The 55101-nt window shown below is 36.0% G+C and carries 70 protein-coding genes and 1 tRNA gene (2 of these 71 only partly in view); 48 read left to right on the top strand and 23 right to left on the bottom strand.

Annotation, left to right across the window (positions count from 1 at the left end; genetic code table 11):
- Both NsoK4_RS06475 and NsoK4_RS06470 read right to left on the bottom strand, forming a co-directional pair.
- Window positions 1-329: the 5' portion of a universal stress protein gene (locus NsoK4_RS06475; RefSeq protein WP_211686287.1), read on the bottom strand. Its footprint begins 112 nt before the window's first position; 329 of the gene's 441 nt are visible here — the first part of the coding sequence; its start codon is at window positions 327-329; its stop codon lies beyond the left edge, outside the window.
- An 80-nt stretch (window positions 330-409) separates the two neighbouring features.
- Window positions 410-889 (bottom strand): mechanosensitive ion channel domain-containing protein, encoded by a 480-nt coding sequence (locus NsoK4_RS06470; protein WP_211686286.1) that lies wholly within the window; start codon window positions 887-889, stop codon window positions 410-412.
- A gap of 425 nt (window positions 890-1314) precedes the next feature.
- Here NsoK4_RS06470 and NsoK4_RS06465 point away from each other — a divergent pair, with 425 nt between their 5' ends.
- The 7 genes from NsoK4_RS06465 to NsoK4_RS06435 all read left to right on the top strand — a co-directional run bounded on the left by NsoK4_RS06465 (window position 1315) and on the right by NsoK4_RS06435 (window position 5987).
- Window positions 1315-1476, top strand: a complete 162-nt coding sequence (locus NsoK4_RS06465) for a hypothetical protein (protein ID WP_211686284.1) — start codon at window positions 1315-1317, stop codon at window positions 1474-1476.
- 71 nt (window positions 1477-1547) lie between these two features.
- On the top strand, window positions 1548-1925 hold the full coding sequence (locus NsoK4_RS06460; RefSeq protein WP_211686282.1) for a hypothetical protein: 378 nt from the start codon (window positions 1548-1550) through the stop codon (window positions 1923-1925).
- A 4-nt stretch (window positions 1926-1929) separates the two neighbouring features.
- Window positions 1930-2433: a diaminobutyrate acetyltransferase gene (gene ectA, locus NsoK4_RS06455; protein ID WP_211686280.1), complete on the top strand. Its 504-nt coding sequence runs from the start codon at window positions 1930-1932 to the stop codon at window positions 2431-2433.
- Complete coding sequence (ectB, locus tag NsoK4_RS06450; RefSeq protein WP_211686278.1) at window positions 2430-3725, top strand: diaminobutyrate--2-oxoglutarate transaminase; 1296 nt, start codon at window positions 2430-2432, stop codon at window positions 3723-3725. The genes ectA and ectB overlap by 4 nt, the downstream gene beginning before the upstream one ends.
- The gene (locus NsoK4_RS06445; RefSeq protein WP_211686276.1) at window positions 3722-4120 is read left to right on the top strand and encodes an ectoine synthase; all 399 of its coding nucleotides are present in this window, start codon (window positions 3722-3724) and stop codon (window positions 4118-4120) included. The genes ectB and NsoK4_RS06445 overlap by 4 nt, the downstream gene beginning before the upstream one ends.
- Window positions 4113-5030, top strand: a complete 918-nt coding sequence (gene thpD, locus NsoK4_RS06440) for an ectoine hydroxylase (RefSeq protein WP_211686274.1) — start codon at window positions 4113-4115, stop codon at window positions 5028-5030. The genes NsoK4_RS06445 and thpD overlap by 8 nt, the downstream gene beginning before the upstream one ends.
- Before the next feature lie 159 nt (window positions 5031-5189).
- Window positions 5190-5987 (top strand): winged helix-turn-helix domain-containing protein, encoded by a 798-nt coding sequence (locus NsoK4_RS06435; protein WP_211688979.1) that lies wholly within the window; start codon window positions 5190-5192, stop codon window positions 5985-5987.
- Window positions 5988-6515: 528 nt separating this feature from the next.
- On the opposite strand, the gene NsoK4_RS06430 is transcribed toward NsoK4_RS06435, so the two are convergent.
- Window positions 6516-6731, bottom strand: a complete 216-nt coding sequence (locus NsoK4_RS06430; RefSeq protein ID WP_211686272.1) for a hypothetical protein — start codon at window positions 6729-6731, stop codon at window positions 6516-6518.
- Window positions 6732-6836: 105 nt separating this feature from the next.
- Between NsoK4_RS06430 and NsoK4_RS06425 the strand changes: the two genes are divergently transcribed.
- Complete coding sequence (locus NsoK4_RS06425; RefSeq protein WP_211686270.1) at window positions 6837-7043, top strand: hypothetical protein; 207 nt, start codon at window positions 6837-6839, stop codon at window positions 7041-7043.
- Between the two features lie 28 nt (window positions 7044-7071).
- Entirely contained in the window at window positions 7072-7251 is a 180-nt protein-coding gene (locus NsoK4_RS06420; protein WP_371815997.1) for a CDGSH iron-sulfur domain-containing protein, read from the top strand.
- 255 nt (window positions 7252-7506) lie between these two features.
- Here the strand turns inward: NsoK4_RS06420 and NsoK4_RS06415 are convergent, their stop codons facing one another.
- On the bottom strand, window positions 7507-8247 hold the full coding sequence (locus NsoK4_RS06415) for a hypothetical protein (protein WP_211686268.1): 741 nt from the start codon (window positions 8245-8247) through the stop codon (window positions 7507-7509).
- A gap of 105 nt (window positions 8248-8352) precedes the next feature.
- Here NsoK4_RS06415 and NsoK4_RS06410 point away from each other — a divergent pair, with 105 nt between their 5' ends.
- Window positions 8353-10047 (top strand): acetolactate synthase large subunit, encoded by a 1695-nt coding sequence (locus tag NsoK4_RS06410; RefSeq protein WP_211686266.1) that lies wholly within the window; start codon window positions 8353-8355, stop codon window positions 10045-10047.
- Window positions 10048-10071: 24 nt separating this feature from the next.
- On the opposite strand, the gene NsoK4_RS06405 is transcribed toward NsoK4_RS06410, so the two are convergent.
- Both NsoK4_RS06405 and NsoK4_RS06400 read right to left on the bottom strand, forming a co-directional pair.
- Entirely contained in the window at window positions 10072-10386 is a 315-nt protein-coding gene (locus NsoK4_RS06405) for a hypothetical protein (protein ID WP_211686264.1), read from the bottom strand.
- A gap of 151 nt (window positions 10387-10537) precedes the next feature.
- Complete coding sequence (locus tag NsoK4_RS06400) at window positions 10538-11047, bottom strand: hypothetical protein (protein WP_211686262.1); 510 nt, start codon at window positions 11045-11047, stop codon at window positions 10538-10540.
- 135 nt (window positions 11048-11182) lie between these two features.
- Here NsoK4_RS06400 and NsoK4_RS06395 point away from each other — a divergent pair, with 135 nt between their 5' ends.
- The 3 genes from NsoK4_RS06395 to NsoK4_RS06390 all read left to right on the top strand — a co-directional run bounded on the left by NsoK4_RS06395 (window position 11183) and on the right by NsoK4_RS06390 (window position 12462).
- Window positions 11183-11338, top strand: coding sequence for a hypothetical protein (locus NsoK4_RS06395; RefSeq protein ID WP_211686260.1), 156 nt, complete (start codon window positions 11183-11185; stop codon window positions 11336-11338).
- A gap of 141 nt (window positions 11339-11479) precedes the next feature.
- On the top strand, window positions 11480-11614 hold the full coding sequence (locus NsoK4_RS10140) for a hypothetical protein (protein WP_256438671.1): 135 nt from the start codon (window positions 11480-11482) through the stop codon (window positions 11612-11614).
- 47 nt (window positions 11615-11661) lie between these two features.
- Window positions 11662-12462 (top strand): winged helix-turn-helix domain-containing protein, encoded by an 801-nt coding sequence (locus NsoK4_RS06390; protein WP_211686258.1) that lies wholly within the window; start codon window positions 11662-11664, stop codon window positions 12460-12462.
- A 124-nt stretch (window positions 12463-12586) separates the two neighbouring features.
- Here NsoK4_RS06390 and NsoK4_RS06385 read toward each other — a convergent pair whose 3' ends face one another.
- Window positions 12587-13894, bottom strand: coding sequence for an NAD(P)/FAD-dependent oxidoreductase (locus tag NsoK4_RS06385; RefSeq protein WP_211686256.1), 1308 nt, complete (start codon window positions 13892-13894; stop codon window positions 12587-12589).
- Between the two features lie 88 nt (window positions 13895-13982).
- On the opposite strand from NsoK4_RS06385, the gene NsoK4_RS06380 reads away from it, so the two are divergent.
- Entirely contained in the window at window positions 13983-14252 is a 270-nt protein-coding gene (locus tag NsoK4_RS06380; protein ID WP_211686254.1) for a hypothetical protein, read from the top strand.
- Between the two features lie 32 nt (window positions 14253-14284).
- Window positions 14285-14659 (top strand): ChuX/HutX family heme-like substrate-binding protein, encoded by a 375-nt coding sequence (locus tag NsoK4_RS06375; protein WP_211686252.1) that lies wholly within the window; start codon window positions 14285-14287, stop codon window positions 14657-14659.
- 192 nt (window positions 14660-14851) lie between these two features.
- On the opposite strand, the gene NsoK4_RS06370 is transcribed toward NsoK4_RS06375, so the two are convergent.
- Window positions 14852-15823, bottom strand: a complete 972-nt coding sequence (locus NsoK4_RS06370) for a D-glycerate dehydrogenase (protein ID WP_211686250.1) — start codon at window positions 15821-15823, stop codon at window positions 14852-14854.
- Between the two features lie 52 nt (window positions 15824-15875).
- Between NsoK4_RS06370 and NsoK4_RS06365 the strand changes: the two genes are divergently transcribed.
- Genes NsoK4_RS06365 through NsoK4_RS06350 form a run of 4 tightly spaced genes read left to right on the top strand, consistent with a single transcriptional unit; the run spans window position 15876 to window position 19405 of the window.
- Window positions 15876-16022 carry a hypothetical protein gene (locus tag NsoK4_RS06365; protein WP_211686249.1) on the top strand — a complete coding sequence of 49 codons (147 nt, stop codon included), beginning with the start codon at window positions 15876-15878 and terminating at the stop codon, window positions 16020-16022.
- Between the two features lie 35 nt (window positions 16023-16057).
- Window positions 16058-17968: a 2-oxoacid:ferredoxin oxidoreductase subunit alpha gene (locus tag NsoK4_RS06360; RefSeq protein WP_211686247.1), complete on the top strand. Its 1911-nt coding sequence runs from the start codon at window positions 16058-16060 to the stop codon at window positions 17966-17968.
- The gene (locus NsoK4_RS06355) at window positions 17958-18920 is read left to right on the top strand and encodes a 2-oxoacid:ferredoxin oxidoreductase subunit beta (RefSeq protein ID WP_211686245.1); all 963 of its coding nucleotides are present in this window, start codon (window positions 17958-17960) and stop codon (window positions 18918-18920) included. Before NsoK4_RS06360 ends, NsoK4_RS06355 begins: the two co-directional genes overlap by 11 nt.
- A gap of 44 nt (window positions 18921-18964) precedes the next feature.
- Window positions 18965-19405, top strand: a complete 441-nt coding sequence (locus NsoK4_RS06350; protein WP_211686243.1) for a hypothetical protein — start codon at window positions 18965-18967, stop codon at window positions 19403-19405.
- On the opposite strand, the gene NsoK4_RS06345 is transcribed toward NsoK4_RS06350, so the two are convergent.
- Window positions 19398-19931: a hypothetical protein gene (locus NsoK4_RS06345; protein ID WP_211686241.1), complete on the bottom strand. Its 534-nt coding sequence runs from the start codon at window positions 19929-19931 to the stop codon at window positions 19398-19400. The genes NsoK4_RS06350 and NsoK4_RS06345 overlap by 8 nt on opposite strands.
- 91 nt (window positions 19932-20022) lie before the next feature.
- Between NsoK4_RS06345 and NsoK4_RS06340 the strand changes: the two genes are divergently transcribed.
- The gene (locus tag NsoK4_RS06340) at window positions 20023-20352 is read left to right on the top strand and encodes a hypothetical protein (protein WP_211686239.1); all 330 of its coding nucleotides are present in this window, start codon (window positions 20023-20025) and stop codon (window positions 20350-20352) included.
- A 19-nt stretch (window positions 20353-20371) separates the two neighbouring features.
- On the opposite strand, the gene NsoK4_RS06335 is transcribed toward NsoK4_RS06340, so the two are convergent.
- Complete coding sequence (locus tag NsoK4_RS06335; protein WP_211686237.1) at window positions 20372-20923, bottom strand: hypothetical protein; 552 nt, start codon at window positions 20921-20923, stop codon at window positions 20372-20374.
- Window positions 20924-20971: 48 nt separating this feature from the next.
- Complete coding sequence (locus NsoK4_RS06330; protein WP_211686235.1) at window positions 20972-21748, bottom strand: coenzyme F420-0:L-glutamate ligase; 777 nt, start codon at window positions 21746-21748, stop codon at window positions 20972-20974.
- Between the two features lie 72 nt (window positions 21749-21820).
- Between NsoK4_RS06330 and NsoK4_RS06325 the strand changes: the two genes are divergently transcribed.
- The 4 genes from NsoK4_RS06325 to leuD (NsoK4_RS06310) are packed head-to-tail and all read left to right on the top strand — an operon-like array spanning window position 21821 to window position 25584.
- Window positions 21821-23092, top strand: a complete 1272-nt coding sequence (locus NsoK4_RS06325) for a 3-isopropylmalate dehydratase large subunit (protein WP_211686233.1) — start codon at window positions 21821-21823, stop codon at window positions 23090-23092.
- On the top strand, window positions 23089-23571 hold the full coding sequence (gene leuD, locus NsoK4_RS06320; protein WP_211686231.1) for a 3-isopropylmalate dehydratase small subunit: 483 nt from the start codon (window positions 23089-23091) through the stop codon (window positions 23569-23571). The genes NsoK4_RS06325 and leuD (NsoK4_RS06320) overlap by 4 nt, the downstream gene beginning before the upstream one ends.
- A gap of 11 nt (window positions 23572-23582) precedes the next feature.
- Window positions 23583-24998, top strand: coding sequence for a 3-isopropylmalate dehydratase large subunit (gene leuC / locus NsoK4_RS06315; RefSeq protein ID WP_211686229.1), 1416 nt, complete (start codon window positions 23583-23585; stop codon window positions 24996-24998).
- Window position 24999: 1 nt separating this feature from the next.
- On the top strand, window positions 25000-25584 hold the full coding sequence (gene leuD, locus NsoK4_RS06310) for a 3-isopropylmalate dehydratase small subunit (protein WP_211686227.1): 585 nt from the start codon (window positions 25000-25002) through the stop codon (window positions 25582-25584).
- Here the strand turns inward: leuD (NsoK4_RS06310) and NsoK4_RS06305 are convergent.
- From NsoK4_RS06305 to NsoK4_RS06285, 5 genes are read right to left on the bottom strand one after another with little or no spacing between them, the layout of a single operon-like run.
- Complete coding sequence (locus NsoK4_RS06305; protein WP_211686225.1) at window positions 25562-26290, bottom strand: nucleotidyltransferase family protein; 729 nt, start codon at window positions 26288-26290, stop codon at window positions 25562-25564. The genes leuD (NsoK4_RS06310) and NsoK4_RS06305 overlap by 23 nt on opposite strands.
- A gap of 3 nt (window positions 26291-26293) precedes the next feature.
- A complete protein-coding gene (rpsI, locus tag NsoK4_RS06300; protein WP_211686223.1) occupies window positions 26294-26743 on the bottom strand; it encodes a 30S ribosomal protein S9 in 450 nt (149 codons plus the stop codon).
- Window positions 26740-27198 carry a 50S ribosomal protein L13 gene (locus NsoK4_RS06295; RefSeq protein ID WP_211686221.1) on the bottom strand — a complete coding sequence of 153 codons (459 nt, stop codon included), beginning with the start codon at window positions 27196-27198 and terminating at the stop codon, window positions 26740-26742. The genes rpsI and NsoK4_RS06295 overlap by 4 nt, the downstream gene beginning before the upstream one ends.
- On the bottom strand, window positions 27191-27538 hold the full coding sequence (locus tag NsoK4_RS06290; RefSeq protein WP_211686220.1) for a 50S ribosomal protein L18e: 348 nt from the start codon (window positions 27536-27538) through the stop codon (window positions 27191-27193). Before NsoK4_RS06290 ends, NsoK4_RS06295 begins: the two co-directional genes overlap by 8 nt.
- Before the next feature lie 44 nt (window positions 27539-27582).
- Window positions 27583-28248 carry a DNA-directed RNA polymerase subunit D gene (locus tag NsoK4_RS06285; RefSeq protein ID WP_371815995.1) on the bottom strand — a complete coding sequence of 222 codons (666 nt, stop codon included), beginning with the start codon at window positions 28246-28248 and terminating at the stop codon, window positions 27583-27585.
- A gap of 69 nt (window positions 28249-28317) precedes the next feature.
- Between NsoK4_RS06285 and NsoK4_RS06280 the strand changes: the two genes are divergently transcribed.
- The 11 genes from NsoK4_RS06280 (at window position 28318) to NsoK4_RS06230 (ending at window position 37440) form a co-directional block, all read left to right on the top strand.
- Window positions 28318-28683, top strand: coding sequence for a DUF6659 family protein (locus tag NsoK4_RS06280; RefSeq protein WP_211686216.1), 366 nt, complete (start codon window positions 28318-28320; stop codon window positions 28681-28683).
- Between the two features lie 119 nt (window positions 28684-28802).
- Window positions 28803-31595: an HYR domain-containing protein gene (locus tag NsoK4_RS06275; protein WP_211686214.1), complete on the top strand. Its 2793-nt coding sequence runs from the start codon at window positions 28803-28805 to the stop codon at window positions 31593-31595.
- 112 nt (window positions 31596-31707) lie between these two features.
- Window positions 31708-32613 (top strand): phage tail protein, encoded by a 906-nt coding sequence (locus tag NsoK4_RS06270; protein ID WP_211686212.1) that lies wholly within the window; start codon window positions 31708-31710, stop codon window positions 32611-32613.
- Between the two features lie 284 nt (window positions 32614-32897).
- Window positions 32898-33584: a ribosome assembly factor SBDS gene (locus tag NsoK4_RS06265; RefSeq protein WP_211686210.1), complete on the top strand. Its 687-nt coding sequence runs from the start codon at window positions 32898-32900 to the stop codon at window positions 33582-33584.
- Window positions 33584-34264, top strand: a complete 681-nt coding sequence (rrp4, locus tag NsoK4_RS06260; RefSeq protein ID WP_211686208.1) for an exosome complex RNA-binding protein Rrp4 — start codon at window positions 33584-33586, stop codon at window positions 34262-34264. Before NsoK4_RS06265 ends, rrp4 begins: the two co-directional genes overlap by 1 nt.
- A complete protein-coding gene (rrp41, locus tag NsoK4_RS06255) occupies window positions 34264-35001 on the top strand; it encodes an exosome complex exonuclease Rrp41 (protein ID WP_211686206.1) in 738 nt (245 codons plus the stop codon). Before rrp4 ends, rrp41 begins: the two co-directional genes overlap by 1 nt.
- A complete protein-coding gene (gene rrp42, locus NsoK4_RS06250) occupies window positions 35002-35817 on the top strand; it encodes an exosome complex protein Rrp42 (protein ID WP_211686204.1) in 816 nt (271 codons plus the stop codon).
- A gap of 4 nt (window positions 35818-35821) precedes the next feature.
- On the top strand, window positions 35822-36031 hold the full coding sequence (locus NsoK4_RS06245) for a 50S ribosomal protein L37 (protein WP_211686202.1): 210 nt from the start codon (window positions 35822-35824) through the stop codon (window positions 36029-36031).
- Window positions 36015-36260: a KEOPS complex subunit Pcc1 gene (locus tag NsoK4_RS06240; protein ID WP_211686194.1), complete on the top strand. Its 246-nt coding sequence runs from the start codon at window positions 36015-36017 to the stop codon at window positions 36258-36260. Before NsoK4_RS06245 ends, NsoK4_RS06240 begins: the two co-directional genes overlap by 17 nt.
- A gap of 24 nt (window positions 36261-36284) precedes the next feature.
- Entirely contained in the window at window positions 36285-36704 is a 420-nt protein-coding gene (locus NsoK4_RS06235) for a prefoldin subunit beta (RefSeq protein WP_211686193.1), read from the top strand.
- Between the two features lie 49 nt (window positions 36705-36753).
- Window positions 36754-37440, top strand: a complete 687-nt coding sequence (locus NsoK4_RS06230; protein ID WP_211686191.1) for an ERCC4 domain-containing protein — start codon at window positions 36754-36756, stop codon at window positions 37438-37440.
- A 1-nt stretch (window position 37441) separates the two neighbouring features.
- Here NsoK4_RS06230 and NsoK4_RS06225 read toward each other — a convergent pair whose 3' ends face one another.
- Both NsoK4_RS06225 and NsoK4_RS06220 read right to left on the bottom strand, forming a co-directional pair.
- Complete coding sequence (locus NsoK4_RS06225; protein WP_211686189.1) at window positions 37442-37939, bottom strand: NOB1 family endonuclease; 498 nt, start codon at window positions 37937-37939, stop codon at window positions 37442-37444.
- Entirely contained in the window at window positions 37929-38744 is an 816-nt protein-coding gene (locus tag NsoK4_RS06220; RefSeq protein ID WP_211686187.1) for an NAD(+)/NADH kinase, read from the bottom strand. The genes NsoK4_RS06225 and NsoK4_RS06220 overlap by 11 nt, the downstream gene beginning before the upstream one ends.
- An 89-nt stretch (window positions 38745-38833) precedes the next feature.
- On the opposite strand from NsoK4_RS06220, the gene NsoK4_RS06215 reads away from it, so the two are divergent.
- The 4 genes from NsoK4_RS06215 to NsoK4_RS06200 are packed head-to-tail and all read left to right on the top strand — an operon-like array spanning window position 38834 to window position 43085.
- Window positions 38834-39679, top strand: coding sequence for a sulfurtransferase (locus tag NsoK4_RS06215; RefSeq protein WP_211686185.1), 846 nt, complete (start codon window positions 38834-38836; stop codon window positions 39677-39679).
- Window positions 39680-39991 carry a hypothetical protein gene (locus NsoK4_RS06210; RefSeq protein ID WP_211686183.1) on the top strand — a complete coding sequence of 104 codons (312 nt, stop codon included), beginning with the start codon at window positions 39680-39682 and terminating at the stop codon, window positions 39989-39991.
- Window positions 39992-40040: 49 nt separating this feature from the next.
- Window positions 40041-40988: a 4Fe-4S binding protein gene (locus NsoK4_RS06205; protein WP_211686181.1), complete on the top strand. Its 948-nt coding sequence runs from the start codon at window positions 40041-40043 to the stop codon at window positions 40986-40988.
- Window positions 40989-41042: 54 nt separating this feature from the next.
- The gene (locus NsoK4_RS06200) at window positions 41043-43085 is read left to right on the top strand and encodes a cellulose synthase family protein (RefSeq protein WP_211686173.1); all 2043 of its coding nucleotides are present in this window, start codon (window positions 41043-41045) and stop codon (window positions 43083-43085) included.
- Here NsoK4_RS06200 and NsoK4_RS06195 read toward each other — a convergent pair.
- Window positions 43082-44617 carry a chemotaxis protein gene (locus NsoK4_RS06195; RefSeq protein WP_211686171.1) on the bottom strand — a complete coding sequence of 512 codons (1536 nt, stop codon included), beginning with the start codon at window positions 44615-44617 and terminating at the stop codon, window positions 43082-43084. The two genes, NsoK4_RS06200 and NsoK4_RS06195, sit on opposite strands and share 4 nt — an antisense overlap.
- Before the next feature lie 391 nt (window positions 44618-45008).
- On the opposite strand from NsoK4_RS06195, the gene NsoK4_RS06190 reads away from it, so the two are divergent.
- Both NsoK4_RS06190 and NsoK4_RS06185 read left to right on the top strand, forming a co-directional pair.
- Window positions 45009-46337, top strand: a complete 1329-nt coding sequence (locus NsoK4_RS06190) for a cation:proton antiporter (protein WP_211686169.1) — start codon at window positions 45009-45011, stop codon at window positions 46335-46337.
- On the top strand, window positions 46330-46758 hold the full coding sequence (locus NsoK4_RS06185) for a hypothetical protein (RefSeq protein ID WP_211686167.1): 429 nt from the start codon (window positions 46330-46332) through the stop codon (window positions 46756-46758). The genes NsoK4_RS06190 and NsoK4_RS06185 overlap by 8 nt, the downstream gene beginning before the upstream one ends.
- On the opposite strand, the gene NsoK4_RS06180 is transcribed toward NsoK4_RS06185, so the two are convergent.
- Window positions 46759-46835, bottom strand: a tRNA-Gly gene (locus NsoK4_RS06180).
- A gap of 63 nt (window positions 46836-46898) precedes the next feature.
- Here NsoK4_RS06180 and NsoK4_RS06175 point away from each other — a divergent pair.
- Complete coding sequence (locus NsoK4_RS06175; protein WP_211686165.1) at window positions 46899-47162, top strand: hypothetical protein; 264 nt, start codon at window positions 46899-46901, stop codon at window positions 47160-47162.
- Here the strand turns inward: NsoK4_RS06175 and NsoK4_RS06170 are convergent.
- A complete protein-coding gene (locus tag NsoK4_RS06170) occupies window positions 47154-47666 on the bottom strand; it encodes a 50S ribosomal protein L16 (protein WP_211688975.1) in 513 nt (170 codons plus the stop codon). The two genes, NsoK4_RS06175 and NsoK4_RS06170, sit on opposite strands and share 9 nt — an antisense overlap.
- Window positions 47667-47763: 97 nt before the next feature.
- Between NsoK4_RS06170 and endA the strand changes: the two genes are divergently transcribed.
- Complete coding sequence (gene endA, locus NsoK4_RS06165; RefSeq protein WP_211686163.1) at window positions 47764-48327, top strand: tRNA-intron lyase; 564 nt, start codon at window positions 47764-47766, stop codon at window positions 48325-48327.
- On the opposite strand, the gene NsoK4_RS06160 is transcribed toward endA, so the two are convergent.
- Window positions 48324-48980 carry a DNA repair helicase gene (locus tag NsoK4_RS06160; RefSeq protein WP_211686161.1) on the bottom strand — a complete coding sequence of 219 codons (657 nt, stop codon included), beginning with the start codon at window positions 48978-48980 and terminating at the stop codon, window positions 48324-48326. The genes endA and NsoK4_RS06160 overlap by 4 nt on opposite strands.
- Window positions 48981-49084: 104 nt before the next feature.
- Between NsoK4_RS06160 and NsoK4_RS06155 the strand changes: the two genes are divergently transcribed.
- On the top strand, window positions 49085-49861 hold the full coding sequence (locus tag NsoK4_RS06155; protein ID WP_211686158.1) for an SIMPL domain-containing protein: 777 nt from the start codon (window positions 49085-49087) through the stop codon (window positions 49859-49861).
- A gap of 70 nt (window positions 49862-49931) precedes the next feature.
- Here NsoK4_RS06155 and NsoK4_RS06150 read toward each other — a convergent pair whose 3' ends face one another.
- Entirely contained in the window at window positions 49932-51695 is a 1764-nt protein-coding gene (locus tag NsoK4_RS06150) for an ATP-binding protein (RefSeq protein WP_211686156.1), read from the bottom strand.
- 326 nt (window positions 51696-52021) lie between these two features.
- Between NsoK4_RS06150 and NsoK4_RS06145 the strand changes: the two genes are divergently transcribed.
- The 4 genes from NsoK4_RS06145 to NsoK4_RS06130 all read left to right on the top strand — a co-directional run.
- Complete coding sequence (locus tag NsoK4_RS06145) at window positions 52022-52198, top strand: DUF1059 domain-containing protein (RefSeq protein ID WP_211686154.1); 177 nt, start codon at window positions 52022-52024, stop codon at window positions 52196-52198.
- 249 nt (window positions 52199-52447) lie between these two features.
- Window positions 52448-53284, top strand: coding sequence for a hypothetical protein (locus NsoK4_RS06140; RefSeq protein WP_249111017.1), 837 nt, complete (start codon window positions 52448-52450; stop codon window positions 53282-53284).
- A 161-nt stretch (window positions 53285-53445) separates the two neighbouring features.
- Window positions 53446-53592 carry a hypothetical protein gene (locus NsoK4_RS06135; RefSeq protein WP_211689071.1) on the top strand — a complete coding sequence of 49 codons (147 nt, stop codon included), beginning with the start codon at window positions 53446-53448 and terminating at the stop codon, window positions 53590-53592.
- 54 nt (window positions 53593-53646) lie between these two features.
- Window positions 53647-55101, top strand: the 5' portion of a protein-coding gene (locus NsoK4_RS06130) for a thrombospondin type 3 repeat-containing protein (RefSeq protein WP_211686152.1). 129 nt of this gene lie beyond the right edge of the window; 1455 of the gene's 1584 nt are visible here — the first part of the coding sequence; the start codon lies at window positions 53647-53649; its stop codon lies beyond the right edge, outside the window.

The raw sequence follows: 55101 nt of genomic DNA, 5'->3' as shown, positions 1-55101 counted from the left end.
ATGTCCACATCTTGCTTTTTTGCATAATCTACAATTCCTTTTGAAATAACATCACACTTTACAATTTTTGATTTTATTGGAACTTCAAGTTTTTCTGCTTCTTTTTTCAAATTTTCGATTCTTTTTTCTGCATTTTTTTTCTGTTTTTCCATTTTTCTTTTATCTGATTCTAGTTTAAAAAATCCAAATGCTGCCTGATCTTTTATGCATGTAAGAGTAAGTAATTTTGCTTGATGCACTTTTGCTAGTTGTAGTGCATATCTAAACGCTCTTTCACTACTTTTAGTTCCATCATATGGCAATAAAATTTGTTTAATGTCCTGTTTCACAATATAATTTACGTTGAAAATGATATTATAATTTGTAACAATACAAGCTTAAAATCAATAGCATAGCTTACTGATAGTTTTTATGTTGATACTTTCTGAATTTTTGAATTGCTAATTATTGAAACCTCTTCATCAAATTTTTTGTTTGGAATTAACATTACTCTTGAATCATTTAACTCCACCATTGTCTTTGTAAGTCCTATTTGAATTATTTTTCCGTGCTTTCCTTCAAATTCTATATCACTTCCCACGTTAATTCTTCTACCTAGTGCAATACTCATTCCTGATATTGCATTTTGCAGTTTGTTTAGATAAACGAATGTAAAGAATAACAAGATGGCACTAAGTGATGTAACTACCTCAATTGCAGGTGAAAGCATTTTCAATGTTACTGCGAGGTACATTACTTCAGCTATTGCAATTATTATGAAAATTACTCCTGTTGCTTTTCCTGAGCCTAACAACGTTCTGAATTTTGTGAATTCTACTATTTTGATTATGATGAAAATTGATGCTGTGATGAGAATTGAAATTATCGCATAAATTATGTTTGCTTCCATTTCTTAATCTATATAAAAAAACAATAAAACCCTCTTTATCACTCTAACTTGAATTTCATTCTACAAGCTTATTTTCAAATCTTAATTTAAAAAATTGATTTTATTGGTTGAACCCAAATTTAATTATGCCTTGTTTTAGAAAAGACTGTCATAACTTCTCTCCTTGCAAATATTGTCAGAGATTAGGGTTTTTTGATTATGATGAAAACAGGAAAATAAAATCTCTTACAAATTCATAAAAACCTGTTAATTTTTAGAAAAAATCGTTCCTGATTTCCCATTTCTTGTTGATTTTCAATGCCATTATTGATGATTTGTTATACTCTTTGCAGGTGTAGTATGTTCATGACAAAGAACAGGGATCTCGAAGATTATGAACGAAAACGATTAGAAAAGTGGCACATAGGCAGAAAAAATTATTCATAATGTTTACCAAAAACAAGATTAGTGTGTACATCTATGATGACACCATTCTTATAAAAAATCACAATGGCAAAGAAAAGAAATTCCCCCGTTGCGGAATAACTGATGTGGAAATGTTTGTACTTGACATGGCAAAAAAAGGAGAACTCAACGAACTTGTTTAATCCGTACAAAAGCTGAATTTCAATATCTTTGTTGACAAAAGATTAACTAATTATTTTTACAAAAATCATCAATGACAAAAAATGAAGGCATGGTAAAAAACATGGCAGAAAATTTTCAAGATAAAGGACTTGAAGTACTATATGCAAAATGCAATGGATTTCCAGATCCAACAGATGTTCAAGGTGTAAAGCCTGATGTTGTTGGATGGGATCCTCAAAATGAACTATATCATTTGGGAATAGTTGCAGATTCTGAAACAATCACCTATGACTCTACCAAAGAAAAAATAAATACTCTAGCAAAAATGATGATGGGCGTTGGAACTTCAGAAGGAGAGCGATTACCGTTCTACGTCGGAGTCACCAAAGAAGCAAGTACTATTACTGATAAAAAATTACAAGAAAATAATCTGATTTCACAGGGAAACATCGAAAAAATTCTAGTTTAAGGACATGTCTTCAATCACGTTTAGAGAACCATTAGTTACTGATGCTGATTCAATATGGAAACTGGTAAAATCCAACAAACCTCTTGATGAGAACTCAAAATACCTCTATGTTCTATTGTGTGATCAGTTTTCAGATACATGCGTAGTGGCAGAGTCTGATTCTAAAATCATTGGATTTCTTTCAGGATTTATCTCTCCAAAAAAACCAGATACACTCTTTGTTTGGCAGGCCGCAGTTGATGACAAGTTTAGAAATAAAGGGATTGCAAAGGAGCTTGTCTTTAAGGCCTTGTCCCAGACAGAACCTCATATTAGATTTGTAGAGGCTACTGTCACTCCTTCTAACAAGGCATCATTGAAATTTTTACAAAATTTTGCATCTCAACTCGATGCCAACTTTACAAAATCTCCTTTATTCTCAACTGAGATTTTAGGTGATGGACATGAACCTGAGGATCTAGTTAGGATTGGTCCTATTCAAAAAAATCTCTTGGAGGTTACAGCATGAAACAAATCAACGCAATTGAATCTCAGGTAAGATCTTATTGCAGAGCATATCCTGTGATGTTTGATAAAGCTAAAGGCCCTTTCTTGATTGACAAGGATGGGAAAAAGTATTATGACTTTCTTTGTGGTGCTGGATCCCTAAATTATGGACATAACAATCCAATACTCAAAAAAGAGATTATTGACTATTTGAATGAGGATGGAATAACACATAGTCTGGATCTTGCAACAAAATCAAAAGAAGAATTTCTAGATTCCTTTTCAAAAATTATTCTGGCTCCAAGAAATCTAAATTACAAAGTACAGTTTACTGGGCCTACTGGAACCAATGCAGTTGAAGCTGCATTAAAGATTGCAAGAAAGGTAACTGGAAGAACAAACATAATCTCATTTACAAACGGTTTTCATGGTGTTACGTTAGGTTCAGTTGCTGCCACAGGAAACAGTCATCATAGAGGCGGTGCAGGAACATCGCTAAATGATGTGACTTTTATGCCCTATGACGGTTATATGGGTAAAAAAACAAACACAATTGATTATCTAAGACGTGTTCTTGAGGACAATAGTAGTGGCGTTGATCTTCCTGCAGCTGTTATTTTAGAAACAGTTCAAGGTGAAGGAGGTATTAATATTGCTAGTGATAAATGGCTAAAATCATTACAAGACCTTTGCCATGAGTTTGGAATTTTAATAATTATAGATGATATCCAAGTTGGATGTGGCCGAACGGGTACATTTTTCAGCTTTGAAAATGCAGGACTGGAGCCTGACATGGTGGTATTGTCTAAATCTCTGAGTGGTTTTGGATTGCCTTTCTCTCTGCTTTTGCTAAAACCGAATCTTGACAAATGGAAACCTGGTGAGCATAATGGAACCTTTAGAGGAAATAACATGGCTTTTCTTACAGCCAAGACTGCAATTGATTACTTTTGGACAACTCAAGAGTTAGAGGCAGGAATTGCCCTAAAATCAAATATCCTAAAAGATAGGCTGGAAAATATTGCCAAGGAATACATTTCCTCTGAGGTTGAAGTGCGTGGAAAAGGCATGGTTTATGGAATTGATTGTATTTTAGAGGATTTGGCAGGTGCAATAAAACAAAAATGTTTTGAAAATGGATTGATTCTTGAGACATGCGGCTCTGATGACCAAGTTGTAAAACTCCTTCCTGCACTTACAATTACAGAAAATGAATTGCAGGAAGGACTGGATCTCTTAGAGAAAAGTGTCAAACAGGTAATGAACCAGTCTGACTTTCAGAAAAAACTAGAAAATGAGATTGTTGAAAAATGATTGTAAGAAATATTGAGTCCCTTCGTGGAACAGAACGACAAGTGGACTCTAAAAACTGGTCCAGCACCAGACTCATTCTCAATGATGACAATATGGGTTTTTCATTTCATGAAACAATTCTTCATCCTGACACTGAAACAAAAATTTGGTACAAAAACCATCTTGAAGCAGTATATTGTATTGAAGGTATTGGCGAGATAGAAGAAGATGACGGAACAAAACACAAGATAACTCCTGGTACCGTTTATGCATTGAACAAACATGACAAACACATTCTTAGAGCGTTTTCAAAAATGAGGATGATTTGCGTATTCAATCCTGCATTGGTTGGGCCTGAAACTCATGATCAAGAAGGAGTGTATCCGTTACTTACAACAAGGGATAAAAATGTCTAAAAGTAAATTTGAAATGGATTTTTATCCAACAAGGACAAACTCTGAATCCAAAATAATCTCAAGAACTGATCCTGTTGTGTATGATGACTCTTATGATCCTCTTTCCAAAGAACAAGTGGAATTTTTTGAAAAGAATGGTTATCTGATCTTCGAGGATTTGTTTTCTTCTGATGAGGTAGATGCTTTATTTAACGAACTTTTATCGTTGTCTAGCGATGACACAAAAAAGAATATGCCTCAATTTATCTTAGAAGAGACACAACGAGATGTACGTTCAATTTTTGAAATTCATAAAATCAGTAAACTTTATGGTAGACTTTGCAGAGACAAGAGAATTTTAAAGATAACCCAACAACTCTTGGGAAGCAGAGTCTACATTCACCAATCGCGAGTAAATCTAAAGCCCGGATTTGACGGCAAAGAGTTCTACTGGCATTCAGACTTTGAAACCTGGCACTCTGAAGATGGTATGCCTAACATGCGTGCCGTATCGTGCTCAATTAGCCTTACTAAAAATTACGAGTTTAATGGACCTTTGATGGTAATTCCAGGTTCTCACAAGGAGTTTGTATCGTGTAGTGGTAAAACCCCTGATGAGCATTACAAACAATCACTGAAAAGGCAAGAGATAGGCACCCCTGATAAGGAAATATTGCAAAAAATGGTTGACAAAAGTGAGATTATATCTGCAAAAGGCGGTGCAGGCTCTGTGATCTTTTTTGATTGTAATATTATGCATGGCTCTAACGGAAACATCACTCCGTATCCCAGAAGCAACGCATTTTTTGTTTACAATAGCATTCACAATAAACTAGTTGAACCCTTCTGTGGCTTGAATCCGAGACCTGACTATATTGCAGAAAGAGAACCTGTTCCTCTAGATCCTGTTGAAAATTTTTTGGATTCATAGCCTGATGTGTAAAACTTCCAAAAATTCACATTAAACTTCTATACAATCACAAAAATAATATAAAATCAATAAACTTTGCAATAATATAATCCAAAAAATCAAAAATATTGAAAGAAATTTTTTCTAAAGTGTTTTTAATGGTGAGGACAGTTGGTAAGTATGATTAATTTTGAAAATACTTCTGCAGAATTTCTAGAATTAGCAAGTGAGGTCAGGCTTAAGATTTTGTTTGAACTTGTTGAAAAACCCTCTAGGATAACTACTCTTGCAAAAAAATTTAATGTGTCTGCACAAGAAATTCATCGAAATTTTGAACGTATGGTAAATACTGGCTTAATATCAAAACAAAAAGACAACAATTATGGTTTAACAACTTTTGGAAGAGCAATGTGCACTCAAATTCATTCCGTATCTTATCTTTCTCAAAATAAAAAATACTTCTCAAATCATGGATTTGGAAACCTTTCGCCAAAATTTCTTAGAAGGATAGGTGATCTTAGCAACTCTGAAGAAATCACAGGTGTGGCCAAAGTGCTTGAAACTTGGAAGAAAATATATCGCTCAGCAGACGAATACATCTTCAATGTATTAGATGAGACTCCTCTTGATCTTATTGAATTGATGATAAAACGCGTAAAACGAGGCACTAAATACCGCCATATAATATCTGAAAATGCTTCTATCCCAAAGGGAAGAAAGAAACTACTTGAAAAATCTGGATTTTACCCACTACTTGAATCTGAAAAAATCCAGAGACGTATGCTAAATTCTGTGCAAGTATCTGTAATTCTTAATGAAAATTCTGCTGCATTGATGTTTCCTGACCTGACTGGAAAACCCGATCTTCGTTCAATGTTTTACAGTAAAGACGAGTCATTTCATGAATGGTGTTTGGATTACTTTAAGCACTGTTGGAATATCTCTGACCCATTTAAGGAATTTAAATTAAAAGAATAAGATGAAAATCAATTCCAAAGCTGAATAGGTGCTATATTGTCTGCCCTTCTATATGGTATGTGGAAAAACTATTCGAACCTGATAAATCGTATCTCTCATGTGAAAGAAACATCAAAAAATACCTTCAATCCCTATCTGATTCTCAACTGAAGATTTTCTTTGATAACATAGAATATACGCCCTTTCCAATACTGTTGAATAAAGAATACAAGAGAAGATTCAAGAAAAAAAGTAAATAAAGTAATTTTGTATTGCAGATTTTTGGTAGAATCTAAACTGTCTAGATCTGGAACAACATCCATAACATCTCCTACGAATTCACTGAGAAATTATAGGAATTGTTCAAATACAAAGAGAATTGATTGCACATGATGTCAAAGAGAAAAGAAATTTTACGCCATTTGAATATTGATCCTGATGGCGATGAAGGCGATTCTGAATGATGCCGCCTAAATATGAGTGATTTTTGTATTTTAAAATATTGTAAAAAGTTTTTTTGAAAAGTAAAGCAATCAGAAAATTAGATTGCTATTCTTCTCTTGCTTTGTCGTGAGTCCAATAATATGCGATTTTTGATGGAATTAACCAAAATTTCTTAGATCCTCCATCAATTTCTACCAGATCTGATGAATCATCAAACTTTGTATTGTGTTTATGAAGCTCAAACTTTTCACCAGTATCTGACATTACCATCAACTCACCTTTTTCTTCAACTAGTTGTTGAAGTTGTTGTAATTTTGTCATACTGTAATTTAGACGTAAAATCACTTTAATCCTAATACATAATCTAGCTGAAATTAAACACCTTAGTTTATGAGATGTTATTATTCATGATTGCTGAATTTACTTATGAACAAATTTGCATTGCTGGTTGGAATTGCAGCGACCCTTGCAGTTACAGGTGGTCTTGCAGCATATGCATCCTTTGAATCTGGTGTTGATGTGCCTACCCAGATAGATGCAAAGAATCTGATTTCAGATTTTTCAAAAGATCTTGAAAATACTGAATTAGATTATGGCCAGCTTGAAAAACATGAAGGTGCATACACTCCATAATCTAATTTTTTCTTTCTGAATTTCTATTATGATGACAAATGTTAAAATCATAGCAACAGAGAACGGACCTCTGCTCGTAGAAGTGGATGGAAAGACCACAGTAACATTGTGCAGATGTGGAAGATCACAAACTCAACCTAGTTGTGATGGGACTCATGCCAAAATAGGATTCAAAGCACCCTCATCTGAAATCAAGGTTACTGAATAATTCTCTTTTTTTATAACCACTACCTTGTGTTCTAATGAGTACTTGAAACTTAAGACCAAAAACGGTTAGTTACTTGGTGACAGTTCCAATTACTCCTGTTTTCATAATTTGCTATTTAGGGAATTCTAATGATTGATATGAACGAATCATTCGTTTTCCTTTTATCTAAAATTATACAATTAAAATCAAATAGGTAGGTGGGGGGAATTATCCCAGACCGCCCTCACACCATCTATTCACTAAAAATCTGACCAGTCAAATTAAAACATCTTTTTCAGAAAAATCTGGCTTTTTCTTTGGAACATCTGGAATCTTAAATGCATCAAGATATGCCAGATACTTTGGTATTGACTCATTGTGCCCTATGGCAATCAATATCCTATCATTATGCTTGATTTCGTACCCTGAAATATCTGAATCGTATTTTTTCCTATTTACAAAAACTACCAATTCTTCACCTTGTCTTGTACATATGTCTCTGATTGTTCCTCTTGTTCCGTAATCTTCTATGGTGACACAGTCATCAGAAATTGTTATTCCAATTGATGCAAACAACATTTCAAGTGGAACATTTGTTGCATGTTTGTGAATTGTCACTGGGTTGTTGTTCTCAAAATGAATGTATTTGCTTGTAAGTTGGAATTGAGGTAACCCAAAGTTCAGTTGTTCTCCATCAATTACCAGCAAAATTGCAGCATGGGCGTGGTCGCTTCCGTACTCCCCCACGTTGAATTTTTCCACCAATATCTCTTCAGGATCCAAAACTATTGCATTTTGAATAATATTGGAATCTATCTCGTTTTGATTCAAAAAATAGTATGAAAAAAACACTGATGATACAATGACTAATCCTATTATCATGATCCAAATTCCCTTGCTTTTTTGCTTGGGAATGCGTGTTTCTTCAAAATGTATTGCATTGCTTTCCTCATAACGACCTGGAAGGCTGTAATCCGAATCAAAATCAATTGGAAGTGTTTTTTTATCGTCAGACAATTGCTTTTCTAAAATATTTATTCTATAAATTTCAATTAAACATTCAAAATGTTTCTTTATTTTTTATCTGATTGTTTTATTAGCTAGAAAAACAATGGAATTACCATGAAAGCATCTGATCTGCTGGTAAAGTGTCTTGAAAATGAAGGCGTAGAATACATTTTTGGAATTCCAGGCGAGGAAAACATTGATTTAATGATGTCATTAGTAAATTCAAAAATTAAATTTATTCTGACAAGACATGAGCAAGGTGCTGCATTTATGGCAGATGTCTATGGACGACTAACAAACAAGTCTGGAGTGTGTCTTGCAACTCTTGGACCTGGTGCAACAAATCTTGCAACTGGTGTGGCAAATGCAAACATGGACCGCTCAAGACTGATTGCAATTACGGGTCAAACTGATTCTCATCTATTGCACAAAGAGTCTCATCAAAACCTCAATGTCGTAAAGATGTTTGAGCCAATCACAAAGTGGAGCTGGTCAATACGAAACCCTCAAAATATCCCCGAGATAGTTAGACGTGCATTCAAAATTGCATTGACTGAAAAACCAGGAGCTGCCCACATTGAACTACCGCAAGATATTGCAAAAAAAGACTCGCTTATTCCTCCCATTACTCCTCAAAAAATTGTTCGGTCTGAGGCAAACCCTGAGGATATTCGTGAAGCATCAGAACTAATCCTCAAAGCAAAAAAACCAATAATTATTGTTGGTAATGGTTGTGCAAGAGAAGATGCAAGTAAACAAATTAGAAATTTTGTAAAGAAAACAAAAATCTTCTCAATAAACACATTCATGGGAAAGGGCGTAATTCCAGACAACTATGAGACACATCTGCAAACAATTGGAATAAAAGATGCAGATCATGCATTAAAGGCAGTCCTAGAGGCAGATGTTGTAATTTCAGTTGGATATGATCTTGTAGAATATACTCCAAAAAACTGGAATTCGAATTTAGATAAAAAAATTATTCACATAGACTTTACACCGTCAGAAGTTTACACATATTATCGCCCTGATGTTGAAATTGTATCTGATATTGGACTTGCAATAGATGCGATATCTGATGATATTGAAAAACTCCAAAACGGTGATTCTTCTTACGAATCATATCCTAGAAAAGAAATATCTGAAGTTTTTCCAAAGGTTCGCTCTGAAGTGCTTGACAGAATCAACGCATTCAAAGATGACAATTCCTATCCCATAAAACCTGAAAAATTGGTCAACGATGTACGAAACAAACTAGATCATGATGATATTTTATTATCTGATGTAGGCTCTCACAAGCTTTGGATTTCAAAAATATATCAGACATATGAGCCAAACACTTGTCTTATTGCAAACGGATTTGCCTCTATGGGATTTGCATTGCCTGGTGCAATTGCTGCCAAAATTATTCATCCTCAAAAAAATATTGTGGCCATGACTGGGGATGGTGGGTTTTTGATGAATGTGCAGGAAATTGAGACTGCTGTTAGACTAAAACTCCCAATTATTGTAGTAATATGGGTGGATAATGATCTAAATCTAATCTCACTAAAGGAGACAAATGAATTTGGAAAAAGTGTCTATACTAATTTTGGAAATCCTGAATTTGTAAAACTAGCAGAAAGTTTTGGTGCGGTGGGATATTATGTAAAATCAACGCAAGAATTTTCTGAAAAACTAGATGCTGCAAAATCTGTAATTGACAGGCCTGTAATTATTGCAGTTGATGTGGATTATTCAAGAAATGCTGTTTTACTAAATGATGATTTTGGGCCATATGTTAACTCATTGCATGAGAAAAAACCATAGTGATTACAAATAAAAATTGGAGGGTTATGGCTGAACTGCCTGCACCCTTTCTTGAATTTTTTCATAGTATCCGTTTACTTCCATTGAAGGAACATTAAATGTAGCAGATACGATGTCACCTACTTTTGCATCACATTCTTCGACAACTACACTAGTGCCGTATTGTGATTCGCCTACACAACCATGCTCTGTTATTGCAATAACTGTCACATCTTCAGTCACTGAGACAGGGATGAAGTTCCAAGGTGTTAGCGTGAATACTAAAACAACAGCTAATCCTGCTGCCATCAAAGATATGATTGCTAGCCTAGGTGTTTTCTTTGTCTGTTTTGTTTCCATTTTTACTCACTATTCTATGGGTGGTTTTAAGATAAAAGGGAACTAGGAAATTCATACAGTTAGCACTAGGAAACCTACTGATTTATTCTAATTTAATAAAAAATAATTTTTTTCTAAATTATTACAAAAATAAAAATTGAAAAGATTGGAATTAGTTTCCAAATATTTCTATTTTTTCTGTTCCAGCAAAGAACTCAATTACAGTTTGCTTTCCATCTAACAATACATCGTTCCATTCTTCACCATCAACTAGAATGAATGCATTATTTAGCGGAGCATTTATTGTTAGTTTTCCATCATTTTGAGCAGTAATCTTGATCGTTGTAACACCTGTTGATGCATGATAGTAAGACTTTGTTATCTTTGCACCGTTGATTCTAAGATTTGAGCAACCTGATTCTGTTTGAATTGCATTGTTGCCACAGGTGTTTGTTGATTTTGGCTCTGGATGTTTTTCAGTTTTTGGTGTACTGATTGGTTTTGGCATCTCTGGTTCTGAACACAATCTGTCACCACATACTATTCCTGCAGTTGCACTGCCATATTTTGGATTGAATGTTCCTGATGCTTTTTTTGCATCTGCTGATTCCATATCGAATCCAACTACCATTACTGCAACTAGAGTTATTGCTAGAAAAATTGTTGAAGCTTTTTTCAGCATTATTTTTCTGCCCAAATTTCTCCAATTTAAACTGGATCATGATTCTGCAAATACTCTAATCATATTTTCATAACTGTGCAATCTTCTTAAAATTAAAATATGAATTCTTTTTGCTTTTATTTAGCATGTCATGTAATGGGATTTGCGATCAATACAAAGCAACCAAACCAAACGGTGGTAGATATGCTGCAGGACAAAAAAGATGTCAAACTTGTAACATCTATGTGTATTTTGATGGCTTGTATTGCCCATGTTGTAACATTAGGCTACGGGGCTCATCACGATATTTGAAAATCAAAGAAAAAGAAGCACCGGTAATTCGAATATAGGTTATATTTTATACTTGGATGTGCTCAAAAAGTCAACACTATAGCTGACTGGTCATTTTTTGATTTTACCATGTTTGATGAATTACTATGAGTATCTATTATCATGAAAACACAAAACACTTGGGACACAATGGTTCATGCCCCGTTCAAAAAGGTCATCAAGTTTGATCTTATCTGCATGGCCTTAGGTGCAGTAATGGGAATGGGTGTAGGTGCCTACTTGATTAGTGGATTCTAAATCCCTGACTCAATTTCTTTTTTATATTGAGGAAAAGAGGAAATGCTATGAGCGATTTGTATGATAATGCATCTGAAAACTTTTTGGAGCTAGCAAGTTCTCAAAGACTAGAAATTTTATTCAAATTATTGCAAAAACGCACCACTGCAACATTTCTTGCAAAAGATATTGGTGCAACAAAGCAGGAAGTTCATAGAAATTTTACACGATTGGAAGAAAGCGGATTGATTGAAAAAGACAAAAATGGAAAATATGGATTGACAACATTTGGTAAGACAATGTGCACGCAAGTTCCATCACTTGTATTTTTGTCTCAAAATAGAAAATACTTTGAAGATCATACATTTGGTGATCTACCAACCAAATTTATCATGCGGGCAGGACAACTAGCATCTGGAACTCATATCAAGGGTGTCTCAAAAACTTTGGAGCAGTGGAAATCAATCTACAAAAATGCCGATGAGTATGTTTATGAAATTTTATCTGAAGTTCCTCTGGATTTAATTGAACCTCTAGTTAAACGAGTCAAAAAAGGGATTAGGTTTTCATATATTTTTGATGAAAATGTTGTGGTGCCAAAGGGAAGAAAAGCACTATTGAAAAAACTTGGATTTGACAATCTTATAGAAAACGGATTGGTTGAACGAAAGATGGCAAAAAACATACAGACTGTTTTAGTGATTAACGAAAAGGAGTCATGTCTGATGTTTCCCAATACAGATGGTGAGGCTGATATTACTGAGATGCTTTACAGTAATGATCCTATGTTTCATGAGTGGTGTCTTGATTACTTTAGGTATTGTTGGTATGGCTCTGATGTTTTCAAAGAAAGTAAATTAAAAGAATAAAACAAAATTAGTTTCTTGGGCAAATGCAATATTTGTAGCAATTACTGGAAAAATCAGGATAATTAAAACTGGTTTCCACATATGATATCTTAATCGTTATTGTAACCTAAAGGATTATTGGATGTTATTCAATTCTAGAGACAATGTCGTCAAACTTCCATGGTCCACATTGTGCGTCAGTATCTTGACTTCTCAACAAGCCTGATTCATTTAGATGATTGATAATATGAGCTGAAAATGGTAAAGCACCTGTAGCTCCTGGAGAGTTGTAGTTTAGTATGTGAAATGATGTGTCCTCGTCAATCAGTATCACGTCTGGAACAAACTTTCCTTTTTCATCAATAACTGATGATCTAATTCCCGCAGTGCCTTTTTCTGTAATTTTATCTGCATCAATTTTTGGCAAGAATCTCTTTACTCTGTCTATCATTGAAGATTTTGACATTGATGACTGAATCTCATTCATTGCAAGCTCTTGAAATTGTTTATCAAATATTGCCTTTCTTGCACCAGAACTTAGCATCTCTAACATCTTTGGAAAAAACTCCTTGATGTTTTCAGTCTTGTTATATCCATACGGACTAAACACTGGAACTGCATTTGGACCTATCTCGCATGTTCCATCTACTCTTATGATCCAATGTGGATCCAAAAATGGATAATCTGGAAAGTCCGGCACAGAATAAATGCTGGTCTTTGTCAAGTTGTGGTATTCTTTTGGTGCCTTCCAATATTCTCCTCTAAAATGAACATCCGTGTAATTTCTACCTAGTCCAACATCATGTGCAATGTTTATTGCCTCACCGCCTGCAGCATTTATCAAAAACTCTGCAAAAACTTCGTGTTGATCATTTAGTGTGATCTTCCACTTTCCATTTTCCTTTTGTATTTTAGTAGCTTTAGTGTCTAGCAAAAATTTTGTTCCACTTTCTTTGCTGTCATTCATTAATGACTCTGTAAATTTTGCATAATCAGCAGAACCGTCTTTATACACGTATAGTGCAGACTCACATTTTATCTCAGGTTCTATCTTTTTGATTTGTTCTTTATCTAATATCTCGATGTCTTTTTCTTCCAATCCATTCTGTTTGCCCCATTTGAGATATTTTTCTAATACCTTGATTCCTTTCTTGTTTAGGGCTACCTCGATTACTCCGTCTTTTTTGAATGGGAGTTGCTTTAGGGCTGCATATTTTTCCCACATGTCATAACCGTGAAATGCAGATTTTGCAAACAACTTCTTTTTTTCAGGGTTGTAAAGATATGGTGCATGAACCTTTCCTGTATTTCTTCCACTGGTGTGAAATGCAACCTTGTGTGCTTGCTCTATTACTGCAATGCTTTTTGATTTATTGATAAATGACAGAAAATATGATAGAGATGTTCCTAGAATCCCTCCTCCTATAATAACAACATCAAAATTATGAACCAATGCCTACTGTTTTATTTATTTTCTAATCAATAATAAACTGAATGTGTGACAACCAAGATTAATATCGAATAACTTTTGAATTGATTTTGTGTTACCTGACAAATGTTCTGTTAGTGAAGAAGGAAAGCAATGTGTCAATCCTCCAGAATTCATAGTTTCAATTGTTGCAGGCAAAGACGAATACATGGTTGGAGTTACATGTACAAAACACAAGCAGATTGTTTCAGGTAAGATTGGTATTTTGCAAAATCAAGGAAAATTACATGAAGGAAAAGTTACATTTTCTCCTGTAAAGGCAGTTGGGACTGATTGTATTCATGGTGATTCAGATGACTTTATTCAATTAGACAAGTCCTAAAAATTGAAATAATTTCATAAACTACAAGTTTTATGCTATTTGATATCTTGTCTGAAATTGTCAAGATTGATGATATCTTGATAATTATTCGAAACAATGCTGCAATAAGTGAGGTTAGAAGCAATTCTCTGAATATTAAACAAAAAGAAAGGTGGATTACTTTAGGAGAAAATGATGGGCCTGCACACATGCATGTTGATTCAGAATTGATAAAGTACTGTAGATTCATCAAGGAAGAAAAACCTGATAGAACAAGTTATAGTGTGAGATTCTTTGATGATAATGATGAGCGTGTATTGGGCGCGTTTTTTACAAAAATGTATGATGAAAATAAAACTCTCAATTCAAGCAGGGAACAAATCTACAACAGACTGGAACAAAAATTTGGTTCAGAAATTAAATTGTAAAAAAAACCTTGTCTGAAAAAGACAAGGAGAAAAATATTATTGTTCTAATTTTTTCTTCTTTTCTTTTTCAGATTGTAATTTAGCGAATTCTAATTCTTCATTAGTATGTTTGAATTTTTTCAATCTAGTTTTAGATTACATTTTAGATATAAAAACTGCACAGTATTTTGAGATTCAAACCATGCCTGTTTTCTAGAATCCGACAGAATAAGTGGGCTTTTTACCTTTGATCCCATGATCTAGATTTTTTACTGTGATCTCTGCCATCTTTGCCCTTGTCTCATCAGTTGAGCTTCCAATGTGCGGTGCAAGTACCACGTTTGAAATCTTTATGAATGTGTGATTTTTGTTGATTGGTTCTTGTGCAAAAACGTCAAGACCTGCCCCTGCAATTGTTTTTTTCTTAAGTGCACTGGCCAGATCTTTTTCATTAATTATTTTTCCACGTGCCGTGTTTATCAAAAAAGCTGTCTTTTTCATTTTTGCAAATAATTTTTTGTCAAATAGTTGATCAGTTTGTTTTGTATGTGGAACGTGCAGTGAAATCACATCACTTTGAGAAATTAGTTTCTCAAATGAGACGTATTTTGCCCCTAATCTTTTTTCTCTGGTTTTTGAAACTGGTTTTCTGTTGTGATAAATTATTTTCATGTCAAATGCTTTAGCTCTTTTTGCAAGGGTACCTCCTATTCTTCCAAGGCCTAAAATCCCAAGTGTTTTTCTTTGCAGGTCTACTCCGACATAATCATACGCACCGTAAATCTCCTTCCATTTTCCTGCGCGAATCGTTCTATCACCTTCTGAGACTCTACGCATTACATCAATCATCAGCGAAAAAGCAAGATCTGCAGTGGCATCAGTCAAAACTTCAGGCGTATACCCTACTCGGATTTTCTTTTTTCTTGCATATTCTACATCAATATGATCAAAACCAACACTGTATGTGCTGATTACTTTGAGGTTTTTACCCAAATCGATTAATTCTTTGTCAATTATGTCATATGGAAAGCAAATCAAACCATCAATGTCTTTAATTTTAGATCGCAGTTTTGTTTTTGGAATTGGGATTTTTCCTGAATGAACTTCAACTTGATATTTTTTCTTTAACTCCTTTAATGCAAAATCATGCAGTCTTCTTGTTAGAAAAACTTTCATTTTTTTCATTATTGATGAGATTCATCTCAAACCATTTATACGATTTCTTTCTAGGATGACTATGTCTTCTGAGACTCAAGAGGAAGAAGAATTTGCTATTTGTGTAGAATGTGGTAATTCTATTGAGAAATGTGTTTGTGTATGTCCTTATTGTGGTGAACGTGATAAATGTGAATGTGCATTGTTTGATGCAGCTACAGGTGGTTAACAGGTTGTTTGTGATTTAATAAATGGAGAAATGGTATGAGTTCAATTGATTTTACTTGGTTAATTGGTGGTCCGCAGGGTAGCGGTGTTGAGTCTGGTGCCAATGTATTCTCCAAAGTATGTGCTGAACTTGGGTATAGTGTATTTGGAAAAAGGGAGTTTTATTCAAACATCAAAGGAGAGCACAGCTATTTTGCAGTAAGGATATCTGATAAACAAATCCATTCAAACGTAAATGATGTTACTTTGATGGCGTCATTTGATGCTGAAACGATCTTTAGACATTTTGATGAAGTTGCTCCTGGTGGAGGAATTATTTATGACACTGATTTGGAGAAAAAAACTATCGATGATGTTCACACTCTTGATAATTACTTTAAGGAGCGACTACACAAACAACTAGAATCAAAAAACAAACCCTTTACAATTCCTGGAGTACTAGAAATTGCTAAAGAAAAAGGTGTTCATCTTTACCCTGTATCGTTTTCAAAACTACTTGAAGAATTAGCAGAAAATACATCAAACCCCAAACTACGTGGTCTGGTACGCATGTACAACGTACTTGGTGTTTCATTATCTTTGGGTTTGCTAAAAATGCCTCCTGACTCTCTTTTAAAATCAATTGATTCTATTTTTGCAAAAAAACCCTTGGTTGCTGAAATTAACAAGCAAGCAGCAAATTTTGCATACAATTATGCATCTGCAAAGTTTTCAGACTTCACACATACATTGCCTGGAACTCAAAAAGAACCTGACACTATACTAGTTCAGGGTCATTTTGGAACATCAATTGGAAAGATGGTTGCCGGATGCAGATTCCAATCATACTATCCTATCACTCCAGCTTCTGATGAAAGCGTTTACTTGGAATCTCATGAATTGCTAGAAATACAAAATGACAGGCCTGGTTCAACTTTGGTTGTTCAAACAGAAGATGAAATTTCTGCAATTGGGATGATGATTGGTGCTGCATTGACAGGATCTCGTTCGTCTACTTCTACTTCTGGTCCTGGATTTGCACTGATGACTGAAGCATTAGGTTGGGCAGGTATTAACGAAGTTCCCATAGTCCTTACTTTGTACCAACGAAGTGGACCATCAACTGGTTTGCCAACAAGACATGGTCAGGATGATTTATCATTTGCAGTTCATGCAGGACATGGCGACTTTCCAAAAATTGTTTATGCGTCAGGCGATATTGAAGAAAGCTTTTACGACACGGGACGTGTTTTCAACTATTCTGACGTTTTCCAAATACCTGTCATTCACATGATGGATAAGTTTCTCTCAAGCTCTGTTGTTACCTGTAAGAAATTTGATACCTCAAAAATTACCATCGATAGGGGGCAACTACTTGACAAGATCGAAGGGGAGTACAAGAGATTCAAGTTTACAGAAGATGGTATATCTCCACGTTCAAGGCTTGGTCTTGATAATGGTGTGTTTTGGAATACTGGTGATGAATCTGATGAGACTGGTCATATCACAGAGGATCCTGTAGTTAGGATCAAAATGATGGACAAAAGAATGTCTAGGCTAGACATGGCATTAGAAAAAATTCCAAAAGACGAACAGGTAGTATCGTTTGGCATTTATGATTATACTATCATTTCATGGGGTTCTACAAAGGGCCCAATCGTTGATGCAATCGAGATGCTAAAAAGCGAAGGAATTGATATTGGATTTGTTCAAATTAAGCTAATCCATCCATTCCCCTCTGATTATGTTAAATCTCTTCTAAAAGACGCAAAAACTATCATTGACATTGAGGCAAATCATTCTGCTCAATTAGGAAAATTATTCAAACAAAATGTCTTACAAGACATTGATTACTATGTTCTAAAGTATACGGGAAGAGGAATGACGTGTACTGAAGTTTATGATTCGTTAAAAAAGATAGTAGAAAATAAAGCAGACAAGAGGGAGATTCTAAGTCATGGCGCTTAAACTAGCTGATTACAAAACTGATGTTCACAATGATTGGTGTCCTGGATGTGGGGATTTTGGAATTGTTAATGCATTGCAGATGGCCCTAGCTGAGATGGGAATTCAAAGAGACAAGGCAGCAATATTTTCTGGAGTTGGATGTTCTGGAAAAACATCTCACTATATCAACACATATGGCATTCACACGTTGCATGGCAGAGTGTTAACGTTTGCTCAGGGTGCAAAACTTGCAAATCCAAATCTTACAGTTGTTGCAGTTGGTGGTGATGGTGATGGTTTAGGAATTGGTGCAGGGCATTTTGTTGCTGCAGGAAGAAGAAACATCGACATGACTTACATTGTATTTGATAATGGCGTTTATGGATTAACAAAAGGTCAAGCCTCCCCTACACTCAAACTTGGTGAGAAAACAAAATCCCTTCCAACTCCAAACACAAACTATAACGTAAATCCCATTGGATTAGCAGTTGCAAGCGGTTTTACATTTGTTGCACGTGCATATTCTTATGATGTTAGACATCTCAAAGACATGATTGTAAAGGCAGTAAACCACAAGGGTTTGTCATTTCTTGATGTATTGCAACCCTGTCCAACATACAATGATATCAACACTAGAGATTGGTATGCAGGAGTTGACTTGGCAAAAGAAGCAAAAGACAGACATTCTAGAATCTATAAACTAGAAGAATCCCATTATGAACCAAGAGTCCACTTTGCAGAAGAAGCTGAAGTTAATGAGAAACTATCTCAGGCATTGATCAAGTCTCTTGAATGGGGAAACAAAATACCAATTGGAATATTTTATCAAAATGAAATAATTTCGCCGTATCGTGATAGACTGACTGATAAAATTCCAAATTATGTGGAAAACCCTCCTTCAAAACAAAAAATTTCGGAAAATGGTTCTCCAACAACTGATGTCTCAAAACTTCTAGATTCGCTAAAAGTCTAGATTGTGACCAGATAAGTTATAGTCTAGTTTGTTTCTACGTTCTTTTGCTGTTGAACGTAAACGATGCAAACAAAATATTTCGAAAGTCAATCATTAAAGGCTTCTTTGAACCCGAACTTGTTAACATTGATTTTAAAAAATCCTCAATCAAACATCCGACAATTACTGATGATGGCCTAATGCAATCTGATTTACTTCATGTGTTTTTTGATATAGATACTGGTTCGGATTACCCTGATGGTGATGAATGGTTTATTGTTGATATGTTATTTCCATATGACATTAAACTGCCTGACAATCTAAAAGGGACTGATTATTTTACGACCATTTCTAGTGGTGATGAAAAAACTTTCTGGCATCATCGGGAATTGATCCGCTACAAATATGGCAAGTCAAAAAAACTCCTAGACTCTTTAGGTTTTTTAGAATCAAAATACAAAGAACTACACGAATTACTTGAACCCCTGCAAAAGGATCTCAAGTAGATACTTTCCAAGAATCCCCTCTGAAAACATATTCTTTGTTTTGAGACCTTGCAGAGTTCAGACGCCATCTAATTGAATTTGTGTCAAATCTGTAAATGATCTCTGTAATATCTGAAGGTAGTTTTTCTGGATTCAAGTGATACGGGAGCAATTCCAAAACAAAATCAATTTTTTCAATTGCATTGTCGTACCATCTTTTTTCATCAATGTCTATGACAAATACTATCTTTGGGTCTCCTAGGAAATTCAATTGTATTTTTAGCGCATTTCCTGAACCTCTCCTTCTTTTCATCTCTTTGAATACATCTTTGATCTTTTCCCATCTTCTAAAATCAAACCATTGAAAAAATTCTTCATTAAATGCAAGAGGGATGTCTACATCCAAAAAACTCACAAAATTCTCATCGTTAGGTTCTATCTCTTCTTGTGAAATTGAAAATCTGGAATTGAGAAATCCGTAGATTACTTCGATCTCCCAAGGTGAAATACCATAATACCTCAATGAAGTCTTTAGATTCTCACTCACGTTTTCAAATCTGTCATTTTTGTAATTAAAGCTTCAAGACCAGCGACAAATTTTACCTTAAAATTATAAGGAAAGACTTTCTAGTATAGCCATGAAGAAAGAATTTGTAGTTCGAAGCATTGATTCTGCTCCTGATGGCGCACCATACGTAGTAGTTTCTCTTTCTTCCCTGAAAGATCTAAAAGAAGGTACAAACGCTCCTCCATCACCATTTGGTAGCCCAAAAGTAATGGGATTTACAAACATGAATGATATGATGAAGGACCTAAACAAGATGCTTTCTGGTATGGGCGGAGGAATGGGAATGCAAAGTGGCATCACACAGCTAAAACTTGAAATGCATGAATACAAAGAGATGGGCCTATCAGTTGGTGACAAAGTTTTCTTGGAGCTAACTAAAGAAGAATCTCTTGGAGTATAGCTTCCAAAAACTTCTTTTCTTAAATTGTATTGAAATATTTCCAGCCATAAAATGCGCCAATTGTTGCTATTACAAACAACATTGGCTTCCATGCAAATACTGGGATGCTTGGAGTAGCTAGTTTTACTTTATAATTGTCAATTATTGCCTTGACGTCTTTTTTGACCTTGTCATGCCAAATCTTGTAGTCTACTTGGTATTTCTTTAGAATCTCTTCTACCTCGTACACTACGGGGGTCCTTTGCGAAAACAAGTGTTGAAGGTAATCTCTTGACACTTCCACTTCGGCATGAATTCCAATCAATCCTTTTTTGAGGTCAACCATTCTTACATGCATTTCCCATGGTTTTTTGAGTTTTAGATTCAAACCATTACCAATTTGGTCTGGTTGCTTGTGTTCAAATTTTACTTTGGTAAATCCTTCATCTGTGAAAATTTTCATCAATTCCTCAAAACTCTTCTTTACTACAATGTGTAATTGCTCAACACCCTCTTTACTATCAACATCAATTTTGTGTTTGATTCCATCAAAAAATGAAATTGTCTTTGGGTATGTTGTCTTGTACTCCATTAACCTTGAGAAAAAAATACCTCTATTTAAAGCAGAACAACATTTTGTCTAGTTGGCAAACCCGCTTGAGAGCCCCCTCACATAGACGCACTGATCTGGCGATATTGCCATCTCGTTTGGGCTTATTTTTCTATCTGTTAGTTTTGCCCCTGAATCCCTTACTATCGCAAACGGTTTTGATTCTCCCCCCTCACCCATCTTGTGGTTTGCAATTGTTGCAATGTTGTCTGCTACTGCTTGAAATGTTACCTTGAGTGGTTTTCCATCAAGATCTTTTTTTGCTCTCATATCAAGCACTGGCTCCATTCCTGCACATGCTACTGCCACACCTGTTGTTCCAACACGTGCTGGCATCAATCTGCTATCCACCAAAATAACTCCGACATGAATTAGAAATCGCAAAAAAATCTTTCTTCTTAATTGTTCTGCAAAAAGATATGGATCTTTTGGATAGAGTATAACTTGGTTTTCTTTAGCATTTGATTTGTCAATTCCTGCGTTTGGAGCCATTATGTTGTCTGCAGATGTAATCACAAATCCTGATATTCCTCCAAAAATACTATCTGATTCTCTCAAAATAACTTCGGCAATCTCTGATTTCAGTTTGAATTTCTCAGACACATCTTTTCCTTTCTTTGATGTCTTTATTTTACTCAAATCTATAATTCGACCCTGAGCGTTTGAGATGTATTTTGTAGAGATTACTATTATGTCTCCGTCTACAAGTTTTTCATTATTTTTTTCCAATGATTCTAACAATGCCTCAAATACGTCAAATTGCTCTGTTTTTCTTTCAGATAGTAGAGGCAAAACTGTCAGTGGCATGATATTTTGATGTATGTTTTCTTTTTTATTGTTCTGAAAAGCTTTTAATCTCTAAAAGAGGGGTTTTTGATCATGAATATTGTCGAGAAGATTCTTGCACGTGCATCAGGTAAAGATAAGGTATCTCCTGATGATGTAGTTTTTGCAAATGTTGACAAGGTAATGGTCCATGATGTTTCAGGGCCTGGTGTTCTCAAAGTATTTGACAAATTAAAGAACAAAGGGGTAGATGTCAGCAAATTATGGGATCCTTCAAAGGTATGGGTAGCTGAAGACCACTTTGTCCCTTCTGCTGAAAAAATATCTGCTGAAAATATTGTAAAACTATCAAATTTCACAAAGAATTACGGAATTGAAAAACACTTCAAGTATGGCATGGGTCAGTATGGAATATGCCACACCCTCTCTCATGAGGAAGCATTAGTGATGCCAGGCGATGTTTATGTTGGTGGTGACTCTCACACAAACACAACAGGCGCTTTAGGTGCATTTGCTTGCGGACTGGGTCATACTGATGTTGCATATGTTTTGCTTAATGGAAAGATTTGGTTTAAGGTTCCTGAGACTGATTACTTCAAACTAAATGGAAAACTACCGGATCATGTTATGGCAAAAGACTTGATACTCAAAATTATTGGCGATATTGGAACTGATGGTGGAAACTATAGGACAATGCAATTTGGCGGAACTGGGATTGATGAGATGTCCGTTGAAAGCCGATTGACTTTATGTAATATGACTACTGAGGCTGGCGCAAAAAATGGTATTGTAGAAGCTGATCAAAAAGTTGTAGATTATCTTACAAGTCGTGGTGCAACAAATGCACATGTCTTCAAAGGTGACGACGATGCAGAATATGCAAACGTGTTTGAATATGAGGCATCTGAGATGGAGCCTCTTGTTGCAAAACCATTTTCTCCTGAAAATATTGCAGTAGTCAGAGAGGCACCCTCTGTAGAATTAGACAAATCATACATTGGCTCTTGTACTGGTGCAAAGTATGAGGATTTGGAAGCTGCAGCAAAAATTCTCAAAGGGCGAAAAGTAAAGATTAGAACAGAAGTATTGCCTGCATCAATCTCAATTTACAAACGTGCAATGGAAAACGGACTGTTAACGATATTCTTAGATTCAGGAGTGACTATTGGTCCGCCCACCTGTGGAGCATGCTGTGGTGCACACATGGGCGTGTTGGCAAAAGATGAAATCTGTATCAGTACTACAAACAGAAACTTCCCAGGACGAATGGGACATGTGGAATCGCAAACATATCTCTCATCTCCGATGGTGGCAGCAGCTTCTGCAGTAACTGGCAAAATTACCGATCCGAGGGATTTGCAATGAAAGGAAACGTCATAAAATACGAAAGAGACAATATTGATACTGATGTCATCATTCCTGGCCAGTATCTCAAGGTTCATGATTATGCCGAACTTGCAACACATGCAATGGAAGGACTTGATCCTGACTTTCACACTAAGGTAAAGGAAGGTGATTTTATTCTTGCTGGCAAGAATTTTGGCTGTGGCTCATCACGTGAACATGCTCCCATTGCATTGTCTCATTCTGGAGTTAAGGCAGTATTGGCATTGTCTTTTGCAAGGATTTTTTATCGAAATTCTGTTGATGGTGCATTTTTACTTCCAATTGAAATTGAAGAGGATGCATACAAGGGAATATCTGAAGGAGATGAAATTGACATCGACATTGACAAAAACGAAATAAAGAATCTAACAAAAAACCAGACATACAATATGAAACCATTTTCGGAAATTATTGGAAAAATTATTGAAGCTGGTGGTTTATTCAATTACAAACCATAGTATGATTGAAAATGGGAAAAACACTCTTTGAAAAAATTTGGGATGCTCATGTCGTTGTTGAAAAACAGTCAGGTCCGTCGTTAATTTACATTGATAGGCACCTAGTTCATGAGGTAACTTCTCCTCAGGCTTTTGATGGTCTTCGAATGAATAACCGAAAGGTAAGACGACCAGATCTTACCATTGCAACAATGGATCATAATGTTCCAACAACTGACAGAGGATTGCCGATATTGGATCAAACATCTTCGATTCAAATTCAAACATTGGAAAAAAACTGTAAAGATTTTGGAATCAAACTATTTGATATTACTAGTCCTAATCAAGGAATTGTACATGTGATTGGCCCTCAATTGGGGATAACTCTGCCTGGAAGTACGATTGTTTGCGGTGATAGTCATACATCTACCCATGGCGCATTTGGTGCACTAGCGTTTGGAATAGGAACTAGTGAAGTAGAGCATGTGTTGGCCTCTCAAACATTGTGGCTTGAAAAACCAAAACCCTTTGAAATTAGAGTAGAAGGAAAAAGGAAGAACCCTCATGCTGTAACTGCAAAGGACATTGTACTATCTATTATCAAAAATATTGGAACCGGTGGTGGTACTGGAACTGTGGTAGAATATCGCGGAGAGGGGATAACTGATCTTTCCATGGAGCAGAGAATGACCATATGTAACATGTCCATTGAGGCTGGAGCCCGTGCTGGATTGATTGCCCCTGATGAAAAGACATACGAATATCTCAGGGGACGACAATACACTCCAAAAAATTACGAATCCCTTGTAGATTATTGGAGAGAAAATCTAAAGACAGATTCTGATGCAAAGTTTGAAAAACAATTTACATTACACATTGATGATATTGCACCTCAGGTAAGCTGGGGAACAAATCCTGGAATGACCTGTGATGTTACAGAGTCCATTCCGTCTCCTGATGATTTTGCAAAAGGTGACCAAAACCAGAAAAAAGGAGCTGAAAAGGCACTTGAATACATGGACCTAAAACCCGGAACCCCAATCACTGATATCCAGATTGACCGAGTTTTCATTGGCTCTTGCACAAATGCAAGACTAGAAGATCTTATTGAAGCATCAAAGGTTGTCAAAGGACACAAAGTATCACCAAATGTTCGGGCAATGGTTGTTCCTGGCTCTCAAATGGTAAAAAGACAAGCAGAGGAAATAGGTCTTGATAAAATTTTCACTGATGCAAATTTTGAATGGCGAGAAGCAGGGTGCAGTATGTGTCTTGGAATGAATCCTGATATCTTGTCACCTGGTGAAAGATGTGCTAGCACATCAAATAGAAACTTTGAAGGAAGGCAAGGAACTGGGGGAAGAACTCATCTTGTCAGTCCAGTGATGGCAGCTGCTGCTGCAATTGAAGGACATTTTGTTGATGTAAGGGAAATGGATTTGAATTAAGATGGAACCATTTAGAAAAGTAAAGACAATCATTACTCCGTTAGATAAGGTTAATGTAGACACTGATCAGATTGTTCCAAAACAATTTCTAAAACTAGTTCAAAAATCTGGATTTGGCAAATTCCTATTTTACAACTGGAGATACGATGAAAATGAAAAAGAAAAGCAAGATTTTGTGCTAAATAATCTCAAGTACAAAGACTCTAAAATTCTAGTTGCTGGTGACAACTTTGGTTGCGGCTCTAGTCGTGAACATGCAGTATGGGCACTGCAAGACTATGGGTTTTCTGTAGTAATCTCACCTTCTTTTGCAGATATCTTTTACAGTAATTGCTTCAAAAATGGAATTTTGCCAATCAAACTAGATGATAAAACTGTAGAAAAATTACAACAAATATCTGGTGAGGTTGAAATTGATTTAGAGAATCAAACCATTACAACACCTGACGAAAAAATATCTTTTGACATTGATCCTCACAAAAAGAAAATTCTTCTAGAAGGACTAGATGATATTGCACAAACTCTACATTTTGAAGATAAAATTTCTAATTTTGAAAAGACTTCTAAAATCCCATCTGTTTTGTAATTTTCATTACTGCTTTTTCATTTCGCTCAAGCATTGTAGGTGATTCTGCATCAATCCATTCTTTGTCACCAATATCATATGCACTGATCTTTTTTTCTTTTGACAATGGCTGTAAAATATCAAATGACAAATTGATTAGTTTTTGTTCTGATTTTGTCTTAATCTTTTTGAGAATATCTGTACTTAACATGTAGATTCCAAGGCATTCAGATAATTGTAATTTCATTATTGGTTTTTCTTTAAACTCTGTAATTATTCCGTCTTTGACTTTGGCAAATCCTGTTTCTTCTCTCCTCTTTGTTCTAGTTGCAATGCACGCCATACTCTTTTTGTTTTTGAAAACATCTCTCATTTCTTTGAGGTCTATTGCACACATATTGTCCACAAACCATAATACAAATTCTGATTCTCCTTTGAGATACTTTTGAATATGTAGGAGATCTCCGCCAGTACCGCTATCTGAGTCCTGAACAAACTTTAGGTTTTTTCTATTGTGTAGGTGCTCATAGTATGACTTTATCTGTCCTCCTAACCCTTCAAAGTTTGAGATTATGATTATCTCTTTGATGAAACTAAACGAGTTTAGATAATCCACGATATAATCAATTAACGGTTTGCCGTTAATTGGGGTCATTGCTTTTGGAAAATATTCTGTGTATGGCTTGCCTCTGGTTCCTTTGCCACCGGCTAAAATTACAGCCTTCACAGCCTAACGGTATGATTTTTGTTTTCTTCTTCTAGCGCCAGGTCCGCCAAACTTCTTTGGTTCTTTTCTTCTGGCATCGCCGCTAATCAGATATTTGTCATATTCTGCAATTCTTTTTCTGAGGTCTTCTCTTGCTGATTTTGGAAGTGGATGGTCTTTTGGTTCTTTCTTTGTTTTAGTCCATCCAGTTAATGCTCTTGAAATCCCTGTTGCTGCAGCACTTGCTTGACCCATGTAACCTCCACCTCTGACTCTAACAGAAATGTCTATTTTGTCTCTCAGGTCACCTGTGATTTCTAAAGGTGCAAGCATTACTTCTCTTGCAGTTTCTTGTGGAATCATCTCTACTGGAACATTATTGATTCTAACTTTACCTTGTCCTTTTGTAATGTAAACATGTGCACTAGATGTTTTTCTAGTTGCGTAATAGATTTCAGTTTTTGGAGTTGTCATTCAGTCCACCCTATTACTCTGCCAAGTTCTCCCATTGTTGTATAATTTGCAGCAGCTCTTTTAATCTTGGCTTTTTCAAACTGTATTTTTTCAAAAGAAGATAATTCTTTTGGAGATCCAATGTAAGTTCTTAATCTTTTATGTGCAGATATTCCTGATGGTTTTTCTCTTGGCAACATTCCTCTGATCATTTTTTTCATAATGGTGTCTGGTCTTCTGGGATGGAATGGCCCGTGCTTTGGATGCAATATTGATGAAATCTCTAGAAATTCTCTGTATTCTTTTATGATGTTAGAACGTGTTCCACTGAGCATGATTTTTTCACAATTAATGATAGATACTCTATTGCCTTTGAGTAATAATTTTGCAACATGTGAAGATAATCTGCCTGCAATGTGATTAGTAGCATCTATTACTATTGGTTTGTCAATTGATATTGTTTCCTGACTAGCCAAGTAATACCACTCCTTTTCCTGTTGGGTTTTTCTCAATTAGTTCTGAATAGGTAATCACCTTGCCACCGTTTTCAATAATTTTTGATGCAGCAGCATTTGAAATTGAAAATGCACATAATGTAACTTTGTGAGGGATGTTTCCTGTTCCTAGGACTTTGCCTGGAAAGACTATTGTATCATTGTCTTTTGTTAATTGACCAATTCTGTACAGATTGATATGTCGTCTGGCAACTGATGGCTTTGTAGCATATTCAGCTAGTTTTGCCCATATTGGAGCATCATTCTTGGCTGATGCTTTTTTGAGATCTTTTGCCATGCGTATAACGACTTGATTAGTCATGTAATATTGCGCTTTAAAACCCAAATATAATGTGTATGCTTGGTTTATTCTTCGATTTGGCCAATCATTTCTTTGAATTCGGCCAATCTGTTGCTTACTTCATCCACTCCAGCCAAAATGATCTGTTCTGGCTTTAATGCACCTGTTGATTCTACTGTTAGTATTCTCTCGTCTTCTTTGTCAGTCTCTGTTAGGACTGCAATGTTTGATGAATTCCATTTTGCGTGTTCACTACCACGGCCCAGACGAGCATAGCATTCTACTTTGATTTTTTGCCCTGGAGCCAATTCTACGATAGGGATCTTGTCTGAAATTGGTTTTACAGAGTCATCTTCAGATGTAAGTTCGTTTGAAAGAATTCTTCTTGTAGTGTCAGAGTCTCCAGAGTCTAAAACCAACATTACTCTGCAGTTTGAACAGCCTGTTTCGCTTTGGCATTCACACTTTGATGGTTCATTGAATCGCTTCAAGTCAGTAAATAGCGGGACAAGTCCTAATCTATGTGCCAAACCTTCATCTGGCAAAACTGAAGAATTTTCAAGAATATCTACAGTATCAATTGCAAATACTGGAACACCGTTAAGGCAAACACGTCTTAAGGCATTGGCATATTGCAGTGGAATGCCCTTTAGTTTGACGGACATTTTTTTATCATCTTTGCTAATTACCTCTAAGGAAGACAAATCTTGAGTGAAATCTTCAAAGTCCACATAAAAATCTAGCTAGTTTTGCGTATGACCTCCAAAAATGCTTAAGTCCGCACTTTTTCTAAAAACCACATGGATTTTGATAAACTGCATAGGAATGTCTTGAATCTGGATTCTTCTATCCGTTATGCTGCCATTCAAAATAACACTGGCGTGAAAATCTCCGGCGGATTTCGAGATAACGTAACTCCTATTCTTAGTGATGATGAACTTCAAATGATGCATTACTATGCAAGTCAAAGATGGCAGACTAGAAAAAACATAGAGCACAAGATTGGTCCTGCAAAATATGCAATGGCAGAATATGATGAGATAAAACGCATTTCATTTCCAATTGATGAAAAACACCTGTTGATGATTACAACTGATGTTGAATCTGATCATTCAAGAATCATTAAAGGTGTTCTTGAACTGATCCATACTATTTCCAAAAAATAGAAATTTTTTTTACAACAAATTTCTTTTGTGAAAATTTTGATATGTTATCTGAAATTATGACATTCTCAATGAAAATCATGAATATCTTTAAATGATTTAACTGAACACAATGTTTACTTATGTTAAGTAAAATTTCCTTTTTTGCAGTATTTCTTCTTGTAATTACAATTGGTATGGTTTCAATCCCACCTCAAGAATCCTTTGCCACATCAAATTTTTGCAGTGATTCTCCAGGTTTTGTGCTGGTTAGAAGTTTTGGCAGTAGCTTACATAATGTTCATTATTGGGTTTTCTTACTGCCTCCAGGAGCATTTGGAAATGACATTGCATCATTGACTGCTGCATCTGTTGCTATGACAGAACGTCACTATGGAACTGGGGAGGCGACTGCTGTAAACGGTGTTCCAATTCATTTACAAATTCCATCCAATCTATCGCCTGGTACTTATCGTGTTGTCACCTGGGAACAACATCAATTTCAAGGTGGGTATTTTGGACCTACACAAGGCTCTTGGTCAAACTATAATCTAGATATTCCATGCCCTCCACCAAATTTTAGAATAACCACAAATCCTGCATCTTATGATTCTATGCAGCAAGGATTTGGCGCCGCATCATTCTCGGTTCGTGTCTCAATGGACATTCCTTATGATTTTTCAGGATTTCCTGTTGTACTTTCTACCAGTGGATTACCTCCCAATCTGTCTTCAAGTATTGTAAATAGTGATACTTTGAATATTCTTCCTCCGTTCCCCTGGACTCCTTTTTGGCAACATCCTACAACTCTTTTGAATATTCTTCAATCTGGAACTCCGTTAGGGATTTATAATTTCAATTTAGTTGGTACCAGTGAAGGTACTCACGTAAACCGACCTTTACAAGTTGAAGTGTTACCTCCTCCCGATGCTGACAATGATGGCTATTGTGTTTCTTATTGTGGTATAGGAATCCCTACAGGTGATTGTAATGACAACGATCCATCAGTATATCCTGGAGCTCCAGAATTAATTGATGGTAAAGACAATAATTGTGATGGACAACTTGCATATGAAGAACGTGATGATGACAATGATGGTGTGTTAAATGTTAACGATGCATGTCCCTTAGACCCTTACAATGATCAAGACAGTGATGGAATATGTGGAGATGTTGATTTATGTCCACTTGATACTGACAATGATGCTGACAATGACGGTTATTGTGCTGATGTAGATAACTGTCCTGCAATTGCAAATGCCGACCAAGCAAACATTGATGGAGACCAGCATGGAGATGCATGTGATCCTGACAGTGATAATGATACTATTCCTGATGTAGATGATCCGTACCCACTTGATGCAACTGCTTGCGGTGATGCTGATTTAGATGCATGTGATGATTGTGTATCTGGCACATTTGATACATCTAATGATGGACCCGATTATGACTCTGATTTAATATGTGATATAGGTGATCCAGACGATGACAATGACGGTGTGCCAGATCCATCTGATCTCGATCCTCTAAATCAATTCATCTGTACTGATTCAGATGCCGATTCTTGTGATGACTGTTCTGTTTTAGGATATGCAAACGCAAATGATGATGGAACTGATACGGACACTGATGGATTATGTAATGTTGGTGATCCAGACGATGACAATGACGGTGTGCCAGATCCATCTGATCTCGATCCTCTAAATCAATTCATCTGTACTGATTCAGATGCCGATTCTTGTGATGACTGTTCTGTTTTAGGATATGCAAACGCAAATGATGATGGAACTGATACGGACACTGATGGATTATGTAATGTTGGTGATCCAGACGATGACAATGACGGTGTGCCAGATCCATCTGATCTCGATCCTCTAAATCAATTCATCTGTACTGATTCAGATGCCGATTCTTGTGATGACTGTTCTGTCTTGGGATTTGCAAATGTTGCAAATGACGGCCCTGATAATGACTCTGATTCATTATGTGATGTTGGTGATCCAGACGATGATAATGATGGTATTGAAGACGATGTTGATAGCCAACCTTTGATTCCTTCTACTGAATTTAACGATGGAACAACGTCTGGTGAAATAACATATGGAGAAAATTCTCTTACTATTTCTAATGCTGGTGTATCAGGAGTAAATATTGTCTCTACTGGTGATGCTTCAGTTAGTACATGTGGCGGTTCTGCATCTGCAACATTTAGCTCCGGAGATAATGCAAATGTTCTTTGTGGAAGTGTGACAATTGAGGTAATTTCAGGATCTGTTGATCTTGAATTTGTAACTGGAGGGGAACCTGCAACAACAACATTGAATTCTGGTGATTCTTTGACATTTGATCCTGAAACTCTACAGATTACATCTGTGGATACAAGTGCTACAATAACAATAGGAGGAACTGTGCTTCACATTGGACCTGGTGAAACATTACAGATTGATATTATTCCTCCAACATTTGATCCTATCTCTGATATTGTTGTGGATGCAACAAGTGTTGATGGTGCAATCGTGGACTATCCTTTACCTACTGCAACTGATAATATTGATCCAAACCCAACTGTTTCTTGCACACCACAACCTGGTTCTATTTTTGCAATTGGTGTGAATACTGTTTCATGTACTGCAACTGACTTGGTTGGAAATTCAGTTGATGCTGAGTTTAGTATTACAGTACAGATAACCTTTGATAGTCTAAAAGATACTGTAAACTCATTTGATCTTCAGAAAGGACTGACAACAAGTCTTGTCAAAAAGATAGAAGCTGCCTCTGCATCGTTTGACCGAGACAACATTAAAGCAGCTACAAATCAACTTCATGCATTCATTAATGAAGTAAATGCTCAAGATGGAAAAACACTAACTTCTGAACAAACTGAGTCATTAAGCGAATATGCTGAATTGTTAATTACTCATATTTCCAATCCTTAGTTTTTGAATTCTTTTGTAATGATTTGTGGTAGAGATAAATAACAATTCAATATTGTATTGAGATCGCTAAAACTAGATCAAACTTAATAGATTGATGAAGTTCATATCTTCAATGACTAGAACAACAAATCTGTTTTTCTTTGTTGCAATTGCAGCTATTCTTTTTGCAAGTCCTCTTGCAGCAGGTAGTGCATTTGCCCAAAATAATGGAAATGGACAAGGAGCTTCTAATGCAAACTCTCTCAAATCACAAGTAGATGAAAACACTGCAAACATTGATTCATTCTTTGATATCTTTACAGAAATTGCAGCTTCTTTTAACGTGGATTCATTTTTTGACGTCTTCACAGAGCTAAGAAACACTGATGCCGACCTTCAAAATCAAATTGATTCAATTCCAGAAGGCCCACCAGGACCAGAAGGCCCACCAGGACCAGAAGGCCCACCAGGACCAGAAGGCCCACCAGGACCAGAAGGCCCACCAGGACCAGAAGGCCCACCAGGACCAGAAGGCCCACCAGGTGCCGATGGTGCAGGTACTGATGACTGGAACAACTTTACCAATATTCCAGCTGACATTGCAGACGGAGACCAAGACACTTTGGATAAATTAAGACGTGCAGGGATAACGTACAATGCACTCCCATGCAGTAGATTGAATGGAGATTCCTTCATCACTGTGGACTATTCTTTTAATCCAAATTCAAAAGTTCTAACTCCGGTTGACTTTGAATACTTGCCAAATGACCTTCCATTCCTAGCATATGCATCAATTTCAGAACCCACACTTGCAGAAGTTCAGCTATTTGCAGGAAACTTTGCACCTCGTGGTTGGGCATTTGCTGAAGGACAACTCCTACCAATATCTCAAAACACCGCATTGTTCTCTTTGTTGGGAACCACCTATGGTGGAGATGGAAGAACTACCTTTGCTCTTCCTGACTTGAGATGTCTAGAACCTATAGATGGACCACGACATATCATAGCGTTGATAGGGATATTTCCAACTAGAAACTGAGAATCGTCCTCAACCTTCTTTTTTTATTTTTGTTCTATTTTTCTTTCTAGATGTTTGTAACTATTTTAATACATTCTACATTTTTTTGATAGGATTTCCGTAAATGTTCTTGTGGTATGACTGAGATGTACACGCCTTTTTTTGAATGTCGTGTTTTGTTCTGTCTATCTAGACTTGTATGTCTTCATATTTTGGTCTCTGGGTACTTAACAATCAAGATAATGTCATTGAATATTTGTAAAACGTATAGATAAATAACAAATTAACATAGACATCTCAGAGCAATGGCCGACGTAACAGTGGTAAGATATTCCTTTGAGGGCGAAAAATTTGAGATTTTGGTAAAGCCCGACCCAGCATTGGAGTATAAGCTGGGAAAGAAAAAGGATGTTTCTGCAGTCTTGGTCTCAGATGATATTTACACTGATTCAGGAAAGGGTACAAAACCATCTTCTGAAAAACTCCTCAAGGCATTCAAGACTGAGGACCTAACAGAGATTGCCCAAAAAATTCTTGAAAAAGGTGATCTAAATCTTACAACTGATCAAAGAAGAAAGATGGTTGAAGAAAAGAAAAAACAGATTGTAGAGTATATTGCCAAGACCTATGTTGATCCTAGAAATCATTTGCCACATCCTCCGCTTCGAATTGAACAAGCAATCAAGGATGGACGAGTTTCTGTAGACCCGCAAAAATCAGTAAATGAACAGGTCAAAGACATCGTGGAAAAACTTCGCTCAATAATTCCACTAAAGTCTGAGAATCTCTCACTTGAGATTCTTGTACCTGCACAATATGCTTCGCAATCTTATGCTGTGTTAAAGTCTGTAGGTTCTTTAAAAAAAGAAGAATGGCAAAATAATGGATCTCTAAAAGCAATACTTGAAATACCCGCTGCAGCAAGGCCAAACGTGATAGACAGATTAGGTTCTATAACTAAAGGCTCTGCTACAGTTGAGGTAATGAAGTAATGGACAATAAGAGAAAATATGTTATCCCTGGCGATGTAGTAACTACTGGTCCTTTCAGACCTGAGCAAAATGTTATCCTTGAAGGAAATAAGATCATATCTACCACTATAGGAATTTCAGAAATTTATGATGACTCTGTTAAAGTAATACCATTAACCGGAAAATATATTCCAAAAATCAATGACTTGGTAATTGGAAAGGTGATTTCTCATACTTCACTGTCCTGGGAATTGGATATCAACTCATGCTATGTTGGATTTTTACCAGCACAAGATGTCTTTGGCAGGGATTTTTCGGCACATGCTGATGAACTTACTTCTAAACTAAAAGCAGGCGATCTAGTAGCTGCCCGAATTGCTAATTTTGATAGAACGCGTGATCCTCTTGTAACCATTGCCGATAGAGACTTGGGAAAGATTGACTCTGGAGACTTGGTGCGAATCTCACCAAGCAAAGTCCCAAGATTGATTGGAAAGCGTGGTACGATGATTCAAACGATTGAAATGGCTACAAATGCTGCAATCACCATTGGACAAAATGGGTGGGTAGTAGTTTCATGTGATAATCCCGAGGGATTATTAAAGGCTAAAAAAGCCATTCAAATGGTAAATGAGCAAGCACACGTTGCAAATTTGACTGATCAGGTAAAAGAAATGTTAGAATCAAAAGGTGAATCATAATGGGTGGACGAGACGCAACAATGGTCCTATTGGACGAAAATGGAATTCGTTGTGATGGCCGTAAAGTAGATGAGCCAAGACGAATCATGATAAAAGCTGGCGGATTAAAAAACGCCGACGGCTCTGCATATATTGAATTTGGTGATAACAAAATCCTAGTTGGTGTTTTTGGTCCAAGAGATGTTCATCCAAAACACATGTCAAATACTGATACTGGGATCTTAAGAGTAAGATATCATATGGAACCATTCTCTGTTGGAGAAAGAAAGAATCCTGCCCCATCTAGAAGGGAAATTGAAATTTCCAAAGTAATCAAAGAAGCATTAGAACCAGCAGTTATGCTAGACAAATTCCCGAGAACTGCTGTTGATGTGTTTATCGAAGTTTTGCAAGCAGACGGCGGAACTCGTTGTGCTGCATTATCAGCAGCTTCTGTTGCGTTGGCCGATGCAGGCATTCCTATGAGGGATATGGTTGCAGCATGTGCTGCAGGAAAAGTCGCAGATACTGTAATTTTAGATGTTAACAATGAAGAAGATCAAGCAGGTCAAGCAGACATGCCAATTGGCTACATGCCAAGCCTTGAAAAAATCACGTTATTACAATTAGACGGTGTACTAACTCCAGAAGAATACAAAAAATGTGTTCAAGTTGGAATTGATGGATGCAAAATTGTTTATGATCTACAAAAGAAAGCACTACACGAAAAATACTTTGGCAAAGGAGGTTCTCAATAATTGACATCTACATCTGTAATTGATGAACTAAAAAAATCACAAATCCTTGAACTCTTAGAACAAGGAAAAAGAGTCGACGGTAGAGCATTAGATGAACCAAGAGAAATTACAATTGAAACAAATGCAATTCCAAAAGCAAACGGCTCAGCACGAGTTAGAATTGGTGATACCGAAGTTGTTTGTGGAGTAAAGATTCAACCAGACAGACCATTTCCAGATATGGGTGACAAGGGAATCTTCATTTGCACTGCAGAACTATTGCCATTATCTCACCCAAGCGTAGAAACTGGACCTCCAGGACCTGACGTGATTGAATTAGCTAGAGTAGTTGATAGAGGAATTAGAGAAAGTCACATGGTTGATTTGTCTCAGTTGGTTATTGAGAAAGACAAATCAGTTGTTGGTGTATTTGCTGACAGCGTAGTTGTGGATTACGATGGGAATCTCTTTGATGCATGTGCATATGCTGCAACTGCAGCCATCTTGTCATCAAAGACTCCAAAATGGCAAATGGTAGATGATGTTCCAACTCTAGTTGAAGGAGAAGATATGCCAATTCCTGTAACAACAATCCCAGTTTCAGTCACAATGGGAAAAATTGGAAACCATATCATAGTTGATCCTAATGGTGATGAATGGGAAAGCATGGATGCTAGAATTACTATTACTTCAGACTCTGATGGAAATATCTGTGCATTGCAAAAAGGTGGCTTTGACGGATTCACATTGGATGAAATTGTCAAATGTGGCGAAATCTCAGTTAAGGTAGGAGCACAAATCAGAGAAAAGTTAAAACAAGTCCAAGGAGGGGCATAATGAAATGGCAAAGAAAAAGTCTCTAAAGGGTCTAGGTGCAAGATATGGCATTAAGATTAGAAAAGAATACACAAAGATTCACCTACAATTAAAACAAAAGAGAACCTGCCCTGAATGTGGTTCTGAAAAATTCTCAAGAGATGCCGTAGGTATTTGGTCATGCAAAAAATGCAGTTTCAAAATAGCAGGAACGGCATATGACATCAAGCTTTAATGCAAAAATCATCATTGATGCAAAAGAGAAAACAAAAGCAATTTTTGACTCTGTAAATACTGATAACGAATACTATCCTGAAAATCCAACCAAAACCAAAATGACTCTAAATGACAAAATTGAAATTTCCATAGAATCTGATCATATTCCTCACCTTAGAGCAAATCTAAATTCTACTCTGAGGTTAGTCCAGGCAAGCTATGATTCAATAGAATCGGTAAAGATATAATTAAACTCGATTCAAGGAATTAACATGTCATCAGGACAAATGCCACCATGGCTTCAAGAACAACTAATGAAACTACAACAGTCACAACAAAATCTACAATCCGTTATGACTCAAAAACAACATCTTGAGATGGAAAAAGTAGAGACCGAAAAGGCACTTGAAGAATTAAAAAAGGCAGGAGATGGTGATAATGTATATAAACACTCTGGCTCTATTCTGATAAAATCTACAAAAAAAGACTTGATTGATGATCTAGAAGAAAGATTAGAAATGGCAAAAACCCGTTCTACTGTTTTAGAAAAACAAGAGGCAAGACTAAAAGAAACTCTAAAGGAACAAGAAACTAAAATCACTGAAATGATGAAAAGCGGTGCTGGCAGTTCAGGAACAGCAAGTAGTGGTGCAAAAATGCAGCAACCATCAGATGACAACCCAAGAAAATAATTTTAAAAATTTCAAATAAGATATTAACAAATTCGTTTATCTAATATTGTTGAAATTAGAAAATTTGAGAATTATTGTAGATGAAAGGGAAAGAAAGAGTGGAATTCCTGATCTTCTAAAATCCATTGGTCTTAACTTGGAGATGAAAACTCTGCCTGTAGGCGATTATATTGTAGCTCCTGAAACTGTAGTTGAGCGAAAAAGTATTCGTGATTTATTGTCATCAGTATTTGATGGAAGGCTCTTTGATCAGTGCTCCAGACTCAAAGAACATTTTGAATACCCTATAATTTTGATGGAAGGAAATGTTGACGAGATAGAAGAGATTGCAGAAAATCCTTTGATTTTCTATGGTGCCGTTTCTACAGTTGTTATTGACTTTAAAATTCCAGTAATTCCAACCCCTAGTGCAACTCATACTGCCAAACTCTTGGTTTCTATGTGCTCAAGAAAAGAATCTCCAAAGGGACCTTATCTGAAAAAAATAAAAAAATCAAACGATCTGCAAAAACAACAACTCTCATCTTTGTGCAGTCTTCCTGGAATTGGCGAAAAGTTTGCAGTCAGAATGCTTGAAAAGTTTGGAACTCCACTCAAAGTATTCACTGCAACTACTGCAGAACTTGCAAAAGTTGAGGGGTTGGGAGAAACGAGAGCAAAGAAAATTAAAAAAATTCTTGAATCAAAAAGCAGTCTTTCAAAAAATTCAAATCAAAAAACATTACACGAATTGTAGTTTATTGTGTAACTGAAGATTCGTCTTTGAGCAGTTTTCTCTTTAGCGGAGTGCCACACATTGGGCATTCTTTTCCTTTGGTATGGTTTGTCCTGCATCCTGGGCAATAATGTATCCATGTCCCAACATCTTTTATTCCTCCAGTCATGATGGGTGATGTCTTCAAACCGATATTTTTTGCAACATTAGTTATTGCAAAATCATCGGTGATTATCTGGCCGTTAAGACTTATGCAAAGAGCAATTACTGAAATGTCTTGTTTTGACAACTGCTGATAATCTCCAGTTTTTTTTGCAGATGCAACTGCAGCACTTGTTGATTCTGGATCAGGATCCATGATTTTTAGTCTGTTTGTTTCAAGCAAAGTTCCTAGCGCGTCATGATTTTTTTTGATATGTTTGATTTCTTCATAGACTAACGATGTTGTATAACAATCAGCTTCTGAACCAAATGGAACCCCTGCATAAAATGCACTAGCATCTAAAATTCTAAAATCCAAGTTTACTCATCTGTCTTAAACCACGCTTCTTTAATCTGATAAAGACAGCTGGTTTTTTGTATTTTTTAATAATTATCGGCTCTCCAAATCCTGCAGATTTTACAACCTGTGCATCCATCACTATACTGCAATCATGCGATGAGATAATTTCTATCTTCTCATCAGGAACAACAATTGACTCTAGTCTGTAAACTGGAGCAACTGGCGTGATTATTAAAACATCTAAACTCTCATGCAGGATTGGACCTCCAAGTGAAAAGGAATGGCCTGTTGAACCACTTGGTGTTGCAATGATTACCCCATCCATTTTTTGTTTTACTGTGTCATTTTGGAATTTTATTTCGATTTCTGCAGTTTTTGTTAAATTAGTTCTGCAAACATAAATCTCATTTAATGCTGGTGGAAATTCTTTTCCTCCACATGATGCAACAACCCTTGTTCTCTTGTCCAAAAAGAACTTGCCTTTTTGAATACTCTCAATTGCATTGTCAATTTCATCAATAGTGATCTCCGCTAAGATCCCTCTATTTCCTCCTACGTTTATGGTGAGAATCGGTGTCTCATTAATCATATTTCTAAAGACTCGAAGTGTTGTGCCGTCTCCTCCGAGAGATACGATAAGATCAAGGGTTTCTTTCTTTAATTCTTCTAGGGATTCCATCTTTTTTGCCCCTTCCACTTCGACTGGAGCAATAGTGAATACCTTTGATTTTTTTGCTAGAAATTTTTTTGCAACATCTTTTGCTGCAGCTTCAGATTCCTTGGAACCTACTTTTGATACCACTGCAACTTTGTTTAGTTTCAATCATTTTTTGTAGATGGCATTTACTTAAAAATGATATTTTTGCCACATTTCGGAAAACAATTAAGTATGAAAACGAAATTTTACAAAACATGAGTTACGCACATCCTGAAGTGTTAGTTGATACCGAATGGGTATCTCAAAATCCTCCTAATGAAAATAGGAAATTAGTTGAAGTAGATTATGATCCAGTAAATGGATATCAAAAGGGTCACATCAAAGGAGCTAGTCTGATTTGGTGGAAGCGCGACATTAATGATCCTGTTACTAGAGATATCATTAACAAAAAACAATTTGAAGAATTAATGGCTAAAAATGGAATCGCCAAAGATTCTGAAGTGGTTCTTTATGGTGATTTTAACAATTGGTTTGCTGCATTTGTTTTTTGGGTTTTCAAATACTATGGACATGAAAACCTAAAGATTATGAATGGTGGCAGAAAGAAATGGGAATTAGAAAATAGAGAATACACAACTGAAGAACCACAAATTGCACCAACACAATATGCAGCACTTCCTCCTGATGATGGACTTCGTGCATACCTATTTGATGTGAGTCGTGCTCTTGGACGTGAAGATACTGTTATGGTTGATGTACGTTCTCCAAAAGAATTCACAGGAGAAATCACTGCACCGCCAGAATATCCAATGGAGCATGCACAAAGAGGTGGACACATTCCCGGTGCAAACAACATTCCATGGGCAACTGCTGTAAATGATGCTGATGGGACCTTCAAATCAGTTGAAGAACTAAAACAGAATTATGATCCTAAAGGAGTTACCCCTGACAAAGATGTGATTTGTTATTGTAGGATTGGAGAACGTTCTTCTCATAGCTGGTTTGTCCTAAAATATCTTCTAGGATACCCAAAGGTTCGAAACTATGATGGTTCCTGGACTGAATGGGGTAACATGATAGGAAACCCAGTGGAAAAGTAAATGCTACTAGACCTTCCTGTTTTGAAGAAAGGCTCATTTTATTACATCAAAGACGGCGAGTCTGATCTTATAATGGAAGACAAGACAAAGCGAGGCCTAACTGTAAAAGAAACATCTGTAGATGAGAAACTAAATGTCAAGGCAGACAAGGGTATGATTCATGATATGGATGGAATAGGGCATTGGGTTCCGATAAGATGGTATTTTTCAAAGGAACAGTTTGATCTAGATCAGGTAATGGTTCATGCAGAAGCAATGGAAAAAAAGTACACAGAACTTCGTGAACTTACCTGTCCTGATGACAATGATTGATAACAATGACTGATAACCTTTTTAAATAAAATCAAACCATTCAAAGCAAATGTCGTTACTTCTCAAAGATCGAGTTTGGTCTATGGAGGCACCAACTGCAAAGAGGGGTGTTTATCCTTTACATGGTTTCAAGCTTGGATTGTACAGACTGCCAATCAAACTTGAAGACCCAAATGAAATCAAATCAGTTCATGAGGGGTTAAAGAAAGCCTTTGAGATGGATGCATATGCAGACAGAATTTTTGCAACATATCGTTGGAAGGAACAAAACATGGATGATCCTGATGCAAAAGGATACGAAGAAGTTGAACTCTCTGTAACTGTTGAAGTTGTTACAGGAGAAGTTGTTGATATTATTTATCAAATTTTCCCAATTGAAAAGTTTGGAGATCCAAATTGGGTTAAAGATTACAGAAAGAAAGCAGACCATTTTGCAAAAATGGTAATTGATACTATACTGAGAAACACAATTCTTGCTGACAAGATGATATCCTATCTTGCAAAAGCAGAAAAACTAGATCAATCTCAAGCAATCAAAAGACTCGAAGAGTTGACTCCTCTTGCAAAGATTGTTCTTGGCGCAAAACCAAAACCAACCGAAGCTACTGATGAAGAAATTGAAGAAGATGAAGGCGAGATTGAAGTTCCAGACGGTGCAAAACCTGGACCAATTGATGTTGATTACAAATCAAAAATGAAACCTTCTGCTCCATACACTGCAAATGATCATACTATCAAAACATGGGGAAGAAGAGGTTCTAACAACGCAATTCTTGGAGTTTGGGGAGAATTCGTTTCAGTGGATTATGATATCTGTGTAGCAGACGGTGCATGTATTGAAGCATGTCCTGTCGGTGTGTACGAATGGTTTGACACTCCAGGAAACCCTGCATCTGAGAAGAAACCATTGATGTCAAAAGAGCCTGATTGTATCTTTTGTCTTGCATGTGAGGGAGTATGTCCACCACAAGCAATCAAGATCTTTGAGCAAAAATAGGCAAATAATTTTGCAAGTATAAATAGCGATTAGTCATTCTCACAAAGTAGGGATATGGCACTAAACCCTTTCACACAATTTATCTTCGATCTGTTTATTCTATCAGCTATTATCATAACTGCATACACTTGCAATTTTTACTATCTTGCATATCTTTCAGGAAAACGAAAAGATGCCCTGCTTACTTCTGAACATGGAACTCCATCAGTAACAATCCAACTGCCAATTTACAATGAAAAGTATGTTGCAAAAAGATTGATTGATGCAGTATGTGATTTGGATTATCCTAAAGAAAAAATGCGAATTATGGTTTTAGATGATTCAGATGATGATACTGTCGAGTTATTGGGAAATACTGTAAATGATTACAAGGAAAAAGGATTTCGAATTGAGCATGTTAGACGAGGTACCAGAAAAGGATACAAAGCAGGTGCTCTCAAATATGCAATGCAGACAACTGACACTGATTATGTTGCAATTTTTGATGCTGATTTTATTCCTCCAAACTGGTTTTTAAAACGAGCAATTCCACACTTTTCAAAATCAAACATTGGGCTTGTTCAATGTCGCTGGGGACACGTTAATGAAAACTATTCGGCGATTACTCAAGCACAGGCACTCAGTCTTGACTTTCACTTTTTGATTGAACAAAAAGCAAAAAGCAATTCTCATTTGTTTATGAACTTTAATGGAACGGCAGGAATTTGGAAAAGAGAATGCATTGAAGATGCTGGTGGCTGGCATACTGCAACATTAGTTGAAGATCTGGACTTGAGTTATCGTGCACAAATGAAGGGATGGAAATGTGTCTTTTTGCCAGACATTATAGTTAACGCAGAACTTCCGGTTCAGATGAATGCTGCAAAACGCCAGCAGTTTCGCTGGGCAAAAGGCTCAATCCAATGTGCGATAAAACTACTAACTGATATTGCAATCAAACGCAAAGTTGCAATTGAGGCCAAAGTTCAGGCATTCATTCAGCTAACTAGACATATCGTGTATCCTTTAATGTTGGTTCAATTTCTTGCCTTGCCGATTCTTTTGGCATCTCACATGAATCTTTATGTTGTAAGCTTTATCCCTGCATTGACAATTGCAACATATCTTGCAATGGGACCTGGTGCATACATCATGATTATACAAAGCATGTATCAAAAGTCGTGGAAATCAAAGGCAAAGATACTTCCTGCATTGTTGGTTTACAATGCGGGCATGTCTGTAAACAATAGTGTTGCAGTGTTTGATGCAGTGCTTGGAAAGAAAAATGAATTTCTTAGAACTCCGAAATATGGAATTTTAAAGACAAAAGATGACTGGAAAACAAATGCCTACAACCTGCCTTTCTCTCAGGTGACTTTGCTGGAGTTGTTCTTTGGAGTTTATGGAATAATTGGAATATTTGTTGCAATTTTCTCAAACAATCCTATTTTTGTTCCCATAATTGGGCTGCAAACAGTTGGATTCTTTTACATTGCATACATGAGCCTGTCACACACGAGATTTAAAAGAAATAAATCAAGTGAACAAAGAATTCTATCTAAGAGCGAAAAGATGGCAAACACCGTTTACAAACTATCTATGATTGGAATATTGGCAATTATTGTATTTGGTGCAGTGATGGCATTTAATGGATATAACACTGACATTTATCCTCTAGATAGGATGAGAGGACACCTTGATGGAATAATTGGCTCCTCTGATCCTGTAGCAATCCAAAACCATCTCAATGCAATTAATGCAGACATGGCAATTGTTCTAGATAACTTGCCTGATAATAACAAAAACCCTGTTTGGATTTTTCCTACTGAATCTACAAACTTTTTGAGAATCCAAGCAGATGTTGATTATCTTGTAACTAGTATTCAAAAGATTTCTGCTATTCCAAAGGACAGCTCTGCATACCACACTGGAATGATGGATATTAGCGATAGGGCCCTTTTGATTAAAACGAACTTGATGGATGCAACTCCGTACATGTATGTCAGCATCTCAAATGTTCTTCTTAGTACAATCTGGATTGCAGCAATTATTGGAATATTTGCAGCACTAAAGAGAAAGAAAGAACAACTAAAAGAAGCAGACGAAACTGGTGTCTAAGAAATATTCAGTTCCTTTCTTATTTCATCTACTGCTCTGATTCCGTAAATGTCTCTTACTTGTTGAACTCTTATTGATTCTTTTAGCATATCTCTTCCAAGCGCATTTGAGAGAATTGAGAAAATATCGCTGAATCTTATCTCCCACTTGTCTGCACAATCTAAAATTTTACTTACCGCCCATTGTCTTACTTCATGTGGTAATGGAATCTTTTCTCCAGACTCTATTGATATTCTATCAAACAAATTAACAATATCTGCAGTTTGTGATGCCATGTTTTCAAGATCCTTTGACTCTCCATACTTTGACTCAGAAAGCATTCTGATGTTAGATTGATACTCTGAAAGTTTTAGAAGCGCCATCATCTCTTTTGATGAATCACTAGATGCCTTGTTTGTGACATTTTTGACTGATTTTACCTCTTCAAATATTTTGTCAGATTTCTTGTGGAATTCAGCAGTTAGTGCATCTTGTCTTTTTAGCGTCTCATTTACAGTAGAAATTTTTTGCTCTATACTGTTTGTTTTGTCAAATACGTTTTGCTTGAAATTGGAAAAATCTTCTTGAACTGACTTTAGGTTCTCTCCAACAAATGCCGTTGAATCTGCCCTGTGTGACAAAGAGCCCACTTCTGTTTCTATTTTGTCTATTTTTCCTGCCAGATCTTTAATCGATTCTTGGCTGATATTGCTTGCAGCATTTGCCTGAGATGAAACTGTCTCAAACTGTTGTTTGAGTGCATCTATCACTCCTCCAAGAGAGTCGATTTTTGATGCTTTAGCTGAAATTGAATCAATTGTGACCTTGATTGCATCAAGCTCGGAATTTAATCCTGAAACTGAATTCACACTGTCTGTAATTTTTCCAAATTCATCTTTTAAGCTAGAAACTACTTGCGTACTGATTTCCAGTTGATTGGTTTTTCCTGATATCTCTTGGATGGAGTTTTTTAATTTGTCAATTTCTGAAGAAATTTCTAAAAATGAATCTGTCTTTCCAGATACTTTTCTTAGATCATCTCTTACTTCGTCGATTCTTTGTGCAATCTTTATGATCATCTGGGAGTTATTTCTAATGGAGCTCATACTATCTTCGACTTGCTTTGATATGTCAGTAGTTTTTGGTGATGATTTCTGCAATTCTGTAATCTTTGTAATTTCATCTTGTAGTTTGGCTGTCTGATCGTTAATTTTTGAAACTAGGTTTGATTGTGATCTTACTTGGTTCAGTCCTGCATATAGCTTCTGGGTGTCGTCTTCTAATAGGTTGATTTGTTTTGATTGCTTTTGTATGCTTTCTAAAGCTGATGTTAGAGAATCAATCATACCTTTCATGGATACGAGGACTTTTTGATTTTCACCAAAAATTTTAGTCATTACTTTGATTTCTTTTTGTAATGCTTTGGTAGAATCTGAAACTGTTGCCACTTTTTTAAGAACTGCAGCTGGTGTTGGTTCTCTTTTGGTTGCTTTTTTTGCAGTACTGGTTTTTTTTGTAGCGCTGGTTGCTTTTTTTGCAGTTTTAGTGGCCATATCTAATCAAAAGAAAATCTGACGTTAAAAAAGTTAGGTCAAAAATAAAAAATGTAAAGAGTTACTTGTTGACAACTTCTGGTTCATGAAGTAGCTCATGAAAGGTCTTTTCAGCCAAACCATTTGCTGTTTCAACAAATCCCTTTGGACAATATTCACATTGAATCATATAGTACGGTATGGTACCGTACTATTAATACTCGGGTAATATTGACGTAACCAAAATTGCAGTCAGATACCCCAGGTCATATCTCTACATAATATTCAGCTGACCTACTCATCACCCTGCGTTATGCTGTATGATAAATGGGCATAAAGACCTTCAATGGAAAATTTAGAATGGATTTTGTAGTTACGCAACTGTTTTTAAACAAATTTGATGAAACAAATTATGCAAAATTCTGCATTGCAGATTGACTCGTCGGGAATTCAAAGCTCTCTTAACAATACCGTATCTAGTTTAATTGAACAAATTACCCCAGAACTTCCTCATACTACTTTCGTAACTGATTTGGCTTTTATCATGATTATAGGTGCTGTTGTGACCTTGGCCTTTTTCAAAATACGACAGCCCTTGATTATTGGCTATCTATTTGCAGGTATGTTGATTGGACCTCTATCTCCATTGTGGTCTTGGATTTTGCCTGAAGGTGGCCCACAGTCTGATGTGCTAGAAGGTGTTGGAATTTTATCTGATATCTCAGCGCTGAATCTCTTCTCTGAAATTGGTGTTATTTTGTTGCTCTTTGTAATTGGTATAGAATTTCCGTATGCAAAAATTAGAAGCATTGGAAGAGAAGCTGTAGGTGTTGGGACAATAGGGTTGTTTGCAACATTAGGTGCTGTATTTTATGCAGCAAGTGCATTCGGACTAAACTTTATGGATTCATTATTTATCGCAGCAGCATTATCCATCTCAAGTACTGCAATTATTGTTAAAATATTAGAAGAAATGGGAAAAATAAAAACAGAATCATCAATTCTTGTTTTGGGAATTTTAATTGTAGAGGACGTGATTGCAGTTATTTTGATCTCATCGTTACAGTCAATTGCTCTTGTAGGAAGTGTATCGATAGAATCAATCGTAGTTGTAGTAATTGTTGCAACTGGATTGATTGTTGGAACATTTACTGTTGGAACTAGGGTGATCCCTCCTCTAATAGACAGAGTTGCAGCATCTGAACACTCTGAAATTTTACTTTTGAGTGTACTTGGGGTGTGCTTTGGCTATGCGCTTTTAGCAAATATTGTAGGGCTGTCTGTTGCAATTGGTGCATTCTTGGCAGGCGTTTTGGTAGCCGAATCAAAATCAGCTGAGGTCTCCAAACTTCTTGCAAGCCCAATAAAGGACATGTTTGTTGCCATCTTCTTTATCTCAGTTGGCGCATTGATGGATGTCTCTCAAATTGAGAATTACATCTTTATCGCTATTGCATTGATTGCTGTGGCAACTGGAATGAAGTTTGGCGGTAACATGCTTGGAAATTTCATCTTCAGGCAAAAAAGGGGAAAATCTCTACGTTCTGCATTTACCCTTGCATCTCCTAGGGGTGAATTCTCAATTGTAATTGTAAAGGCTGGTGTTGATATTGGTGCTGTAAGTGCATTTTTGTTCCCTCTGATAGGTATAATCTCAATAGTTACTGCATTTCTTTCTCCATTTTTAATAAAGGCAAGCGACAAAGTGGTTCCACTTTTAAAAGAAAAAGACAATGAATGATGAACTAGAAAACTTACTTGCACAGTGTCATGATGACGTGACGACATTTGATTTTGAAGGAAATGATGTTCCTTGCATCATTATGGAAGAAAAAAAATATGATGATCTTATCTCAAAGGTTGCAGGAAAACCTCTGTCTATTAACACTGATCTAAATATTTTGCAAGATGGATTGGGTCATGTCTTTGTTGGCCTTGTTTTAACATTTTCAGAAGGTGGGATTGTTGAAAGGCTGTTGATTAACGCAAATAAACATTTGAATTTTTTTCAATCTCTTGCCAAAACATCAATGCTTGCAATTTCTTCTCCAAAATCAAATTATGGGAAAGAAAATGTGTTTATGATTCAGCTCCCCCGCCCTGAAAAAGCACATGATGCTTTAGACATTATTGAAAAAGGCTTGCAAGATAATCAAAAGTAATGGTGCAGTCACCGGGATTCGAACCCGGGTCACGAACTTGGCAAGCTCGAATATTAACCAAACTGTACTATGACTGCAACAACCCTAAAGGTAGAATTTGGATATTAAACTGTTTTTAACTATTTTATCTTAGGACAATCATGGATGAAAATTTGATGAAGAAAATTCAGCAAAAACTTGAAGAGACTATTTCAAATAAAGATGAGATTAAACAACTTGCAGAAAGTCTTTCTTCTATTGATGATTCGAAACCATTTCTTCTTGGACTTGTAGTGGGAAGATTGTACAATGCATTTTACTACCAATCAAAAAGAATTCTTAATCGAGAACCGACAAAAACTGAATTTGATGAATTTTTAAAATTTCTTAAATCACAGAAAACTAGTTTAGAAAATCTATGGTGATGGTTTGCCTTTCCAGTCTACCACTTTGATTGTTGGTGTTCCTGGTAGTTTCACACATGCTCCTTTGAGAGCTTTCTTTGCTGCATCCACATGTGCATCGGAGTTTACATACAATTCCATAATGCATTGTCCTTGTCTTACTCTTGCACCCAAACTTGTTGCCTTGCCCCATGCCCTTCTCATTCCTTCTTGAAGTCTATCTGCACCTGCAGCAGCAATCATTTTGTTTTCTCTAAGAAGATTATGTGGATATATTCTCAATCTTGAATAATAACCAGATTCACCAGTTGTTTTTTCTAATGTTTTATTGGCTGCTAGTCTGCATGATTCAATTGCCATATGGCGAAGCTGAATTTTCTCATTGATGAGTAACTGTACGCAATACTGGTAATTACCTCTCTTACCACCTTGGAATTTTGCAATTTTTATCTGTGGTTTACCTTTGATGTACTTTTTTCTGGTAAATGGTTGTCCCGTACCGTCTCTGTAATTTGCTCCATGCATGTTAAACTCAAACCAAAATGCCCATATTTTAACGGTTAGACATTGTTCCTTCCTATCTTCCAATGCTTATATTGAAAACCACAACTTTCTCTTAATTATGGAAGAAACGCCTGTTGTTGAAGGTCAACTGATATTTGATCAGGCATGTATCACTAACAAGAATATGATCCATGAGTTAGAGCTAAAAGGATATGGTGACCTGGAAAATGAAAAATTATTCTTAAAATCATTTGAGACATTATTTCTTTTGTATTCTGATAAATTAATTCTCAAAAAGTCAAAAAAGAAAATTGATTTTGATACCATGATGGGGATTTGTCAAAAACAAGATGATCAAACTCTTACAAAATTCCTGATATACCGAGATCTACGAAACCGAGGATATGTTGTCAAAGATGGATTTGGGTTTGGTTCTGATTTTCGTGTATATGAACGAGGACAGTTTGGTGAAAAAGGTGCAAAATTTCTGATTTTTGGATTAAATGAAGGGCAACAAGAAAAGATGGGAAACCTCCAGAAAAAAATTGAACAAATTACCCAAATGGGAAAAGAACCTGTAATTGCAGTTATTGAAAGAAGAGGTGAAGTGATTTACTATAAGATTAACAGAATGGACTTTCTTGAAAACAAATCTAGATTGGAGGAATCCTTTCAGATCTAAATATGTAATGCCCACTCTGAGGAGTACTTTAACAGATTGTTTTCCTCAGCATACATGAAATCGTAGACATCTATTTGCTTGGTGTTGTTTGACCACAATTCTTCAAAGTCTTTGATTTTTCTGTCTACTCTTGATTTGTCATTCCACGATGTAAATACATCTACTGATTCAAAATCTCTTGTTTGCGTTGAAAATGATTCTCTAGATGTTCCAGTAAACGCAACCGCATCATCATTGTTGTCAATAAATATCCCGATCCTTTCAGAAAAAGAATCTGCAATTTGTTCTGAGTTGGGAATTGCCACCTTTAGCTCTATCTGGTTGTTGTTTACAAAGTCTTGGAGCTTTTGGATTTTGGTATCTTTGATGAGGACTCCTTCAAATCCTTTGGTATATTTTTCTGAAAATACTTTGGTTAGCACATTCAGGTCTGAAATCTTGAATCTGTGACCGCAAATCATTCTTAATTTGGCCTTGCCTGATGTAAAATTATCAAATGCCATGGCAATTGTAGTCAAAGTCTGAATTGATATCAAATCCACGCATCTGTCGTACTCAATACAATTGCTAAGACACGGAAAGAAAAATTCTGCAACAATGTCGTTTCTGTCTGAACGATACTCTTCAAGTAGGTTGATCTCTCTTAATCCCAACAGTGTAAATTTTTCATTTTATTATTTAAAGAAACTATGATTTGATAATCAAATAGTATCTTTTGGACGTATTTGATAAATAGTAATTTTTAATCTTTGAGAGTATGAACAAACAAGTGACACTGCCAGCAATTGCAGGACTAATTCTAGTATTTGCCTTTGCTGTAAATCTAACACTTGCAGAAAACCAAGCAGAAGCAGAGACTACTCCTTTTCCATCAAGGGAAAAAGTAATCTCTGTTACTGGTACTGCAACTGCATCTGTTGAGCCAGATTTGTTAGTGGTTACATTTGGAATGGAAACCCAAGAAAAGACTGCAAAAGAAGCATTAAGCAAAAACTCTGCTTCAATGAACTCTGTTGTTGATGCAATCACATCTCTTGGGATCTCCTCAGATGAACTTAGCACATCAAGACTCAGCATATATCCCGTCTATGACAACTACAGGGATCCACAAACTGAAAGATACACACAAGAACTTGTCGGATATCGTGTAACAAACACCCTCACTGTCGAAACTACTCAACTTGGCAAGGCTGCAGACATTATAGATAATGCTGTATCTTCTGGTGCAAACAGGGTTGACAATGTTGCATTTACACTGTCTCCGCAAAAGCAAATTGATGTAAAAGATGATCTTTTAGGAAAAGCAGTAATCAATGCAAAAAAGAAAGCCGAAAATGCACTTGCACCACTAAACCACAAAATCATTGGTGTAAAAGCAGTTACTCTTTCTGAGTTTGGCATGCCTCCACCAATTCCGATGTATGCCACTGCAATTGCTGAAGACGCATCATTCAAATCATCAACTCCTGTCTTTTCATCTGACCAAGACATCTCAACTACTGCAAGTGTAATCTTCTTGATTGGAAGCAACTAGCTTCTTTTTTATTTTTTTAATAGGAAATTGTCATACCAAAACTACTATGATAGAATCTGAAATGGTTGGTTTATGATTTGGGGATTTGAATTGTAACTGTAGTGGGGTTATTTTTTATAGAAATTGTGCCCTTATGCTGTTCAATTATGTTCTTGCATGATACAAGGCCTAATCCTGTACCCTCAAATTTTGTAGTGAACAGTGGATCAAAAATATGAGGCATTATATCTTCAGGAATTCCGGGACCTGAGTCAATAAATTCTAAAACTATGTTGTTGTTCTTTTCAAAAGAGTTTATGGTTATTTTGCCCTTGTTTCCTATTGACTGAATCGCATTTGTTAGCAGATTCATAAATACTGATTCCATTTTCACGGAATCGCATTTTATTGTAAAATCATTTCTGGGAATGTCAATTGTGATTCCCTCTGGTTTTTGAATTATGTTTACTGAATTTTTAATTAAATCATTTAATTTGTTTTCAGTTACTGTTAGTGGTTTATTTCTAACAAAATCTAACACATCATTAACTTGCCTATTGATTCTGAATAGAGACTGTGTTATGATTTTAAGCTGTTTTTGATCTTTCTCATCGAATTCATCCTTGTGCTTTTTCATGAATAATTCTATTGACAAATTAAGTGCAGTTAATGGATTTTTAATATCGTGGGCAATTCTAGCTGCTGTTTGTCCTATTGCAGACATTCTTTCAGATTTTATCAAAGACTTTCTTTGATTGTCTAATTCTTTTGCCATTTCGTTGATGTCTTTTGAGAGATCCTTTATTTCGTCACTACCTGTGCTGGGTAGTTCTTCAGAGAAATTACCTTTTGAAATACTTCTTGCAGCATTTCGAATTCTAAGTATTGAATCTGATATGGGTTTTGAAAATAAGACTGATGCAATAATGGCAAAAATTACGGTGATTGCTATGGCAAAATATGTTATGTTTCTTAGATTCTCTATTGGTAAGAGTGCTTCATCACGATCAATTTTTACAACAAGCCCCCAATCCACATCTTCAAAATACCTTGTAATGGCAAAGACTGGTTTTTCACGATAATCTATCGCATTGTCAAAAGTCTGTTCATTTTTTAACAATGCTTGTACTATTGGCATGTCTGTTCTGTCTTTGGACATTGTTTTCTTTAATGCTGCATCTGGTTCAAATCGTAGCGGCGTTATGAATAGGGCATCTCCATTTCTATCTTTTTTTGCAAGGACATATTCTCCTGTTTTGCCTAGCCCTGTGTTTTTATTTCCTAGCAAGACATCGCTTGCATCAAACTCCATTACTACCCCTCCTATTTTTTCTCCGGACTCGCTAAATAACTGAGATAACAATTGAACGTGTACAGTTGGACCTTTGTGATATTCTCTGTGTTTTAAGATGAGATGAATTTTTTTCGAGTCTATGGACTCCTCTGATAATGTTACATCGATAAGATTTTTTCCAATTACTGCTCTTTCTGTTGAGGACACAATCTTGTTTTCGTTGTTTGTAATGTATATTGCATCTAGATTGCTATTTGGTAATAATGCATCATCTATGATGAGATTCATGATGTCTGCATCTTTCTGATTTTCAAAATTGTTATGCGATTCTAGAGACGTTCTTAACAAAACTCTAGTTGAAAACATATCTAATGCAAGAAGGTGATTTTCTATTTCTGATTGAATTTGAGATTCTATGAGAATTGCTGAAGTGTTAAGTCTTTGAAATGTCTGGTCTATAATTTGTTTTTCTGTATTTTGGTAGTGAATTACGCTAAGGGTCAAAATTGGAATAAGTGCAACAATTAAAAATAATATTATTAATTTAATTCCTATTTTCATACTTTGGGAAAAAATTTATGATATAAAAGAACTGTCTGAACTTGTTCATTTCAATTGTAAAATTTTGTCCTAGTTTTTTGTGCATGAACAAACCTGCCCCCGAAGAATAGTGCAATTCCCGCCATTGCAGAAATGTGAAGAAAGGTTCCAAAATGTTCTAATGAATGATTGGTTATGTAATTGAAATCAAACAAAACATCAATTACCTCAGATACTATCAAAACCAATAAAATCTGAAATTGAAGGGCTTTGAACTAAAACATTAAGACCCTTTTGAGGACTGGTTGACTCGTAATACATAATTACTTTGTAACTGTTGAACTAGTATGGCAAAAAAATTTGCTTGTGGTGACGTCGTAGAAGGTTGTGGATGGTCCGCTACTGCAGACGATGAAAGTGGATTATTTAAAAAAATATCAGAACACGCTAAAAATGAGCATAACATGACAGACATTCCTGATGAAGTCATACAAAAAGTAAAATCAAAAATACAAGAAGTCTGACTCATACAAGTAGATAGATATTCCTAAAACCTACTAGTTTGATGTCTTGCGTCTAAAATGAAATTTGTTATATGAACTTGTTTTTGATCAAGATGTGTAATTGGACTTGAATCCAGATGTCTTCTAGTTAGAATATTTTTGCAACTCTGATTTTTCAAAATATTTTATGCTTGTATTAAAACAATCAGTATGATTTAATCTGATGATTTCTACGTATTCCTCTTAAGCATTTTTTCATATTCGTGTACAATGACAAAATTATTGCATGCCACAATTATTGCTTCTGTGATTGTGATGTCTGTTTTTAGCACTAACGCCTTTGCACAGCCAGATTTTAAGCAAATCAATGGTGATGAAATACAAAACAATCCTGTTGCACAAGACATTCTTGCAAAAATAGAATTATCAAAAAAACAATTCTTACAAGAAAAAGAGATTGAAAACAAGCGTAAAGTACAACAAAAACTCATTGATCAACAACGAATAACTGCACAAGAATCACTACGACAGGAAATACAGATAATGGAAAAAACCTATGAAGAGTTTACTCCCAGAAATGCATTTGCAAAATATGTTTCAAATCTTAACGCAACCAATCATGAAATATTTTGGGATCAGTTTGATTACATACAAGCAAAAATAATCATCGCAAGAGATGCACGGGATTCTGTTATTGCACAGGGAGGGACATTTTCTGATGCCATGAAACAATATGTCAAGTTTGCAAAGATGCCAAAAGTTGAAATGCAAAATATTGTACGGGAACTTAACATAAAGCATAATCTTGCACAAAAAGACATTCAATCACACTTTGATGTCAACGGAAAATTGCCCAGATTTGAAAATGATATTGAATCACCATGCTATGGGTGTGCTGCAAAAATATCAAAGGTGAAAACTGATTCAGGACAATCTGTTCCTATAACAAGAACTGTAATTGAACCAAAGCCTGCTCTAATAACTAATCTCAAAGACTCACTTTCTGAACTGCAAAAACAATTCTTGGAGTCTAGAAACATCATAGAGCAGAAAAAAATCCTATTTGAGATGAATGGAATAGTCAAACAAATTCAGAATCTCAAATAATTTTTTTTCATTTTTTGATTGGAACAAAAAATCCAACAACATTCTATCTGGTAATTTTCAAATTTGTCTGATATGTAATGTGTGTTCCTTTGATGTGCTAATTTTTTTATGAATTTAATCACCTGCCAATTCTTATATTTTAGATAAATTTTGGTGCACTGTTGAAAAAACGCATTACAATAAGTATTGATGAGAAAACTATTGAAAAACTAAGAAAAATTCAAGCAGAAACAATTCACAAAGAATCTCGTACTGTTTCGTTTTCTGAGGTTGTGTGCTCAGTTCTAGAAAAAGGTTTGATGTGCTAATGATGATTCATCCACCGAGTTAAAATACCTGAAACATTATTCTTGATTTGATTTATGACTACGTTTGTGATTGATAAAAAAATCAAGATTTTACTTGTTCTGCTAGGAGTGACGCTTGGAATCTCTTTGATGTCTTGGTCAGAGATTGCAATATTTGCAGATTCAGATGATGATGGCGTGAATGATTATCTTGATAACTGCCCGTCAAATGCAAACAGGGATCAAGCTGACTTTGATTTTGATAAGATAGGTGATGAATGTGATACTGATGATGATAATGACGGTGTGACTGATTCTCTTGACCAGTTTGACACGGATCCTACTGACTGGGCTGATTCTGATTCTGATTCTATTGGCGACAACAAGGACACTGATGATGATAATGACGGTGTGACTGATTCTCTTGACCAGTTTGACACGGATCCTTTCGAATGGGCAGACTTTGATTTTGATGGAGTGGGCTCCTCCAAAGATACTGATGATGATAATGACGGCATTTTAGATTCAGATGATACGTCTCCATTACCCACTTCGGAGCATTTAGCTATAAAATATCTCAAGGATATAGAAACCTGCGCTGAAATGAATGACGGCACATTACGTCTTGTTTGCTATTCGGAATTTTTTGGAACCATAACAAAGAATGAAAATAGCAATTCTGACGCATTGGAATTGTCTATTGCATTATCCAAAATTGGCACAATAGATGACTGTCATTTTGTGTCTCATGAGATTGGTCATGCATCATACGAAGAGACTAAGGATGTGACGAAAAGTCTGCATGGAATGGATGGCACGATGTGCAGAGGCGGATATTTTCATGGTGTCCTGTCCTCCTATTTCCATAATATTGAGGAATTGGGAAAGTCCTTTCCAGATTCATATCAAACAATATGCAATGATTTGATAGGCTCTTCAAACTATCAAGACTGCGTGCATGGTTTGGGACATGGCTTTGTTCATTATTTTGGAGATGATCTTGATTCGTCACTGGAATCCTGTCATGATCTGTCTTTTTACCAGAACATCTTGTGTGTAAAAGGTGTCATGATGCAATACACTGACAATGTACTCACAAGAGATGGAATATCTGAAAATGTAATTTCTAATATCTGTGATGAGAATCAATTGAGGGGAAATGATTATGTAGAATGCAACATGTCTACGGGAACGACACTGGCATTTTTTGCAAACCATGATTTTGAAAAAGGAAAAGAACTGTGTACTCTGATTGAAGATGAAGATGCAAGAAACTATTGTGTTGAAGGGTTGAGGTTGGAGATCCAGGATTCTGAAAGATACGAATCATCTCCTCTTACAGAAGATGTCAGAGAAAAATTCCAACCCCAATTCATTGAGGGCATTTCTAAAACAATTGACATTAGAAGTCCTGCACTTGTTTCTGACTTTCAATTTGTTCCTGAGATTGAGCTGATTTCATTTACTGTTGACAGACCTCAGTATGTGATATTGTACATTCCAAATGATCTTGTAGGATCAAAAATGGCA

This window comes from Nitrosopumilus sp. K4, from assembly GCF_018128925.1.
Lineage (GTDB): Archaea > Thermoproteota > Nitrososphaeria > Nitrososphaerales > Nitrosopumilaceae > HKST03.
This window is presented reverse-complemented; position numbering and strand designations above follow the sequence as displayed.

What these genes read in the sequence shown, in the direction of transcription:
- NsoK4_RS06405 (WP_211686264.1), bottom strand. Translation starts at nt 10,386, where the DNA reads ATGGAAACAAAACAGACAAAGAAAACACCTAGGCTAGCAATCATATCT.
- thpD (WP_211686274.1), top strand. Translation starts at nt 4,113, where the DNA reads ATGTCTAAAAGTAAATTTGAAATGGATTTTTATCCAACAAGGACAAAC.
- NsoK4_RS06245 (WP_211686202.1), top strand. Translation starts at nt 35,822, where the DNA reads ATGGCAAAGAAAAAGTCTCTAAAGGGTCTAGGTGCAAGATATGGCATT.
- NsoK4_RS06175 (WP_211686165.1), top strand. Translation starts at nt 46,899, where the DNA reads ATGGATGAAAATTTGATGAAGAAAATTCAGCAAAAACTTGAAGAGACT.
- NsoK4_RS06435 (WP_211688979.1), top strand. Translation starts at nt 5,190, where the DNA reads ATGATTAATTTTGAAAATACTTCTGCAGAATTTCTAGAATTAGCAAGT.
- leuD (WP_211686231.1), top strand. Translation starts at nt 23,089, where the DNA reads ATGAAAGGAAACGTCATAAAATACGAAAGAGACAATATTGATACTGAT.
- NsoK4_RS06340 (WP_211686239.1), top strand. Translation starts at nt 20,023, where the DNA reads ATGAAGAAAGAATTTGTAGTTCGAAGCATTGATTCTGCTCCTGATGGC.
- NsoK4_RS06330 (WP_211686235.1), bottom strand. Translation starts at nt 21,748, where the DNA reads ATGCCACTGACAGTTTTGCCTCTACTATCTGAAAGAAAAACAGAGCAA.
- NsoK4_RS06445 (WP_211686276.1), top strand. Translation starts at nt 3,722, where the DNA reads ATGATTGTAAGAAATATTGAGTCCCTTCGTGGAACAGAACGACAAGTG.
- NsoK4_RS06410 (WP_211686266.1), top strand. Translation starts at nt 8,353, where the DNA reads ATGAAAGCATCTGATCTGCTGGTAAAGTGTCTTGAAAATGAAGGCGTA.
- NsoK4_RS06370 (WP_211686250.1), bottom strand. Translation starts at nt 15,823, where the DNA reads ATGAAAAAAATGAAAGTTTTTCTAACAAGAAGACTGCATGATTTTGCA.
- NsoK4_RS06275 (WP_211686214.1), top strand. Translation starts at nt 28,803, where the DNA reads ATGTTAAGTAAAATTTCCTTTTTTGCAGTATTTCTTCTTGTAATTACA.
- NsoK4_RS06280 (WP_211686216.1), top strand. Translation starts at nt 28,318, where the DNA reads ATGGATTTTGATAAACTGCATAGGAATGTCTTGAATCTGGATTCTTCT.
- NsoK4_RS06205 (WP_211686181.1), top strand. Translation starts at nt 40,041, where the DNA reads ATGTCGTTACTTCTCAAAGATCGAGTTTGGTCTATGGAGGCACCAACT.
- NsoK4_RS06460 (WP_211686282.1), top strand. Translation starts at nt 1,548, where the DNA reads ATGACAAAAAATGAAGGCATGGTAAAAAACATGGCAGAAAATTTTCAA.
- NsoK4_RS06170 (WP_211688975.1), bottom strand. Translation starts at nt 47,666, where the DNA reads ATGCATGGAGCAAATTACAGAGACGGTACGGGACAACCATTTACCAGA.
- leuC (WP_211686229.1), top strand. Translation starts at nt 23,583, where the DNA reads ATGGGAAAAACACTCTTTGAAAAAATTTGGGATGCTCATGTCGTTGTT.
- NsoK4_RS06185 (WP_211686167.1), top strand. Translation starts at nt 46,330, where the DNA reads ATGAATGATGAACTAGAAAACTTACTTGCACAGTGTCATGATGACGTG.
- NsoK4_RS06395 (WP_211686260.1), top strand. Translation starts at nt 11,183, where the DNA reads ATGGGATTTGCGATCAATACAAAGCAACCAAACCAAACGGTGGTAGAT.
- NsoK4_RS06470 (WP_211686286.1), bottom strand. Translation starts at nt 889, where the DNA reads ATGGAAGCAAACATAATTTATGCGATAATTTCAATTCTCATCACAGCA.
- NsoK4_RS06290 (WP_211686220.1), bottom strand. Translation starts at nt 27,538, where the DNA reads ATGACTAATCAAGTCGTTATACGCATGGCAAAAGATCTCAAAAAAGCA.
- NsoK4_RS06150 (WP_211686156.1), bottom strand. Translation starts at nt 51,695, where the DNA reads ATGAAAATAGGAATTAAATTAATAATATTATTTTTAATTGTTGCACTT.
- NsoK4_RS06265 (WP_211686210.1), top strand. Translation starts at nt 32,898, where the DNA reads ATGGCCGACGTAACAGTGGTAAGATATTCCTTTGAGGGCGAAAAATTT.
- NsoK4_RS06235 (WP_211686193.1), top strand. Translation starts at nt 36,285, where the DNA reads ATGTCATCAGGACAAATGCCACCATGGCTTCAAGAACAACTAATGAAA.
- NsoK4_RS06390 (WP_211686258.1), top strand. Translation starts at nt 11,662, where the DNA reads ATGAGCGATTTGTATGATAATGCATCTGAAAACTTTTTGGAGCTAGCA.
- NsoK4_RS06145 (WP_211686154.1), top strand. Translation starts at nt 52,022, where the DNA reads ATGGCAAAAAAATTTGCTTGTGGTGACGTCGTAGAAGGTTGTGGATGG.
- NsoK4_RS10140 (WP_256438671.1), top strand. Translation starts at nt 11,480, where the DNA reads ATGAAAACACAAAACACTTGGGACACAATGGTTCATGCCCCGTTCAAA.
- NsoK4_RS06425 (WP_211686270.1), top strand. Translation starts at nt 6,837, where the DNA reads ATGAACAAATTTGCATTGCTGGTTGGAATTGCAGCGACCCTTGCAGTT.
- NsoK4_RS06195 (WP_211686171.1), bottom strand. Translation starts at nt 44,617, where the DNA reads ATGGCCACTAAAACTGCAAAAAAAGCAACCAGCGCTACAAAAAAAACC.
- NsoK4_RS06210 (WP_211686183.1), top strand. Translation starts at nt 39,680, where the DNA reads ATGCTACTAGACCTTCCTGTTTTGAAGAAAGGCTCATTTTATTACATC.
- NsoK4_RS06140 (WP_249111017.1), top strand. Translation starts at nt 52,448, where the DNA reads ATGACAAAATTATTGCATGCCACAATTATTGCTTCTGTGATTGTGATG.
- NsoK4_RS06200 (WP_211686173.1), top strand. Translation starts at nt 41,043, where the DNA reads ATGGCACTAAACCCTTTCACACAATTTATCTTCGATCTGTTTATTCTA.
- NsoK4_RS06400 (WP_211686262.1), bottom strand. Translation starts at nt 11,047, where the DNA reads ATGCTGAAAAAAGCTTCAACAATTTTTCTAGCAATAACTCTAGTTGCA.
- NsoK4_RS06375 (WP_211686252.1), top strand. Translation starts at nt 14,285, where the DNA reads ATGCTATTTGATATCTTGTCTGAAATTGTCAAGATTGATGATATCTTG.
- ectA (WP_211686280.1), top strand. Translation starts at nt 1,930, where the DNA reads ATGTCTTCAATCACGTTTAGAGAACCATTAGTTACTGATGCTGATTCA.
- rrp4 (WP_211686208.1), top strand. Translation starts at nt 33,584, where the DNA reads ATGGACAATAAGAGAAAATATGTTATCCCTGGCGATGTAGTAACTACT.
- NsoK4_RS06155 (WP_211686158.1), top strand. Translation starts at nt 49,085, where the DNA reads ATGAACAAACAAGTGACACTGCCAGCAATTGCAGGACTAATTCTAGTA.
- NsoK4_RS06335 (WP_211686237.1), bottom strand. Translation starts at nt 20,923, where the DNA reads ATGGAGTACAAGACAACATACCCAAAGACAATTTCATTTTTTGATGGA.
- NsoK4_RS06360 (WP_211686247.1), top strand. Translation starts at nt 16,058, where the DNA reads ATGAGTTCAATTGATTTTACTTGGTTAATTGGTGGTCCGCAGGGTAGC.
- NsoK4_RS06420 (WP_371815997.1), top strand. Translation starts at nt 7,072, where the DNA reads ATGATGACAAATGTTAAAATCATAGCAACAGAGAACGGACCTCTGCTC.
- NsoK4_RS06430 (WP_211686272.1), bottom strand. Translation starts at nt 6,731, where the DNA reads ATGACAAAATTACAACAACTTCAACAACTAGTTGAAGAAAAAGGTGAG.
- NsoK4_RS06215 (WP_211686185.1), top strand. Translation starts at nt 38,834, where the DNA reads ATGAGTTACGCACATCCTGAAGTGTTAGTTGATACCGAATGGGTATCT.
- NsoK4_RS06190 (WP_211686169.1), top strand. Translation starts at nt 45,009, where the DNA reads ATGCAAAATTCTGCATTGCAGATTGACTCGTCGGGAATTCAAAGCTCT.
- leuD (WP_211686227.1), top strand. Translation starts at nt 25,000, where the DNA reads ATGGAACCATTTAGAAAAGTAAAGACAATCATTACTCCGTTAGATAAG.
- NsoK4_RS06465 (WP_211686284.1), top strand. Translation starts at nt 1,315, where the DNA reads ATGTTTACCAAAAACAAGATTAGTGTGTACATCTATGATGACACCATT.
- endA (WP_211686163.1), top strand. Translation starts at nt 47,764, where the DNA reads ATGGAAGAAACGCCTGTTGTTGAAGGTCAACTGATATTTGATCAGGCA.
- ectB (WP_211686278.1), top strand. Translation starts at nt 2,430, where the DNA reads ATGAAACAAATCAACGCAATTGAATCTCAGGTAAGATCTTATTGCAGA.
- NsoK4_RS06240 (WP_211686194.1), top strand. Translation starts at nt 36,015, where the DNA reads ATGACATCAAGCTTTAATGCAAAAATCATCATTGATGCAAAAGAGAAA.
- rpsI (WP_211686223.1), bottom strand. Translation starts at nt 26,743, where the DNA reads ATGACAACTCCAAAAACTGAAATCTATTACGCAACTAGAAAAACATCT.
- NsoK4_RS06270 (WP_211686212.1), top strand. Translation starts at nt 31,708, where the DNA reads ATGACTAGAACAACAAATCTGTTTTTCTTTGTTGCAATTGCAGCTATT.
- NsoK4_RS06365 (WP_211686249.1), top strand. Translation starts at nt 15,876, where the DNA reads ATGTCTTCTGAGACTCAAGAGGAAGAAGAATTTGCTATTTGTGTAGAA.
- NsoK4_RS06325 (WP_211686233.1), top strand. Translation starts at nt 21,821, where the DNA reads ATGAATATTGTCGAGAAGATTCTTGCACGTGCATCAGGTAAAGATAAG.
- NsoK4_RS06355 (WP_211686245.1), top strand. Translation starts at nt 17,958, where the DNA reads ATGGCGCTTAAACTAGCTGATTACAAAACTGATGTTCACAATGATTGG.
- rrp41 (WP_211686206.1), top strand. Translation starts at nt 34,264, where the DNA reads ATGGGTGGACGAGACGCAACAATGGTCCTATTGGACGAAAATGGAATT.